At 75.0% G+C, this 43,884-nt stretch carries 38 protein-coding genes and 1 tRNA gene; 23 read left to right on the top strand and 16 right to left on the bottom strand.

Annotated features, from left to right (window positions below):
- Window positions 1-146 precede the first annotated feature (146 nt).
- Window positions 147-1,337 carry an MFS transporter gene (locus tag K1J50_RS11150; RefSeq protein ID WP_369413575.1) on the top strand — a complete coding sequence of 397 codons (1,191 nt, stop codon included), beginning with the start codon at window positions 147-149 and terminating at the stop codon, window positions 1,335-1,337.
- A gap of 89 nt (window positions 1,338-1,426) precedes the next feature.
- Window positions 1,427-1,855 (top strand): secondary thiamine-phosphate synthase enzyme YjbQ, encoded by a 429-nt coding sequence (locus K1J50_RS11145; protein ID WP_220117791.1) that lies wholly within the window; start codon window positions 1,427-1,429, stop codon window positions 1,853-1,855.
- A gap of 10 nt (window positions 1,856-1,865) precedes the next feature.
- On the opposite strand, the gene K1J50_RS11140 is transcribed toward K1J50_RS11145, so the two are convergent.
- The 4 genes from K1J50_RS11140 to K1J50_RS11125 all read right to left on the bottom strand — a co-directional run bounded on the left by K1J50_RS11140 (window position 1,866) and on the right by K1J50_RS11125 (window position 6,234).
- Complete coding sequence (locus tag K1J50_RS11140; protein ID WP_220117787.1) at window positions 1,866-2,714, bottom strand: universal stress protein; 849 nt, start codon at window positions 2,712-2,714, stop codon at window positions 1,866-1,868.
- Window positions 2,715-2,854: 140 nt separating this feature from the next.
- Window positions 2,855-4,504, bottom strand: a complete 1,650-nt coding sequence (locus tag K1J50_RS11135) for a thiamine pyrophosphate-binding protein (protein WP_220117786.1) — start codon at window positions 4,502-4,504, stop codon at window positions 2,855-2,857.
- Window positions 4,505-4,530: 26 nt separating this feature from the next.
- Window positions 4,531-5,793 (bottom strand): CaiB/BaiF CoA transferase family protein, encoded by a 1,263-nt coding sequence (locus K1J50_RS11130; protein WP_220117785.1) that lies wholly within the window; start codon window positions 5,791-5,793, stop codon window positions 4,531-4,533.
- A gap of 243 nt (window positions 5,794-6,036) precedes the next feature.
- The gene (locus tag K1J50_RS11125) at window positions 6,037-6,234 is read right to left on the bottom strand and encodes a hypothetical protein (protein ID WP_220117784.1); all 198 of its coding nucleotides are present in this window, start codon (window positions 6,232-6,234) and stop codon (window positions 6,037-6,039) included.
- 239 nt (window positions 6,235-6,473) lie between these two features.
- Between K1J50_RS11125 and K1J50_RS11120 the strand changes: the two genes are divergently transcribed.
- Window positions 6,474-7,142, top strand: coding sequence for a uroporphyrinogen decarboxylase/cobalamine-independent methonine synthase family protein (locus K1J50_RS11120; RefSeq protein ID WP_220117783.1), 669 nt, complete (start codon window positions 6,474-6,476; stop codon window positions 7,140-7,142).
- Window positions 7,143-7,326: 184 nt separating this feature from the next.
- On the opposite strand, the gene K1J50_RS11115 is transcribed toward K1J50_RS11120, so the two are convergent.
- A complete protein-coding gene (locus K1J50_RS11115) occupies window positions 7,327-8,541 on the bottom strand; it encodes an MFS transporter (RefSeq protein WP_220117782.1) in 1,215 nt (404 codons plus the stop codon).
- Window positions 8,542-8,811: 270 nt separating this feature from the next.
- Here K1J50_RS11115 and K1J50_RS11110 point away from each other — a divergent pair, with 270 nt between their 5' ends.
- Window positions 8,812-9,864 (top strand): Bug family tripartite tricarboxylate transporter substrate binding protein, encoded by a 1,053-nt coding sequence (locus K1J50_RS11110; RefSeq protein WP_220117781.1) that lies wholly within the window; start codon window positions 8,812-8,814, stop codon window positions 9,862-9,864.
- Window positions 9,865-9,899: 35 nt separating this feature from the next.
- On the opposite strand, the gene K1J50_RS11105 is transcribed toward K1J50_RS11110, so the two are convergent.
- From K1J50_RS11105 to K1J50_RS11090, 4 genes are all read right to left on the bottom strand, one after another.
- Entirely contained in the window at window positions 9,900-11,537 is a 1,638-nt protein-coding gene (locus K1J50_RS11105; protein ID WP_220117780.1) for a thiamine pyrophosphate-binding protein, read from the bottom strand.
- 73 nt (window positions 11,538-11,610) lie between these two features.
- On the bottom strand, window positions 11,611-12,285 hold the full coding sequence (locus K1J50_RS11100) for an SRPBCC family protein (RefSeq protein WP_220117779.1): 675 nt from the start codon (window positions 12,283-12,285) through the stop codon (window positions 11,611-11,613).
- A 3-nt stretch (window positions 12,286-12,288) separates the two neighbouring features.
- Window positions 12,289-13,965 carry a thiamine pyrophosphate-binding protein gene (locus K1J50_RS11095; RefSeq protein WP_220117778.1) on the bottom strand — a complete coding sequence of 559 codons (1,677 nt, stop codon included), beginning with the start codon at window positions 13,963-13,965 and terminating at the stop codon, window positions 12,289-12,291.
- 182 nt (window positions 13,966-14,147) lie between these two features.
- The gene (locus K1J50_RS11090) at window positions 14,148-15,014 is read right to left on the bottom strand and encodes an ATP-binding protein (RefSeq protein WP_220117777.1); all 867 of its coding nucleotides are present in this window, start codon (window positions 15,012-15,014) and stop codon (window positions 14,148-14,150) included.
- A gap of 182 nt (window positions 15,015-15,196) precedes the next feature.
- Between K1J50_RS11090 and yajC the strand changes: the two genes are divergently transcribed.
- The 3 genes from yajC to K1J50_RS11075 all read left to right on the top strand — a co-directional run bounded on the left by yajC (window position 15,197) and on the right by K1J50_RS11075 (window position 17,092).
- Window positions 15,197-15,580 (top strand): preprotein translocase subunit YajC, encoded by a 384-nt coding sequence (yajC, locus tag K1J50_RS11085; RefSeq protein ID WP_220117776.1) that lies wholly within the window; start codon window positions 15,197-15,199, stop codon window positions 15,578-15,580.
- Between the two features lie 339 nt (window positions 15,581-15,919).
- Window positions 15,920-16,450: a YeeE/YedE thiosulfate transporter family protein gene (locus K1J50_RS11080; protein ID WP_220117775.1), complete on the top strand. Its 531-nt coding sequence runs from the start codon at window positions 15,920-15,922 to the stop codon at window positions 16,448-16,450.
- A 15-nt stretch (window positions 16,451-16,465) separates the two neighbouring features.
- Window positions 16,466-17,092, top strand: coding sequence for a YeeE/YedE thiosulfate transporter family protein (locus tag K1J50_RS11075; RefSeq protein WP_220117774.1), 627 nt, complete (start codon window positions 16,466-16,468; stop codon window positions 17,090-17,092).
- Window positions 17,093-17,225: 133 nt separating this feature from the next.
- Here the strand turns inward: K1J50_RS11075 and K1J50_RS11070 are convergent, their stop codons facing one another.
- Window positions 17,226-17,864, bottom strand: a complete 639-nt coding sequence (locus tag K1J50_RS11070) for a superoxide dismutase (RefSeq protein WP_220117773.1) — start codon at window positions 17,862-17,864, stop codon at window positions 17,226-17,228.
- Between the two features lie 226 nt (window positions 17,865-18,090).
- On the opposite strand from K1J50_RS11070, the gene K1J50_RS11065 reads away from it, so the two are divergent.
- The gene (locus K1J50_RS11065) at window positions 18,091-18,915 is read left to right on the top strand and encodes a squalene/phytoene synthase family protein (protein WP_220117772.1); all 825 of its coding nucleotides are present in this window, start codon (window positions 18,091-18,093) and stop codon (window positions 18,913-18,915) included.
- A gap of 31 nt (window positions 18,916-18,946) precedes the next feature.
- Here the strand turns inward: K1J50_RS11065 and uvrA are convergent, their stop codons facing one another.
- Window positions 18,947-21,844: an excinuclease ABC subunit UvrA gene (gene uvrA, locus K1J50_RS11060; RefSeq protein ID WP_220117771.1), complete on the bottom strand. Its 2,898-nt coding sequence runs from the start codon at window positions 21,842-21,844 to the stop codon at window positions 18,947-18,949.
- 224 nt (window positions 21,845-22,068) lie between these two features.
- Here uvrA and ssb point away from each other — a divergent pair, with 224 nt between their 5' ends.
- The 6 genes from ssb (at window position 22,069) to K1J50_RS11030 (ending at window position 27,472) form a co-directional block, all read left to right on the top strand.
- The gene (ssb, locus tag K1J50_RS11055) at window positions 22,069-22,581 is read left to right on the top strand and encodes a single-stranded DNA-binding protein (protein WP_220117770.1); all 513 of its coding nucleotides are present in this window, start codon (window positions 22,069-22,071) and stop codon (window positions 22,579-22,581) included.
- Between the two features lie 64 nt (window positions 22,582-22,645).
- Window positions 22,646-25,522: a DNA gyrase subunit A gene (gene gyrA, locus K1J50_RS11050; RefSeq protein ID WP_369413574.1), complete on the top strand. Its 2,877-nt coding sequence runs from the start codon at window positions 22,646-22,648 to the stop codon at window positions 25,520-25,522.
- Window positions 25,515-26,048 (top strand): pantetheine-phosphate adenylyltransferase, encoded by a 534-nt coding sequence (gene coaD / locus K1J50_RS11045; RefSeq protein ID WP_220117769.1) that lies wholly within the window; start codon window positions 25,515-25,517, stop codon window positions 26,046-26,048. The genes gyrA and coaD overlap by 8 nt, the downstream gene beginning before the upstream one ends.
- 1 nt (window position 26,049) lies before the next feature.
- A complete protein-coding gene (locus tag K1J50_RS11040; protein ID WP_220117768.1) occupies window positions 26,050-26,649 on the top strand; it encodes a peptidylprolyl isomerase in 600 nt (199 codons plus the stop codon).
- Between the two features lie 70 nt (window positions 26,650-26,719).
- Complete coding sequence (locus tag K1J50_RS11035) at window positions 26,720-27,313, top strand: peptidylprolyl isomerase (RefSeq protein ID WP_220117767.1); 594 nt, start codon at window positions 26,720-26,722, stop codon at window positions 27,311-27,313.
- Between the two features lie 86 nt (window positions 27,314-27,399).
- Window positions 27,400-27,472: transfer RNA gene (locus tag K1J50_RS11030), tRNA-Lys, on the top strand.
- Window positions 27,473-27,855: 383 nt separating this feature from the next.
- On the opposite strand, the gene K1J50_RS11025 is transcribed toward K1J50_RS11030, so the two are convergent.
- From K1J50_RS11025 to K1J50_RS11015, 3 genes are all read right to left on the bottom strand, one after another.
- A complete protein-coding gene (locus tag K1J50_RS11025) occupies window positions 27,856-28,617 on the bottom strand; it encodes a sulfotransferase domain-containing protein (RefSeq protein ID WP_220117766.1) in 762 nt (253 codons plus the stop codon).
- Window positions 28,618-28,768: 151 nt separating this feature from the next.
- Complete coding sequence (locus K1J50_RS11020; RefSeq protein ID WP_220117765.1) at window positions 28,769-29,257, bottom strand: tellurite resistance TerB family protein; 489 nt, start codon at window positions 29,255-29,257, stop codon at window positions 28,769-28,771.
- A gap of 79 nt (window positions 29,258-29,336) precedes the next feature.
- Window positions 29,337-32,156, bottom strand: coding sequence for an ATP-dependent DNA helicase (locus K1J50_RS11015; RefSeq protein ID WP_220117764.1), 2,820 nt, complete (start codon window positions 32,154-32,156; stop codon window positions 29,337-29,339).
- Between the two features lie 166 nt (window positions 32,157-32,322).
- Between K1J50_RS11015 and K1J50_RS11010 the strand changes: the two genes are divergently transcribed.
- The 8 genes from K1J50_RS11010 (at window position 32,323) to K1J50_RS10975 (ending at window position 41,906) form a co-directional block, all read left to right on the top strand.
- Window positions 32,323-34,074: a lysine--tRNA ligase gene (locus K1J50_RS11010; protein WP_220117763.1), complete on the top strand. Its 1,752-nt coding sequence runs from the start codon at window positions 32,323-32,325 to the stop codon at window positions 34,072-34,074.
- Entirely contained in the window at window positions 34,071-36,044 is a 1,974-nt protein-coding gene (locus K1J50_RS11005; protein ID WP_220117762.1) for a lysylphosphatidylglycerol synthase domain-containing protein, read from the top strand. The genes K1J50_RS11010 and K1J50_RS11005 overlap by 4 nt, the downstream gene beginning before the upstream one ends.
- A 91-nt stretch (window positions 36,045-36,135) precedes the next feature.
- A complete protein-coding gene (locus tag K1J50_RS11000; RefSeq protein ID WP_220117761.1) occupies window positions 36,136-37,443 on the top strand; it encodes a UDP-glucose dehydrogenase family protein in 1,308 nt (435 codons plus the stop codon).
- Window positions 37,444-37,470: 27 nt separating this feature from the next.
- Window positions 37,471-38,895: a phosphoglucomutase/phosphomannomutase PgmG gene (pgmG, locus tag K1J50_RS10995; RefSeq protein ID WP_220117760.1), complete on the top strand. Its 1,425-nt coding sequence runs from the start codon at window positions 37,471-37,473 to the stop codon at window positions 38,893-38,895.
- Between the two features lie 113 nt (window positions 38,896-39,008).
- Window positions 39,009-39,548: a YcgN family cysteine cluster protein gene (locus K1J50_RS10990; protein WP_408869370.1), complete on the top strand. Its 540-nt coding sequence runs from the start codon at window positions 39,009-39,011 to the stop codon at window positions 39,546-39,548.
- Window positions 39,549-39,570: 22 nt separating this feature from the next.
- On the top strand, window positions 39,571-40,509 hold the full coding sequence (locus K1J50_RS10985) for a dihydrodipicolinate synthase family protein (RefSeq protein WP_220117758.1): 939 nt from the start codon (window positions 39,571-39,573) through the stop codon (window positions 40,507-40,509).
- The gene (locus K1J50_RS10980; RefSeq protein WP_304502911.1) at window positions 40,506-40,844 is read left to right on the top strand and encodes a cupin domain-containing protein; all 339 of its coding nucleotides are present in this window, start codon (window positions 40,506-40,508) and stop codon (window positions 40,842-40,844) included. Before K1J50_RS10985 ends, K1J50_RS10980 begins: the two co-directional genes overlap by 4 nt.
- A gap of 339 nt (window positions 40,845-41,183) precedes the next feature.
- Complete coding sequence (locus tag K1J50_RS10975; RefSeq protein WP_220117757.1) at window positions 41,184-41,906, top strand: M48 family metallopeptidase; 723 nt, start codon at window positions 41,184-41,186, stop codon at window positions 41,904-41,906.
- 198 nt (window positions 41,907-42,104) lie between these two features.
- Here K1J50_RS10975 and K1J50_RS10970 read toward each other — a convergent pair whose 3' ends face one another.
- Complete coding sequence (locus tag K1J50_RS10970; RefSeq protein ID WP_220117756.1) at window positions 42,105-42,392, bottom strand: twin-arginine translocase TatA/TatE family subunit; 288 nt, start codon at window positions 42,390-42,392, stop codon at window positions 42,105-42,107.
- A gap of 262 nt (window positions 42,393-42,654) precedes the next feature.
- Entirely contained in the window at window positions 42,655-43,527 is an 873-nt protein-coding gene (locus K1J50_RS10965) for a WD40/YVTN/BNR-like repeat-containing protein (protein WP_220117755.1), read from the bottom strand.
- Window positions 43,528-43,631: 104 nt separating this feature from the next.
- Between K1J50_RS10965 and K1J50_RS10960 the strand changes: the two genes are divergently transcribed.
- Window positions 43,632-43,796, top strand: coding sequence for a transposase (locus tag K1J50_RS10960; RefSeq protein WP_220117754.1), 165 nt, complete (start codon window positions 43,632-43,634; stop codon window positions 43,794-43,796).
- The last annotated feature ends 88 nt before the right edge of the window (window positions 43,797-43,884 follow it).

Below are 43,884 nucleotides of genomic sequence, written 5' to 3'. Positions count from 1 at the left end.
CAGAGGCTCGATGATCCGCCATTCCGCCTCACTCAGATCGAACCGCGACATGCCAAGCTCCCGTCCAGCAGGGAACTTGAATCAGATCCCAGCCCGTCGCGTCCAGCAGTTTGGGTTCAGGACCTAGGCCTGCTGCCCCCGCGGCAGTGAGCGACGCGCGCCGCGTGCTGCTGGCCCGGGCGCTGCGCGGCTTCGCCGACGGCAGCGCCGCGATCCTGCTGCCGGTGCACCTCGCCGCGCTCGGCTTCGAGGCGGTCGCGATCGGCGCGCTCACGGCGGCGACGCTGCTCGGCTCGGCGCTGCTGACGCTCGGCCTCGGCCTGCTCGCGCACCGCATGCCGCGCCGGCGGGGACTGCTCGCGGCGAGCCTGCTGATGGCCGCAACCGGCGCCGGATTCGCCTTCCTCGACGGGTTCTGGCCGCTGCTCCTGGTGGCGCTGTGCGGCACGCTGAACCCGGCGGGCGGCGACGCCGGCCCGTTCCTGCCGTTCGAGCACACGGTCCTGGCGCAGACGGCGCAGGGCGCGACGCGCACGGCGCTGTTCGCGCGCTACAGCTTCCTCGGCGCGATGGCGGCGGCGGCGGGCGCGCTCGCGACCGGTGCGGTGGACTGGCTCGCGCCCGCCTTCGGGCGGGAGGCGGTGGTGCGGGCGATGTTCCTGCTCTACGGCGCGCTCGGGGTGGCGAGCCTGCTGCTCTACCACGGCCTCACGCCCGCCGCCGAACGTCCCGCGGGAGAGGCGCCGCCTCCGCCGCTCGGTCCTTCCCGGCGGCGGGTCTACGGGCTCGCCGCGCTGTTCTCGCTCGACGCCTTCGGCGGCGGCTTCGCGGTGCAGTCGCTGCTCGCGCTCTGGCTGTTCGAGCGCTTCGGGATGGACGTCGCGACCGCGGGGGCGGTGTTCTTCACGACCCAGCTCTGCGGGGCGCTGTCGCTGTTCGCCGCGGCGCCGATCGCGCGGCGGATCGGCCTCGTGAACACGATGGTGTTCACCCACCTGCCCGCCAACCTGTTCCTCATCGCCGCGGCCTTCGCGCCGGAGGCCTGGGCGGCGGTGGCGCTGCTCGTGCTGCGCAGCCTGCTCTCGCAGATGGACGTGCCGGCGCGCTCCGCCTTCGTGATGGCGATCGTCGAGCCGGCGGAACGGCCGGCGGCGGCGAGCCTGACCAGCGTGCCGCGCGGCCTCGCCGCTTCGCTCTCGCCGCTGCTCGCCGGGTGGATGCTCTCGCTCTCCGCCTTCGGCTGGCCGCTGGTGGTCGCGGGCGGGCTGAAGCTGGCCTACGACCTCCTGCTGCTGCGCGGCTTCGCGCGGCTGCGGCCGCCGGAGGAGAGCGGCTGACGGGCGCGGCGGGCTTGACCGGCCGTCCGGCAGCGCCGATCTGGCACGGCCGGGGCGGACGCACGGACGAGGCCTGGCAGGCGATGGCGATGCAGCAGCGGATGCACCGCATCGAGGTCGCGACACGGGGCCGCGGCCTGGTGGCGGTGACGGCGCCGGTCCTCGCCTGGGTCGCGGCGCAGGGCATCGCGACCGGGCTGCTCACGATCTGGTGCCGCCACACCTCCGCCTCGCTCCTGGTGCAGGAGAACGCCGACCCGGAGGTGCGCGCCGACCTCGAGGACTTCCTCCGCCGCCTGGTCCCGGAGGGCGGCGGCGGGCGCTACCGGCACGAGACCGAGGGGCCGGACGACATGCCGGCGCACATCCGCGCCGCGCTCACCCCGACGCAGCTCTCGATCCCGGTGGAACAGGGCCGGCCCGTGCTCGGCACCTGGCAGGGGATCTACCTCTACGAGCACCGCACCGCGGCGCAGCGGCGCGAGCTGGTGCTGCACCTGATCGGCGAGGCGCCGTAGCCGCGCTCGGTCAGTGCGACATCAGCACCGGCACCGTCATGCGCTGCAGGATGGTGCGGGTCACCCCGCCCATGACGAACTCGCGCAGGCGGGAATGGCCGTAGGCGCCCATCACCAGCAGGTCCGCCGCCATGTCGGCGGCCTGGTTGAGCAGCACGTCGCCCTCGCCGACCTCCTCCGAGACGGTCTGCGCCGCTTCCACCTTGATCCCGTGCCGCGCGAGGTGCAGCGCGATGTCGGCGCCCGGCACCTCGCCGTGCGCGTCGGGCCCGCGGAGCGGATTGACGGAGAGCACCGCCACCTCCTCCGCCTCCGCGAGCAGCGGCAGCGCGTCATGCACCGCGCGCGTCGCCTCCCGGCTGGCGTTCCAGCCGACCAGCACCCGGCGCCCGGTGGTCGCGAACCGTCCGGCGAAGGGAACGATCAGCACCGGGCGGCCGGAGGTGAACAGCACGCGCTCGATGATGGCCGAGGCGGCGGGCTGCTCGCCCGCCGGGTCGTGCTGGCCGACCAGGGCGAGGTCGGCGTAGCGCGCGTGCAGCGCCACGTGTTCCGCGGCCACCCCCTCGACGAGGCGCCACTCGCCCTCGATGCCCTCTCGCCGCACGGTCTCCCGGAAGCGCGTCTCCACCTCCGATGCGGTGGCCTGCGCCTCCTCGCGCAGGCGCTCGAGCATCGGGCCGATCGCCGCGGCGCCGTCGCCGAAGCCGCCGGCGAACCCGGACGGCAGGACGAGATCCGCCACGTACAGACCGGCCACATGCGCGCCGTGCCGGCGCGCGAGGTCCGCCGCGAGGCGGAGGCGCACGTCGCTCCGCGCCGAGCCGTCGAGGTGAACCAGGATGTCCTTCAGCCGCATCTCCGCACCCTTTCCTGGCGCCCGGCGCCTCCGCCGGATCCGGGCTTCGGCCCGCCAGGGGAACGCTGAGCCCCGCCGTCGGGTCGCACCTTGATCCGGGTCAAGAAGGATCGGCGCGGGGCGGCGGCGCGCCCGCCCCCTCAGGTGGTGTAGGCGGTGAAGTCCGCGGTCTGCGCCCGCGCCCTGGCGTCGGTCAGCACGTTCACCACCGCCACCTTGCCCTCCGCGACGGCGCGCCGCGCGCGCTCGAGCGCGGGGCGGATCGCCTCGGGGTCCTCGACGTACTCGGCATGGCAGCCGAGCGCCTCGGCCATCCGGTCGTAGCGCGTGTAGCCGAGGTTGCGGCCGGGCTTGTTGCCGGCCGGATCGGCGGTCCAGCCGCCGTTCAGGCTGATCACGACCAGGATCGGCAGCCGGTGGCGCACCGCGGTGTCGAGTTCCATCGCGTTGAGGCCGAAGGACCCGTCGCCGTGCAGCACGATCACCTGCGCCTCCGGCTTCGCCGCCTTGGCGCCGATGCCGAAGGGCAGGCCGACGCCCATGGTGCCGAAGGGGCCGGAGTTCAGCCGGTGGCCGGGGACGAAGGTGCCGATGGACTGCCGGCCATAATTGAGGATCTCCTGCCCGTCCACGACGAGGATCGCGTCGCGGTCCATGAAGTCCCGCACTTCCTTGCACAGCCGCAGCGGGTGGATCGGCGTCTGGCCGGTGGAGAGCTTCTCCTCGTTGGCGGCGATGCGCTCGCGGTCGCCCCGGGCGAGGCGGCCGCGCCAGTCGGCGAAGCGCGCCGGGGTGTTCCTGCCGCGCAGCGCCGCGGCGAACTGGGCGAGGGCGGCGCGGGCGTCGGCGCAGATGCCGAGCACGACGTTCGCCCCGCCGGCGTTCGCCTCCGCCGGGTCGATGTCGATGCGCACGAAGCGCGCCGACGGCGAGAAGCGCGGCGGCCGGCCGTGGCCGATGACGTAGTTGAGGCGGGTGCCGACGACGAACACGAGATCCGCCTCGCGCAGCGCGGTCGAGCGCATGCGCGGATAGGAGTACTCGTGGTCGTCCGGAACCGCTCCGCGGCCCTGCGGCGTGGTGTAGAAGGGGATGCCGGCGGCCTCCACGAACTCCTGCAGCTCGCGCGCGGCCTGGGCGTAGAGGATGCCGCTGCCGGTGATGACGAGCGGCCGCTCCGCCTCCTCGAGCAGCGCCACGGCGCGCGCGATCGCCTCCGGCGGCGCCGCGGGGCGCGCGATCGCCTCCGGCGCGGCGGGCGCGGGCCAGGCGACGGCCTCCTCCTCGACCTCCATGTGCAGAACGTCGCCGGGCAGGTCGAGGTAGACCGGGCCCGGCTTGCCCGCCATCGCCTGGCGGAAGGCGACGTCGATCAGCTCCGGGATGCGTCGCGGATCGTACACGCGCTCGGCCCATTTCGTCACCGGGCGCATGATCGCGATCTGGTCGATCTCCTGGAAGGCGCCGCGGCCGAACTGGGCGACCGGGCTGGCGCCGCCGAGGGCGACGACCGGCGCGCAGTCCACCAGCGCGTTGGCAAGGCCGGTGGTGAGGTTGATCGCGCCGGGGCCGGAGGCCGCCATGCACACGCCGGGCCGCGCGCGCAGCCGCGCATAGGCCTGGGCCATGAAGGCCGCGGCCTGCTCGTGCCGCACGTCGATCATGCGGATGCCCTCGGCGATGCAGGAGGACATGGCGCCGAGCATCGGGCCGCCCATCAGGAAGAAGGCGGTGTCCACGCCCTGCCGCTTGAGCGCGCGCCCGACCAGGTCGTGGGCCTTGATCTTCATCGCGTGGATGTCCCCTGTCCGTCGGTTCAGATGGCCTTCTCGGCGCGCAGCGCCGCGATCTCGTCCTCGCCCAGTCCGAGCAGCCCGCGATAGACCGCCTCGGTGTCCGCCCCGAGCACCGGCGGCGCCGCGACCGGCACGTGGGAGGCCGACATCTTCACCGGCCAGCCGGGGACGACGAACCTGCCGCGCACCGGGTGGTCCACCTCGGCGAAGATCCCGCGCCGGCGGAGGTGGGGGTCGTTCACCAGCTCGCCGCAGTCGAGCACCGCGCCCGCCGGCACGCCGGCGTCGCCCATCAGCCGCATCACCGTGTACTTGTCGTGCCGGCGCGTCCACTCGGCGATGATGGCATCCAGCGCCTCGTGGTTGCGGTAGCGGGCGTGCGGGTCGGCGAAGCGCGGGTCGTCCTTGAGGTCCTCGCGCCCGATCACCTTCAGCAGCCGCTCCCATTGATGCTCGCCGGCGCGCGAGGTGTAGATGAAGCAGTAGTCGTTCGGCCCGCCGGGGGCGCAAGGATAGGCCTCGCTCGGCGCGTTGGCGCCGATCATGCTCTGGTTGCCGTGGCGCTCGGCGGTGCGGCCGGAGATGAGCTGGGCGGCGAAGGCGATGCGGCAGAAATTCACCATCGCCTCCTGCATCGCCACGGTGACGCGCTGGCCCTCGCCGGTGCGGCCGCGCTGGACGATCGCGGCGAGGATGCCGAGCGCGAGGTGCAGCCCCGCGCCGGTGTCGCCGAGCGTGACGCCGGGCTTGAGCGGCCGCCCGTCCGGCTCGCCGGTGATGGACATCACGCCGCCGGTGGCCTGCGCGATCATGTCGAAGGCCGGATAGTTGGCGAACGGGCCGTCCTCGGCGAAGCCCTTGATCTGGGCATAGATGATGCGCGGATTGATGCGGCGCACCTCCTCCCAGCCGAAGCCGAGGCGCTCGATGGCGCCGGGGGCGAAGTTCTCGACGAACACGTCGCCCTTCTCGATCAGCCGGCGCAGCAGCGCGCGCCCCTTCTCGTGCTTGAGGTTGCAGGTGACGCTGCGCTTGTTGGCGTTCAGCACCATGAAGTAGTAGCTGTCGGCGTCCGGCCGGTCGGCCGAGGCGCGGCGGCCCTGCTCGCCGCGGCCCGGCTCCTCGACCTTGATCACCTCGGCGCCGAGCCAGGCGAGGGCCTGGGTGCAGGAGGTGCCGGCCTCGAACTGCGTCAGGTCGATGACCCGCACGCCGGCGAGGGCGCCGCATTGCGCGGCGGCGGAGGCTGGCGTCGGGGGCGATCCCTGGCTGTCGTTGGGCACGTTTCCCTCCCGGTCCCGGTCCGGCGGCGCCCGCGCGCTCGGCGCCTCGCTCGCGGGCATTACGCGCAACGCCACCGCGCCCGTCAATCGCCCCCGGCGGGCGGCGCGCCCCTCTCCCTGGCGCCGCGCCTGCGCTAGGCTCCGTGCCGGACACTCCATCGCCAGGGCGATCCCGCCATGCAGCGCAGCGAGCAGCGCATCCCACACCGGCAGCCTGCCGCGCCCGCGCGCGCTGACGCGGCTCTACGTGCGGCGCGCCCGCGGCGAGGCGGTGGACGAGGCGGCGATCGCCGCCGCCGGGCGCGAGGCGCTCCACGCCATCGTGCCGCGCCAGATCGCCTGCGGCCTCGACGTGATCAACGACGGCGAGCAGCGGGCGAGGCCTTCGCGCTCTACCTGCGCCACCGCCTCGGCGGCATCGGCGGGCGGGGCGAGCGGCACGGCTTCGCCGACCTCGACGCCTATCCCGAATACAAGGCGGCGTTCGAGGAGCAGTCCGCGGCGCGCGAGGCGGTGAGCAACACGGCGAACCTCCCCGCCGCGATCGGCCCCGTCGCCATCTCGGCCGCGGCGCGGCGGAAGCGGAGTGCGCCGAGTTCCGCGCCGTTCTCGCCGGCTTCGCGGGACGCTACGCGGAGGCCTTCCTGACCGCGCCTTCCCCCGGCATCGTCGCGGCGACCGTGCAGAACCGCCACTACGACACGGAGCAGGCCTATCTCGACGCGCTCGGCGAGGCGCTGCGCGTGGAGTACGAGGCGATCGTCGGCGCCGGGTTCCTGCTGCAGCTCGACTGCCCCGGCCTGGCGCTGGAGCGGCACTGCTCCTACCGCGACCGGCCGCTCGGCGGCTTCCTCGGCTTCTGCGAGCGGGTGGTCGCGACCATCAACCGCGCGCCGGCGAACGTGCCGCGCGAGCGCGTGCGGCTGCACGTCTGCTGGGGCAATTACGAGGGGCCGCACGACGCCGACGTGCCGCTCGCCGAGATCCTGCCGGTGCTGCTGGCGGCGAAGGTCGGCGGCCTGGTGCTGCCCTTCGCCAATCCGCGCCACGCCCACGAGTACCGCTGCCTCGCGCGCACCCCGCTGGCCGAGGACCAGGTGCTCGTCGCCGGCGTGATCGATCCCCTGACCAACTTCGTCGAGCACCCGGAGGTGGTGGCCGAGCGCATCGAACGCATCGTCCGGGCGGTGGGCGATCCGCGCCGCGTCCTCGCCGGTACCGATTGCGGCTTCGACACCGCGGCCGGGCGCGGGCGCGTCGCGCCGGACGTGGCGTGGGCGAAGCTCCGCGCGCTCGCCGAGGGGGCGCGGATCGCCTCGGCGCGGCTGTTCGGCACGAGCGGGGGCTGAGGCGGTGTGCTGGCTGTGCCGGGCGCGCGGCGCGTTCTTCGTCGGCGCGGCCGCGGACGGGATCGCGCCGGACGCCTGGCGGGGATGCCGGCGCCGCGGCGGAGCGGCCGGCCGCAGCCGGCAGCGCCGCCGGTTCCGGCGAGGACGGGGGCGCGACGCCGGCACCCGCGGCCCGCCGGTGCCGCTACCGGTTCCCGGCGGCCCCTGCCGCCGCCTCGCGGCGACGGGTCCGCCATGCCGCCAGCGCGCCGGCCAGCGGCAGCACCGCCAGCGCGGCGAAGGCGAGCGCGTAGGAGCCGAGTGCGCCGACCACCAGCGCAAGCAGCGACGGCCCCGCGACCACGCCGGCGAAGGTCACCGCCAGCACCCCGCCTGCAGCCTCCCCGGCGCGGCCCGGCGCGGCGAGCCGCGCCGCCTCGGCCATCAGCACCCCGTTCCAGCCCGCCACGCTGGCACCGAGCGCGCAGAACACCGCCAGCACCGCCGTCTCCGGCCAGCGCACGGCGAACGGCAGGGCCAGCACGCCCGCCGCGCTCGCGAGCCCGATCGCGGCGAGCACGCCCAGGCCGCTGCGCCAGAGGTCCGCCGCCATGCCCCAGGCCAGCCGCGCCAGGGCGCCGAGGACCTGCGCGGTCGCGGCCGCCGCGCCGGCGGCGACCGGTCCCCAGCCGAACTCCTCCACCAGCATCGTCACCGCATAGGCGCCGAAGGCGAGCTGGAGCGCGGAGTAGAGCCCGCCGACCGCGGCCAGCGCCGCGAGCCCGGGCCGCTCGCGCAACGCCGCAAGGCCGCTGCCCGCACCGCCGCGCAGCAGCCGGCCGCGCGGATCGCGCTCCGCGTCCCAGTGCGGACGGAACGCGCCGAGCGCCAGCGCCGCCGCCAGCAGCGCCGCGGCGACCGCAAGCGCCGTGCCGCGCCAGCCGAGGGCGAGGCTCGCTCCCGGCAGCAGGAGGCCGGCGAGGGCGGCGCCGATCGGCACGCCCATCTGCTTCACCGCGAACACCATGTTGCGGCGCGCGGGCGGCGCGAGGCGCGCGAGCACCTGCGACGCCGCCGGATTGGTCAGCCCATAGCCGCCCCCGACCAGCAACGAGCCGAACAGGACCCCCGCCACCCCGCCGAGCGCCATGGCGAGGCAGGCGAAGGCCGCCGCGCCGAGCGCGATCTGCGTGCAGCGCGCTGGGCCGAAGCGGCGCAGCGCGCCGACCGAGAGCACGGATCCGATCGCGGCGGCGCCATAGACCAGCGCCACCTGATAGCCGATCCAGTGGGGGGCGATGCGGAGCTCGCGCGTCGCCGCGGGCGCGAGCACCGGCAAGACGAACACCGCGAGCGTCGCCAGCCCTTGCGCGGCGGTGGTCGCGGCGAGCGCGGCAGCGAGACCGCCGGCGGCTCTCATGCCGCACCACCCGGCGGGCAGCGGAGCCGGCGCCCCGGCGGCGTCCGGTCGCCGCGGCGGCAGGCGGCACGATGGCAGGGCAGCGGCGCGGGCACGGCTCTCGCCGGAGAGGGAGGCGGCGCCAGCCTAGCCCGTGCGCGGAGGGGCGACAACGCCGGGCGGCCGCCGGTTCTTCCGGCGCCCGTGCCGTCTGCGGTAGCGTCCCGATGCGGACGGAACCGCAGACGGACGGGCGCCTCGCGGCCGGCCGCCCGCGAGGAGGAGACGACCATGACGCAGCCGAGCGGCCTCCGCCGCACCGCATCGCCGCCGCTGCCCGTGGCACCGGGAAGGCCGCGCCTCTCGCGGCGGGCGCTGGCCGGCCTCGCGGCCACGCCGCCGATGGCGGCGCTCGCGCCGCGTCGCCTCGCGGCGGCCGATCCGCCCTGGCCGGCGCGCCCGATCACCCTCGTGATCGCCTACCCGCCGGGCGCCATCACCGACACCGTCGGCCGCAAGGTCGGCGACCGGCTGAGCGCGGCGCTCGGCATGCCGGTGGTGATCGAGAACCGCGGCGGCGCGGGCGGCAACCTCGCCGCCGGCGTGGTCGCGCGGGCGCAGCCGGACGGGCACACGCTGCTCTTCACCTCCTACGGCAATCTGCTGATCGCCGCCGCGGCCGATCTGCGGCTCGACTTCCATCCGCAGCGCGACCTGGCGCCGATCGCGCTGATCGGGCCGATGACGGTGGTGCTGCTGGTGCGCCCGGACCTGCCGGTCCGCACCATCGAGGAGTTCGTCGCCTACGCCCGCGCCCATCCCGGCAGGCTGAACTTCGCCTCGGTCGGCGTCGGCAGCTCCTATCACCTGCTGATCGAGCAGATGATCGCGTTCGGCAGGCTCGACATGCTGCACGTGCCCTATCGCGGCGGCACGGCGGCGATGGCGGACTTCCTCGGCGGGCGGGTGGACGCGATGCTCGCGACGCTGCTGTTCGCGCGGCCCTACATCAACGACAACCGCGCGCGGGCGATCGCGGTGGCCAATGGCGAACGCTCGCCGGTGCTGCCCGACCTGCCGACGGTGGGCGAGCGGGCGGTGCCCGGGGCGCGGCTGGTGGACGGGCTCGGCGTGATGGGGCCGGCGCGGCTGCCGGCGCCGGTGGTGCGGCGGGTGAACGCCGCGGTGCAGGACATCCTGCGCCAGCCGGACATGCACGCCTGGCTGACCGGCGAAGGCGTGGTGCCGCGGCCCGCGCCGCCCGAGGCCTTCGCCGCCATGCTGCGCGAGGAGGCGGAGCCGCTGCGGCGCCTGATCCGCGACAACAACATCCGGCTGGAGTAGAGCGGATCGCGGACGGCGCGGCGCGCCCGCCGCGGCTATTCCGCGGCGACCGCGAGCGGGCGCGGCAGCACGGCCTCGAGGCTCGTGCGCACGATCGCGGCGAGCGGCCCCGGCGCGCGCAGCGCCGCGGCGAGCCGCGGCAGGTCGGCCTCGGTCTCCACCCGCAGCACCGGCACGCGGAAGGCGGCGGCCCAGGTCGCGAAGTCCGGATTGGCGAGGTCGGTGCCGCTGACCCGGCCGGGGTGCGCGCGCTCCTGGTGGATGCGGATCGAGGCGTAGCAGCCGTTGTCGGAGAGCAGCAGCTTGATGTTCGCCCCGCGCGCGACGCCGACCGCGAGCTCGCCGCCCGTCATCAGCGCCCCGCCGTCGCCCACGGCGCAGATCACCGGCCGCTCGGGATGGCGCAGCGCCGCCGCGACCGCGGCCGGCACGCCGAAGCCCATGGCGCCGGAGACGGGCGCGAGCAGGCGCTGCGGCGGGCGCCAGGCGACCTTGCGGTAGAACGGCGCACCGAAGGTGCCGGCGTCGAGCGTGACGATCGCATCGGCCGGCGCCAGCTCGCCGACCAGCTTCGCCACCTGCGCGAAGGCGACGCCGTCGGGGTAGCTGCGCGCGACCACCTGGCTGTCGGCGGTCTGCAGCGCGCGCAGCCGGGCGCACCACGCCTCGCGCCCCGCCGGCGCGCCGGCCGGCTCGCGCGCGAGCGCCGCGATCACCGCGCGCGCATCGGCGGCGAGCGCCAGCTCGGCGGGGAACTGCCAGCCGAGGAAGCGCGGCTCGGCGCAGACATGCACGAGGCGCTGGCCGGGGCGCGGCCAGGCGTAGCCCTGGGTCGTCAGGTCGGTCAGGCGGGTGCCGAGGGCAAGCACGAGATCCGCCTCGTCGAACGCCGCGGCCTGCGCCGGCGGCGTGCCGAAGCTGCGGTCGCCGGCGTAGAGCGGATGGTCGTTCGGGAACAGGTCCTGGCGGCGGAAGGAGACCGCGACCGGCAGGCGCCAGCGCTCGGCGAAGCCGAGCAGCGCCTCGCGCCCGCCCGGCGCGTCGAGGGCGTGGCCGGCGAGCACCACCGGGCGCTCCGCCGCGCGCAGCAGGGCGGCGAGGCGCGCCGCGTCCGCGGCGGCAGGCGGCGCCGGGCGGACGAGCGTGGCGGGCGGGACGGGCGTCGCGCAGGGCATCGCCAGCACGTCCTCGGGCAGGCTCAGCACCACCGGGCCGGGCACGCCCTGCATGGCGATGGCGTAGCCGCGCGCGATCAGCTCCGGCACCTGCTCCGGGTCCGTCGCCTCGCCGATCCACTTGGCGATGCCGCGGAACATGCTGGCGTAGTCGATCTCCTGGAAGGCGTTGCGGCGCAGGTCGCGCCGCTCGACCTGGCCGACCAGCAGGATCAGCGGCACCGCGTCCTGCTCCGCCGTGTGCACCGCGATCGCGGCGTTGCACGCGCCGGGGCCGCGCGAGACCAGCACCACGCCGGGCCGGCCGGTGAGCTTCGCGTCGGCCACCGCCATGAAGCCGGCGCCGCCCTCCTGGCGCGCGACGACGAGGTCGATCGTCGGGTGCGCGTGCAGCGCGTCGAGCAGCGCGATGTAGCTCTCGCCCGGCACGCAGAAGGCGCGGTCTATGCCCTGCGCGGCGAGGAATGCGATCAGCCGTTCGGCGGCGGTGGCGGTCATGCGCGTCCCCTTCCCGGTCGCGCCTTGCTAGCGCCGGCGCAGCGCGCGGCCAAGCCGCGGCGCGGCTGCGTCCTCACTCGGCGCGCGGCGCGGGCGGCGGCGCTTGCGGCCGCAGGCCGAGCCAGGCCAGAAGCGCGCGCAGCTTCGCCTTCACCACCGTCCACAGCAGGCGGTGCGCCTGCAGGGGCTGCGCCGGCGCGGGCGGCGGCACGGGCTGGGCCGGCGCGGCGGATGCTGTCGCGGAGGCGCCGGCCGCCGCCTCCGCCGGCGGCGGCGCCGGCGCGAGGTCGCGCGCGAATTCCTCGGCGGCGCGCCGGGAGAATTCCTCCATCAGCGCGTTGGCGAAGGCGACGCCGCCGGTGCGTGCGAAATCCGCGAGCACCCCCGTCAGCTCCGCCGCCGAGCGCAGCGCGACGATCGAGGCGGGCCGCTCCGGCGGCGCGTCGGGGTCGGCGCGCACCGTGTAGTCCACGCGGAAGCCGACGCGCGCGGCGCGCAGGTCGGCGGTGCCGCGTCCCTGGAGCCGGCCGCTCAGCGTCGCCGGATCGGTCTCCGCGGTCAGCTTGCCCTTGAAGCGGATCCTCTTCGGCCCGAAGGCGACCACCATGGCGCCGAGCCAGGCGCCCTCCTCGTCGCGCCCCTCGACCACCGCGCCGGGCATGCAGCGGGCCATGCGCTCGACGTCGGCGAAGCGGAGGATCACCTCCTCCGGCCGGCCAGGGACGCGGAATTCGCCCGCGAACTCCACGGCTCAGCCCACCGCGGCGGGGCGCAGCAGCGGCGCCGTGTTCGGCTTGCCGAAATGGATCTTGCTGTAGGGATCGCTCACCGTGCTCGGCGAGACGCGGGCGTCGACGACGAACAGGCCGCCCCGCACGAAGCCGCGCCGCACCGCGTCGCCGACGTCGGCCTCGCGCTGCAGCCGCACGCCGTCGCCGCCGAAGGCGCGCGCGAGGGCGACGAAATCGGGCGACTGCCACTGCGCGAGCGTCTGGTCCATGCCCTTGGCGCGCAGCTTGTGCACCTCGGCGCCGAAGCCGGCGTCGTTCATCACCAGGATGGTGAGCTGCATCTTCTCGCGCACCACCGTGTCGAGCTCCTGCAGGTACATCATCAGGCTGCCGTCGCCCTCGATCAGCAGGTGCGGCCGCCCGGGGGTGGCGACGCCGACGCCGATCGCGAGGCTGAGCCCCTGGCCGATCGAGCCGAACTGCGAGGAGAAGCGGATGTCGCCGCCCTCCGGCACGGCGAGATACATCGCCGGGAAGGAGAAGAAGTGCCCGACGCCGCAGGTGATCAGCACGTCCGGCGGCAGGGCGGGCCCCAGGCTGCGCATCAGCGCGCGCGGATCGAGGCCGTCCTCCGGCTTCGGATACTGGTGCGGCGGCGCGTCGAGCACCGCGCGCGCGGCCGGGGTGCGGAAGCCCTGCTTGCGCACCTGGCGCCGCTCCAGCCGCTCGTTGATCGCGGCCACCGCCTTCCGCGCGTCGGCGCGCAGGTAGAGGCCGGGCAGCACGCCGATCTCCTCCGGCGCCGGGCGGATGTCGATGCGCGCGACCTCGGCCTGCGGGAAGAGCAGGCCGCCCTCGCTTGTGTAGTAGCCGAGTTCGGCGCCGACGCCGAGGACGAAGTCGGCCTCCGCCATCAGCGCCTCGGTCGGCGCGCTGGCGAAGGTGCCGGCGATGCCGACGTCCCAGGGATGGCCGGCGAACAGCCCCTTCGCCTGCAGCGAGGTGGCGAGCAGCGCGCCGACGCGGTCGGCGAGGCGGAGGATCTCCTCCTTCGCCCCGGCGTAGCGCGCGCCGCGCCCGGCGACGATCACCGGCCGTTCGGCCGCGGCGAGCTTCTCCACCACCGCCTCCAGCGCCTCCTCGCTCGGCGCCGGCGCCAGCGGGGGGAGGAAGTCGGTCGAGGGGCGGTAGGCGAAGTCCCAGTCGAAGCTGCGCTCCTGGATGTCCATCGGCAGGCCGAGCACGACCGGGCCGCGATGGACGCGCGCGGCGTAGAAGGCCTCGGCAATCTCCTCGGCGAGGGCGTCGGGGCCGGTGATGGTGAAGTAGCGGGCCTCGCAGGCCTCGGCGAAGCGGCGCTGGTCCAGGCCCTGCATCCGGTTCTTCGCGCCCTGCGGCACCTCGCCCGCGATCAGCACCAGCGCCGAGCGGTTGCGCGCCGCGCAGACCAGCGAGGTGCCGCACTGCGTCAGGCCGGGCCCGCAGGTGACGGTGGCGACGCCGATCCGGCCGGTGGCCCGGAAATGCCCGTCGGCCATGGAGACCGCCGCCGCCTCGTGGCGCGAGGAGACCATGCGCACGCGCGGATCCCTCCCGAGCACGCTCCAGAGCGACATGTTGCCGTCGCCCATCAGGCCGAAGATCGGGCCCGTATCCTCCGCCACGATCGCCTCGGCGATCGCCTGGTACACCTTCATCCGCCGCTTCCTCCGTGCGCGCCGCCAACGACGCCTCGCGGCGGCGATGCTAGTCGGCCTCCCCCGGGCCGGCAACGCGACGGGCGGCACGGCGCGCCCGCTTCCCGGCCGTGCCGACGGCATCGCGTCGCCGGGCGTCCGGCGTGGCCGCCGCCGGCGCGGCCCGAGGCGGTCGGCGCGCGCTACGCCCCGGGGATCGGCACGCCGAGCCGCCCCGCGAGGTCCTGGATGCACTGCCAGGCGACGCGGCCCGAGCGCGCGCCGCGCGTGACCGACCACTCGTTGGCGGCGCGGCGCAGCTCCTCGGCCCCGATCGGCAGGCCGAAGGCGCGCGCATAGCCCTCGACCATCGCGAAGTAGGTCTCCTGGTCGCAATTGTGGAAGCCGATCCACAGGCCGAAGCGGTCGCTGAGCGAGACCTTCTCCTCCACCGCCTCGGCGGGGTTGATCGCGGTGCTGCGCTCGTTCTCGATCATGTCGCGCGGCATCAGGTGGCGGCGGTTGGAGGTGGCGTAGAACAGCACGTTCGGCGGCCGCCCCTCGATGCCGCCCTCGAGCACGCTCTTGAGCGCCTTGTAGTCGGTGTCCTCGCGCTCGAACGAGAGGTCGTCGCAGAACACGAGGCAGCGCCTGGGCTGGCCGCGCAGGATGTCGAGCAGCTCGGGCAGGGTGCGGATGTCCTCGCGGTGGATCTCGATCAGCGCGAGGGAGCCCGGCACCTCGGCGTTGCAGGCCGCGTGCGCGGCCTTGACCAGCGAGGACTTGCCCATCCCGCGCGCGCCCCAGAGCATGACGTTGTTGGCCGGCAGGCCGCGCGCGAAGCGCAGCGTGTTCTCGAGCAGGATCGCCTTCTGCCGGTCCACCCCCTGCAGCAGCTCGATCGGCACTGCGGCGACACGGCGCACCGGGGCGAGCCGCGGCGCGGGGCGCGGGTGCCAGACGAAGGCGTCGGCGGCGCCGAGGTCGGGCGGCGGCGGGGCGGGCGGCGCGAGGCGCTCGAGCGCCGCGGCGATGCGTTCGAGGGCGGGGAGCAGGCTGGGATCGCTCATCGGTCGGGTCGCTCTGTCGGTGTGTCGTCCGGTTCGGTGGCGCGCGCGGCGCGGAGGCGGAGCGGTATTGACGGGCGGGGGCGGGCGGCTAGGGTGCGCTGCCTTTTCCCCGCAAACCGCCTGCGCCGGCAAGCCTCCCCGGCGCGACGGCGGACCGCATCACTAGGGACGCCGGACCCGCCATGTGGACGCTGCTCTGGACCACCCTCGCCTGGATCCCGCTCGCGATCGCGCCGGCGCATGCGCAGGCGGCCGGGGGCGGAGGCGACGTGCTGCTCCAGCTGATGCCGCTCCTGCTGATCTTCGGCGTGTTCTACTTCGTGCTGATCCGCCCGCAGCAGAAGAAGATGAAGGAGCATCGCGAGATGCTCGCCTCGCTCAAGCGCAACGACCGGATCGTCACCGGGGGCGGCATCGTCGGGCGGATCACCAACGTGCGCGACAACTCCGACGAGATCGAGGTGGAGATCGCCCCGAACGTGCGGGTGACGGTGGTGCGCGGCACCATCAGCAGCGTGATCCGGCCGGAGGGCGCCACGGGCGAATCCGCCGCGAAGGCGGGCTGAGGCGGCGGCGATCGCCGCCGCGCCCGGCGCGCTCCCTCCCCTCCGCCGGCGCTCCCGCCGTCCCGCACCCGGCGCCCGCCGCCGTGCGGCGCGGCCGGGATACCGCCGGGCGCCCGGGAGGCCGGCCCAGCGGCTCAAGGCGCCCGCCCGGGCCGCGGCCCCCGGACAGCCGCAGGCGCGTCCTGGCATCCGCCGCCCCCCACCCCCGGCATCGCCCGCGCGGCGGCGCTCGCGCCCTCCTGATTGCGCCGGGTCAAGCCGGTTGCGCTGAATCAAGGCCGGGTACGGGCCCGGGGAGCAGCGTTGCGGCCATGGCCGGCAAGCCCGCCGGCTGCAGGCATGAAGGGTTCCGCAATGCCACGCCTCACCGAGAAGGCCTGGTCGCCCTATCTGGCGGGAGCGGCGATCGGGCTGCTGCAGATCCCCGCCTTCCTTTTCCTCGGCACGGCGCTCGGCGCGTCCTCCTCCTACGTCACGGTCGGCGCCACCCTGGCCGAGGTGTTCGATCCGGGCGTCCGCGCCCTCCGCTACGCCGCGGCGCACCTCAGCGGCGCGAAGAACTGGTGGCAGGTGGCGCTGGTCGCCGGCATCGCGCTCGGCGCGCTGCTGTCGGCCTCGCTCTCCGGCGCGCGGCGCCGCGGCATCGCCCCGGTCTGGCAGCGGATCGCCGGCGTCGGCCCCGGCGGCCGCTTCGCCATGGCCTTCGCCGGCGGCTTCCTGATGCTGCTCGGCGCGCGCATCGCCGATGGCTGCACCTCGGGCCACGGCCTGTCGGGCATGGCGCAGCTCGCCATCGGATCCTTCATCGCCGTGGGCGCGATGTTCGCCGGCGGCATCGCCACCGCGATGCTGTTCCGGCCGGTGCGCTGAGGAAGGGAGGCGACGATGTCCGTGTTTTCCGCCGTTCTGCTTGGCCTCGCCATGGGCGTGGTGTTCGGCTTCCTGCTCGAGAAGAGCCGGGTGTTCGAGCCGGCAGTGATCGTCGGCCAGTTCCAGCTCCGGAACTTCCTGATGCTGCGCGTCTTCCTCGCCGGCGTCGCCGCCGGGCTGGTGGTGCTCGCGGTCCTGACCGGGTTCGGCTGGGCGAAGCTCGCGCCCAAGGCAACGCTGCCCGTGGCCGACCTGGTCGGCGGCCTGGTGCTCGGCGCCGGGATCGCGCTGGCAGGGGCCTGCCCCGGCACCGTGCTCGTGCAGATCGGTGCCGGCTACCGGGACGCTTGGTTCACCCTGGCGGGCGGGCTGCTCGGCGCCGTGACCTTCATCTACGCCGAGCCGGCCCTGGCGCCGTGGCTTGCCGCCGGCGGGCAGGGCAAGCTGACGCTCGACGTTGTGCTTGGCGTGCCGTTCTGGCCGCTCGCGCTTGCCGTCGCGGTGCCGCTTTCGCTCGTCCTCTGGACGATGGAGCGGTGGCGTCCCTGGAGGACGGAACTGGGGGATGCGGCCGATGGGCTGCTGCCGCCCGCGGCCGGCGCCGCGTCGCCGCATGCGGGGCGCGCGCTTCCGGCCGAGTGAAGGGCGAGGGGGCCGGGCCGTGCGGCCGGCCCCCCCCTCCTCTGCGGGCGCAGCGCGGTGCTTCTCGCCCTCCGCTGAGCCGTCGGCGAACTCCCCCCTCCCCTGCGGGCGCAGCGTGACGCGCCGCTGCGGCTCAGGCGCTCTGGCCGGTCTTCATCCCGCCCTGCTGCAGGAAGGTCGCCACCGCCTCCCAGTTCACCAGCCAGTCGAGGAAGTTCTGCAGGTAGTCCGGCCGGCGGTTGCGGAAGTCCAGGTAGTAGCTGTGCTCCCACACGTCGCAGCCGAGGATCGGCGTGCCCTCGCCGGTCGAGATCGGGTTCGCCCCGTTCGGCGTCTTCGTCACCCTGAGCTTGCCGTCCGGCGCGACGATCAGCCACGCCCAGCCGGAGCCGAACTGCGTCACGCCGGCCTGCTTGAACGCCTCCTTGAACTGCGCCAGGCCGCCGAAGTCCTGGTTGATCTTGCTGGCGAGGTGCCCGGGCAGCTTGTCGCCGCCGCCATCGGGCGACATCACCTGCCAGAACAGGCAGTGGTTCCAGTGCTGGCCCGCCTGGTTCAGCACGGGAAGGCCGTCGGCGCCCTGCCGGCCGGCCTCGGCGACGATCTGCTCGAGCGTCTTGCCCTGCAGGCCCTTGCTCTCGATCAGGCCGTTGAGCGCGGTGACGTAGGCCTGATGGTGCTTGCCGTGGTGCAGCTCCAGCGTCTCCTGGCACATGCCCCGGGCGGCCAGCGCGTTGTAGGAATAGGGCAAGGACGGCAGGCTGAAGGGCATCGGAGTCTCTCCCGTGTTCTCTGGCTGCGTGCGGGCGCGGCGGGCGGACCTCGCGCCCCCCGGCCGCCGCGGGCAGAGCTAGGCGTCGCCCGATGGGGCGTCAAGCAAAGCCGGCGTGGCCGCTCCGGGCGGCGAGAGGCGCCGCTGCCCTTCGCCGCATCCCGTCCGCGTCGCCTCGCCGGCGGCGCTTGCGCCGTTGCCGCCACGCCGTCATGAGCGCCGGCGCATGGCCGCCCCCGCCCTCTCCCCGGTCGCTCGCCTCGCGCGCGCGCAGGACCCGGACCGCTTCCTCTGTGCGCTCTTCGCCCCGGCGGAGCGGCGCGAGGCGCTGTTCGCGCTGATCGCCTACAACGCCGAGCTGGCGCGGGTCCGCGCCGTGGCCGCGCGCCCGCTGGCGGCGCTGATCCGCCTGCAATGGTGGCGCGACACCGTGGCGGCGGCGGCCGCCGGCGCTCCCCCGCCGCGCCATGAGGTGGCGGTGCCGCTCGCCGTGGCGATCCGCGCCGGCGCGCTCGATGCCGCCGACCTCATCGCCCTCGCCGATGCGCGCGCGGCGGAGGCGGAGGAGGTCCCCTTCCCCACGCAGGAGTCGTTTCACGCCTATCTGCGCGGCACCGCCGGCCGCTTCGCGATCGCGGCGGGGCGGCTGCTCGGGGCGCCGGCCGAGGCGCTGCCCGGCCTCGAGGCACGCGGGGCGGCCTATGGCGCCGCGGGCGTGCTGCGCGCCGCGCCGGCCCTGGCGCGACAGGGGTGGTGCCTGCTGCCGGCCGATCTGCTCGCGGCCCATGGCCTGTCCGCCGAGGCGGCGGCGCGCGATCCCGCGGCGCCGGGATGGCGGGCGCTGGCGCGGGCGCTGCTCGACAGTCCCGCGCTGGCGCCGCCGCCGGCCGGGCGGGTGCCCGCCGCCTGGATCGCCGCGGCGCTGCCCGCGGTGCTGGCGCGGCGCGACGCGCGCCGCCTGCGGCGCGCCGGGCTCGCCGCCGCGCGGCCCGGCCGCGGGCTGGGGGATCGCCTCGCCGTCACCTGGGCGGCGCTGCGCGGACGGGCCTGACGCCCCGGCCCGCGCCGTCGGAGGGGCGCGCTCACGCGGCACCGACGCGCCGGCGGGTGCGGCGCGCCGCCGGCTCCTCCGCCGCGGCGATTGCGCGCCCGTGCCGGGCGAGGATCGGCGCGAGAAACCGCCCGGTGTGGCTGCCCGGTGTCGCCGCGACCTGCTCCGGCGTGCCCTCGGCCACGATCCGCCCGCCGCCGTCGCCGCCCTCCGGGCCGAGGTCGAGGATCCAGTCGGCGGTCTTGATGACCTCCAGGTTGTGCTCGATCACCACCACCGTATTGCCCTGCTCGACCAGCGCGTGCAGCACCTGGAGCAGCCGGCGCACGTCCTCGAAGTGCAGGCCCGTCGTCGGCTCGTCGAGGATGTAGAGGGTGCGCCCGGTGGCGCGGCGGGAGAGCTCCCTGGCGAGCTTGATGCGCTGCGCCTCGCCCCCCGAGAGGGTCGTGGCCTGCTGGCCGAGGTGGATGTAGCCGAGCCCGACCTCGGAGAGCACCTTGAGCTTGTCGCGGATCGCGGGAACGGCGGAGAAGAACTCCAGCGCCTCGTCCACCGTCATGTCGAGCACGTCGGCGATGGACCTGCCGCGGAACCGCACCTCCAGCGTCTCGCGGTTGTAGCGCCTGCCCTTGCAGGTGTCGCAGGTGACGTACACGTCGGGCAGGAAGTGCATCTCGATCTTCAGCACGCCGTCGCCCTGGCAGGCCTCGCAGCGCCCGCCCCTGACGTTGAAGCTGAAGCGGCCTGGCGCGTAGCCGCGGGCGCGGGCTTCGGGGAGCTCCGCGAACCAGTCGCGGATCGGCGTGAACAGCCCGGTGTAGGTCGCGGGGTTGGAGCGCGGGGTGCGGCCGATCGGCGACTGGTCTATGTCGATGATCTTGTCGAGGTGCTCGAGGCCCTCGATGCGCTCGTGCGGCGCCGGCACCTCGGCCGCGCCCATCAGGCGGCGCGCCGCGGCCTTGTAGAGCGTCTCCACCACCAGCGTGGACTTGCCGCCGCCGGAGACGCCGGTGACGCAGGTGAAGGTGCCGAGCGGGATCGCGGCGGTGAGGTTCTTGAGGTTGTTGCCGCGGGCGCCGACCACGCGCAGCAGGCGCCGGCGGTCCACCTTGCGGCGCTCGGGCGGGAGCTCGATGCGACGCGCGCCGGAGAGGTACTGGCCGGTGAGGCTCGCCGGGTTCGCCGCGACCTCCGCCGGCGTGCCCTGGGCGACGACGCGGCCGCCGTTCTTGCCGGCAAGCGGGCCGATGTCCACCAGGTGGTCGGCGGCGCGGATCGCCTCCTCGTCGTGCTCGACGACGAGCACGGTGTTGCCGAGGTCGCGCAGGCGCCGCAGCGTGCCGAGCAGCCGCTCGTTGTCGCGCTGGTGCAGGCCGATCGAGGGCTCGTCGAGCACGTAGAGCACGCCGGTGAGGCCCGAGCCGATCTGCGAGGCGAGGCGGATGCGCTGCGACTCGCCGCCCGAGAGCGTGGTCGAGGAGCGCGCGAGGGTGAGGTAGTCGAGCCCGACATCCACCAGGAACTGCAGCCGGTCGTTGATCTCGCGCAGGATGCGCCGCGCGATCTCCTGCCGCTGCGGCGTCAGCGTCTCGTACACCCCGGCGAACCACTCGCGCGCCCTGCGGATCGAGAGCTCCGACGCCTCGCCGATGTGCAGGCCGGCGACCTTCACGGCCAGCGCCTGCGGCCGCAGGCGGTAGCCGTGGCACGCCTCGCACGGCTTCTCCGCCTGGTAGCGGGCGAGGTCCTCGCGCACCCAGGGGTTGTCGGTCTCGCGGAAGCGGCGCTCGAGGTTCGGGATCACGCCCTCGAAGGGCTTCTTCACCTCGTAGGCGCGCAGCCCGTCCTTGTAGCGCAGCGTGACGACCTCCTCGCCGGTGCCGTGCAGGATGGCGTGGCGCACGTGCTGCGGCAGCTCGCCCCAGGGGGTGGTGGTCGCGACCCGGAAGTGGCGCGCGAGGCTCTCGAGCGTCTGGTCGTAGTAGGGCGACTGCGCGCCGGTCCAGGGCGCGATCGCGCCGTCCCTGAGGCTGAGCCGGTCGTCCGGCACCACCAGCATCGGGTCGAAGAAGGTCTGGGTGCCGAGGCCGTCGCAGGCCGGGCAGGCGCCCTGCGGCGAGTTGAAGCTGAACAGCCGCGGCTCGATCTCCTCGATGGTGAAGCCGGAGACCGGGCAGGCGAAGCGCGAGGAGAAGACGGTGCGCTCGCCGGTGTCGGCGTTCTCCGCGTAGGCCACGCCGTCGGCGAGGCCGAGCGCGGTCTCGAAGGAATCGGCGAGGCGGCTTGCGATGCCCTCGCGCACGACGATGCGGTCCACCACCACCTCGATGTCGTGCTTGAGCTTCTTGTCGAGCCGTGGCGCCTCGGTGAGCAGGTGGAGCGTGCCGTCCACCTTCACCCGCTCGAAGCCGCGGCGGAGGTATTCGGCGAATTCCTTGCGGAACTCGCCCTTCCTGCCGCGCGCCACCGGGGCGAGGATCAGGAGCCGCGTGCCCTCCGGCATCGCCAGCACGCGGTCCACCATCTGCGAGACGGTCTGCGCCTCGATCGGCAGCCCGGTGGCCGGCGAGTAGGGCACCCCGACGCGCGCCCAGAGCAGGCGCATGTAGTCGTGGATCTCGGTGACGGTGCCGACGGTCGAGCGCGGGTTGTGCGAGGTGGTCTTCTGCTCGATCGAGATCGCGGGCGACAGGCCCTCGATCGAGTCCACGTCCGGCTTCTGCATCAGCTGCAGGAACTGCCGGGCGTAGGCCGAGAGCGATTCGACGTAGCGCCGCTGGCCCTCGGCGTAGATGGTGTCGAAGGCGAGCGACGACTTGCCGGAGCCCGACAGCCCGGTGATCACCGTCAGCGTGCCGCGCGGGATGTCGAGGTCGAGGTTCTGGAGGTTGTGCTCGCGCGCGCCGCGGATGCGGATCATTCCGCTCATCGTGGGTCCATCGAGGGGGTTGGCGGCCCGGCGGACTCGGCCGGGTTCGCGTTGTGTTCCGGGCGATTTGGCACCATATTGGGGGTTGCGGGAAGGGGTTCCCGTGACCCGGACGGACCGGGCCCCGCCGCGTGGTGGCGAGGGGTCCCCCCGTCCAGGCTCAGGCTGGCCGCACGGCCCGCCCCGGGCTAGGGTCGTGGCGCGAGAGCAAGGAACCGTGCGGCATGGCCGGCAGCGTGAACAAGGTCATCCTGGTGGGCAATCTGGGGCGGGACCCGGAGGTGCGGAATACCCAGGGCGGGCAGAAGGTCGTCGAGCTGCGGGTCGCCACCTCGGAAACCTGGAACGACCGCCAGACCAACGAGCGCCAGGAACGGACCGAATGGCACCGCGTGGTGATCTGGAACGAGCGGCTCGGCGAGGTGGCGGAACGGTTCCTGCGCAAGGGCCGCAAGGTCTATCTCGAGGGTTCGTTGCAGACCCGCAAATACACCGACAAGGACGGCCAGGAGCGCTACGTGACCGAGGTCGTGCTGCAGCGCTTCCGGGGCGAGCTGGTGCTGCTCGACAGCCGCGCCGAGGGCGGCGGGGCCGAGGCGGGCGAGTACGAGCGCGGCGCCCCGGCCGGCGGCCCGTCCCGCGGCGGCTATGGCGGCGAGCGCGAGCGGGGCGGCCGGCAGGGCTGGGACCGGCCCGCCAAGGGCGGCTCCGATCTGGACGACGAGATCCCGTTCTGACATTCACCGGCCCGCCGGCGCCGCCCTCGCGCGGCGGGCCGCAGTTCTCGGCTAGGACGACAGCGTGAGCGACACCACCGCGGACGGCGGCGCGGCGCCGCCGCCTCCCGAGCGCCCGGAGGACACCGTCCCGGTCGCGCTCGAGGAGGAGATGCGCCGCTCCTACCTCGACTACGCCATGAGCGTGATCGTCGCGGGGCCCCGACCCGCCCCCCCCCGCCCGCCCGCCCCCCACGGCCTCAAGCCGGTGCACCGGCGCATCCTCTACGCGATGCATGAGGCGGGCTACACGCACGACAAGCCGCACCGCAAGTCGGCGCGCGTCGTCGGCGACGTGATGGGCAAGTACCACCCCCACGGCGACGCCTCGATCTACGACGCCATGGTGCGCATGGCGCAGCCCTTCTCGATGCGCGTCCCCCTGATCGACGGGCAGGGCAATTTCGGCTCGGTGGACGGCGACCCGCCGGCGCAGATGCGCTACACCGAGGTCCGCCTCGCCCGCGCCGCCACCGCGCTGCTCGAGGGCATCGACGAGGACACGGTCGATTTCCAGCCGAACTACGACGAGTCGGAGCAGGAGCCGCGGGTCCTGCCCGCCGCCTTCCCGAACCTCCTGGTCAACGGCGCCAACGGCATCGCGGTCGGGATGGCGACCAACATCCCGACCCACAATCCGGGCGAGGTGATCGACGCAACGCTCGCGCTGATCGCCGATCCGGCGACGCCGCTCGAGGCGCTGATGCGCCTCCTGCCGGGCCCCGACTTCCCGACCGGGGGCGTGATCCTCGGCCGGGCGGGAATCCGCGCCGCCTACGAGACCGGCCGCGGCTCGATCCCGCTCCGCGCCCGCGCCGAGATCGAGGAGCTGCGCGGCGGACGCGCCCAGATCGTCGTCACCGAGATCCCCTACCAGGTCAACAAGGCGACGCTGCTCGAGCGCATCGCCGAGCTGGTGCGCGGCAAGCAGATCGAGGGCATCTCCGACATCCGCGACGAGTCCGACCGCGAGGGCCTGCGCATCGTCATCGAGCTCAGGCGCGACGCGACGCCGGAAGTGGTGCTGAACCAGCTCTACCGGCTGACGCAGCTCCAGACCTCCTTCGCGGTGAACTTCCTCGCCCTCGACGGGGGCCAGCCGCGCCAGATGGGGCTGCGCGACGCCCTGCTCGCCTTCCTCCGCTTCCGCGAGGAGGTGATCCTCCGCCGCAGCCGCTTCCGCCTCGCCCGGGCGCGCGAGCGCGGCCACACGCTGATCGGCCTCGCCATCGCGGTGGCCAACATCGACGAGGTGATCCGCCTGATCCGCGAGAGCCCCGACGCCGCCGCCGCCCGCGCCGCGCTGATGGCGCGCGACTGGCCGGCCGGCGACGTCGGCGCGCTGCTCGACCTGGTGGACGACGCGCGCAACCGCATCGCCCCCGACGGTACGGTGCGCATGACCGAGGACCAGGCGAAGGCGATCCTCGAGCTGCGCCTGCAGCGGCTGACGGGCCTCGAGCGCGAGAAGATCGCCGCCGAGCTGCAGGAGGTCGCGGCGCGCATCCGCGAGCTGCTCGAGATCCTCGCCAGCCGGCCGCGGCGGATGGAGGTGATGCGCGAGGAGCTGCTCACCGTGCGCGCGCAGCTCGCGACGCCGCGCCTGACGCAGATCGTGGACGCGATCGCCGAGGTGGACGACGAGAGCCTGATCGAGCCGGGCATGATGGTCGTCACGCTGACGCGCGACGGCTACGTGAAGCGCACGCCGCTCGAGACCTTCCGCGCGCAGAACCGCGGCGGGCGCGGCCGCGCCGCCGCGGCGACGCGGGCGGACGACGTCGTGACCCGCTCCTTCATCGCCCACACCCACCAGTGGGTGCTGTTCTTCACCTCGCGCGGCATGGCCTTCCGCGAGAAGGTCTGGCAGCTCCCCGAGGCCGGGCCGCAGGGCAAGGGGCGCAGCCTGCGCCAGCTCCTGCCGCTGCAGGCGGAGGAGACCGTCACCGCCGTGCTGCCGCTGCCGCAGGACGAGGCGCTGTGGGAGAACCTGCACCTCGTCTTCGCCACCGCCCAGGGCAACGTCCGGCGCAACCGGCTCTCCGACTTCCGCAACGTCCGCGCCTCCGGGCTGATCGCGATGAAGCTCGAGGAGGGGGACACGCTGATCGGCGTCGCCACCTGCCGCGAGGGCGACGACATCCTGCTCGCCACGCGCAAGGGGCGCGCCCTCCGCTTCGTCGCCGAGGCCGATCAGCTCCGCGTCTTCGCCGGCCGCGATTCCTCGGGCGTGCGCGGCATCCGGCTCGCCCCGGGCGATGCGGTGATCGCGCTCGCCGTGCTGCGCCACGTCGAGGCCACGACCGGGGAGCGCGCCGCCTACCTCAGGGCCGCCGCCCAGAAGCGCCGCGCCGCGGGCACGGAGGACGCGGCCGCGGCGGAGGCGAACGGCAACGGCAATGGCGGGGCCATCGCCGCCGCCGCCGCCGAGGAGGGCGAGGAGGCGGCCGAGGCCGAGGTCACCCTGAGCCCCGAGCGCTTCGCCGAGCTGGAGGCCGCCGAGGAACAGATCCTCACCGTCACCGACGCCGGCTTCGGCAAGCGCAGCTCGGCCTACGACTACCGCGTCACCGGCCGCGGCGGCCAGGGCATCACCGGCATCGTCCTCACCCCCCGCACGGGGCGCGAGGTGGTCGCCACCTTCCCGGTCCGCCCGGGGGATGATGTGATGCTGGTCACGAGCGGGGGGCGCCTGATCCGCCTGCCTGTCGAGCAGGTGCGGATCACCGGCCGCCTGGCGATGGGCGTGATGCTGCTTCGACTGGACGAGGGGGAACGCGTGACGAGCTGCTTCCCGGTCGTGGACAACGACGCCGCGGCCGAACACGCCGAAGGCGCGCCGGCGCCGCCGCGGCAACCGGCACCGGCAGCGAGGCCGGAGCAGGGCGATTCCGATGCCTGAGCGTGGCGTCGGCCTCTATCCCGGCACCTTCGACCCGGTCACCAACGGCCATCTCGACATCATCGGCCGCGGCGCCCGGCTCTGCTCGCGCCTCGTCGTCGGCGTGGCGATCAACATCGGCAAGGGCCCGCTCTTCCCGCTCGAGGAGCGGGTCGAGCTGGTCAGGGCGGAGGTCGCGGCGATCGCCGAGCGCACCGGCACCGCGATCGAGGTGATCCCGTTCGAGGGCCTGCTGATCGAGTTCGCGCGCCAGATCGGGGCGCGGATGATCATCCGCGGCCTGCGCGCGGTGACCGATTTCGACTACGAGTTCCAGATGACCGGCATGAACCGCCGCCTCGATCCCGAGATCGAGACGGTGTTCCTGATGGCGAGCGAGACGAACCAGTTCATCTCCTCGCGCTTCGTCAAGGAGATCGCCCAGCTCGGCGGCGACATCTCGAGCTTCGTGCCGCGGCTGACGCTCGAACGCACCCTGGCCCGCGTGGGGCGCGCGCCGGCAGTCGGCCGGCCGGAAGGGGGCTGAGATGCCGCCGACGACGCACGGCATCGCCCGCCGCGATGTCCTGGCCGCCGGCGCGGCCCTCGCCGGGCTCGGCGCCGGCCGGGCCGCGGCGCAGCCCGCGGGCGCTCCAGCCGATCCCGAGAACACGCTGATCCTCGAGCTCAAGGACGGGCGGGTGACGATCGAGCTCCTGCCGCAGCTCGCGCCCCGCCATGTCGAGCGGATCAAGATCCTCGCGCGCCGCGGCTTCTACGACGGCACGCCGTTCCACCGGGTCATTCCCGGTTTCATGGCCCAGGGCGGCGACCCCACCGGCACCGGCACCGGCGGCTCCGACCTCCCCAACCTGCCGGCCGAGTTCTCCCCGCCCTCGCGCGCCCGCTTCCTGCGCGGCACCTGCGGCATGGCGCGCACCGCCGACCCGAACAGCGCCAACAGCCAGTTCTTCATCATGTTCGCCCCGGCGCCCCACCTCGACGGCCAGTACACGATCTGGGGCCGGGTGGTGGCGGGGATGGAGGCGGTGGACCGCATCAAGCCGGGCGATCCCGCCCGCGGCGGCTTGGTGAGCAACCCGGACCGCATCCGCAGCATGAAGGTCGCGGCGGACATCCGGGGCTGACGGGGGATCGCCCGTTCGCGGCCGCCCGCCCCCTTCTCCGGCCGGCACAGTTTAAGGAGCGCACAGCGCGATGAGCGACGATCAGGACAGGTCCCCCGCCCCGGCCGAGCCCGGCGCCACCAGCCCCGCCCCCGCCGAAACCGCGCCGGCCGAGGCCGCCGCGACACGGGACGCGGCGAACGAGAACCGGCTGATCCTCGAGCTCAAGGACGGGCGGGTGACGATCGAGCTCCTGCCCGATCTCGCTCCCCTGCATGTCGAGCGGATCAAGACCCTCGCGCGCCGCGGCTTCTACGACGGCACGCCGTTCCACCGGGTGATCGAGGGCTTCATGGCCCAGGGTGGCGACCCCACCGGCACCGGCACCGGCGGCTCCGATCTCCCCAACCTGCCGGCCGAGTTCTCCCCGCCCGCCAAGGCGCGCTTCGTTCGCGGCACCTGCGGCATGGCGCGCACGGCCGACCCGAACAGTGCCAACAGCCAGTTCTTCATCATGTTCGCCCCGGCGCCCCACCTCGACGGCCAGTACACGATCTGGGGGCGCGTTGTTGCCGGCATGGAGGTGATGGACCGCGTCAAGCGCGGCGCCGGCGCGCACGGCCAGGCGCGCGATCCGGACCGCATCCAGCGCGCCGTCCTCCTCGCCGACGCGCAGGAAGGCTGACGGGGCGCGGGCGCGGAGGGAGGGCGGCCGCGGCAGCACGCCGGGCTTGACAGCCCCTCTCCCGCGGCGCTCTTGCCCTGGCCGAGGTGCCCGTAGCTCAGTCGGTAGAGCACGAGACTTTTAATCTTGGGGTCGTGGGTTCGAGTCCCACCGGGCACATGCGGGCGTCGCAGCTGCATCCGGTGCCGGATCGCCGGGCCGCGAAGGCACGGCGGGCCGCCCCATCCCGGACGCCGGGTTCCGGCCGTCCGCGCCGGGACGGCCCCTGCCCTCTTCCTCCCCGTTCCGGAGCCGGCTCCGCTCCGCCCAGCTCGCAGCGGCGGCTCCCGGTCATGCCCGCGGAGCCGGCCGACGCTCCCGGCCGCCTCCGGCCGTCCGAAGGGGGCAGCCATCCCCTGCCGGGGCGTGCCCAGGGCCGTCAGCGGCCGGGATCACGGCAGCCCGGGGGCGTGCGCCGCGTCCCGCGCGTCCGAGGCGGCACAAGGCCGAGGCGCGGACCACCGGGCCGTCCCGTCATTCCCGTCCCGCGGCGAGTCGGCGGGTCAGCCGGGCACGCCGGAGCCGCCTGCCGCGGAGCCGGCCGCGGCGGCCTCCTCCCCGCCGTAGCCGAAGGCCCGGCAGTACTCCGCTGTCGCGGCCAGCACCTCCGCCGCCGCCTCGGGCGCCAGCGCCTCGCGGTGCTTGCCGACGCGCCCGTCGCCGACATGCCGCGCATGCCAGAGCGTCGCCGGATCGTGCCGCCGCGGATCGGGCCCGGCGCCATAGACGCCCGCCTGCTCCAGCGCAGCGACCGTCGCGCGCACCCGCTCCGGCGTGAGGCCGGCGGCGATCTGCGCGCAGGACGCCTCGGACACGGCCAGTCCCAGGAAGGCGGCAAGGCGCGCGACCGTGCCGTCCGCCGCCGTGAAGCGGTCCTCGTAGCGAAGCACCAGCACGCGCGGCTGGGCGAGCAGCAGCACCAGGTGGCGCGCGCTTTCCGCGACGGCGCGCGCGCAGTCCGGCACCGGTTCGCCGAACCGCTGCGCCATCGAGACCACGGCGTCGCGCGGATCGCGCACCGAGACCACCATCGGCGCCCCGTAGAGCGCCCCGAGCAGCCGCAGCGAGCGGTCCGGCCGGTGCGCCTTCACCACCAGCGGCGCGCCGACGCGCGTGAATTCCGGGAGGTCGCGCAGGCTGTCCGCGTAGAACCCCGGGATCTCGCCTCGTCCCGTGGCCTGCGCGAGCAGGCCCCGCACCGCGTTGAAGACCCAGGTCGAGCCGCTGCCATACTGCCCGGCGCAGAGCGTCAGGCGGGGTGCCAACGCCCTTGGTCCTCCCCGCGTCGGCGCCTCCCCGCCGGCCGACCGTGCCGCCGCCATGCCCGCAGCATGCATGCCGGGGCGGCCCCCGCAAGCACCGGGCGAACCGGCGCCCCCATTCCCCGCGCAGGCCGCCTCGTCCGGACGCGGCGCCTCAGATCACCTGGTAGCGCGCCCGTGCCGCCCGTTCGATCGCGCCGGCCACCAGCCGGTCGAGATCGAGCGCGATCCGCAGGTCCTGCAGGAAGCGCAATTCCTCCTGCGTCGCGTCGCCGTCGGCGGCCGCCACCTCGCAGGCGAGCAGGTAGGCGGTCTCGCGCAGCCGCGCCGGCAGCGCCTCGCGGATCATGGTGCAGGCGCGGTCGAGCCCGTCGGTCTCGTCGAGCAGGCGCAGCACCGTCTCGGTGACGACCTCGATCTCGGCCGCGTTGAAGTCGGCGAAGACCGGCAGCTCCTGCACCATCCGCGCCATCATGGCGAGTTCGGCGTCCGACATGCTGCGGTCCGAGGCGGCCATCAGCACCATGGCGCAGATCAGCGCCTCCTGCGCGTTGAAGCGCCGGACCGTCCTGCCGGCGGCGCCGTCCTCCTCGCGGCGGCCGGCATCGGAGCGGTCGGCGGGAGCCAGGCTGGCGGAGCGCATGGCGGAATCTCCTTCCTTGTTGTCCTCGCGCCGCCCGCCCCAGGGGTCAACCGGGCACCGTTCACGCCTGTGACAGCGGTCACGGCCGGGACAGGAAGGCGCGCGTCTCCGCCACCGCCTCCCGCAGCCCGACCCGGCGCGCCACCACCCCCGCCGGCAGTCCGGCGAGCAGGCGCGAGGGGCAGGAGCGGTCGAGCAGCACGAACACACCGCGGTCGTCGGCGCGCCGGATCAGCCGCCCGAAGGCCTGGCGCAGCCGGTGCCGCGCCAGGGCGTCGTCGTACTCCTTCGGCCGTCCCTCGGAGAGATGCGTCCGCCGCTCGCGGTGCAGGATCGAGGGCCGCGGCCAGGGCACCCGGTCGAACACCAGCAGCCGGAGCGAGCGGCCCGGCACGTCCACCCCGTCGCGCATCGCGTCGGTCCCGAGCAGGCAGCTCTCCTCCTCGGCGCGGAAGACGTCCACCAGGGTCGCGTTGTCCATCGCGTCCACGTGCTGGGCATAGAGGGGGATGCCCGCCTCGGCCAGCGCCGGGGCGATGCGCGCATGGATCTCGCGCAGCCTGCGGATCGCCGTGAACAGGCCGAGCGCACCGCCCCCGGCGGCGAGGAACAGCGCACGGAACGCCGCCGCCACCTGCCCGGGATCGTCGCGGGCGACGTCGGTGACGACGAAGGCCCGGGTCCGCGCCGCGTAGTCGAAGGGCGAGGGCACCGCGGCGCGGATCGCCGGCAGCGGCAGGTGGACGGCGCCGGTGCGCGCCTCCGCCGCGTGCCAGGCGGCCTCCGGGTCCTCCTCCTCGCCGCCGGCGCGGTCGCGCAGGGTGGCCGAGGTGATCAGCAGCCCGTGCGCCGGCGCCGCCACCGCCGTCGCGAAGGGCACCGTCGGGTCGAGCCAGCGCCGGTGGAGCCCCGCGTCCACGTCCCGCCCGTCGCGCCGCTCCAGCGCCAGCCAGTCCACGAAGTCCGGCCGCTCCCCCGCCGCGCGCGGCGGCCCGGCGAGCGCCCCGAGCATCGCCGTCCAGGCGGCGAGCGGGGCGAGGGCGCGGCGCTCCAGCGCGCGGCACTGCGCCTCGATGCGCAGGCGCTCGCCGAGCTCCAGCTCCTCCGCCTCGTCCTCGAGCCGCGCCGCCAGCCGCTCGCGCAGCGCCGCGAGCGACCCGCGGATCCGCTCCAGCGCGCGCCCGAGCGCCTCCGCGGCCTCGGCCAGCCCCTCGCCGAGCGGGTGGAGGTCGCATTCGAGGTCGTACATCCCCTCGTCCGCCGCCGCGCGCGCCAGCACCTGGCGCCGCACCCGGCGCAGGAACGCCTCCGTTGGGTTGCGCCGCTCCGCGCCCGCGCCGTCCGCCCGGTCCTCGGCGAGGCGCGTCATCCAGCCCGGCCCCGGCAGGGCGCGCGCCGCCTCGAGCGCGGCCTCGAGCGGGGCGAGCAGGTCCGGCCGCTCGCCGATGAGCTCCTCCAGCCGCCGGCGCAGCCCGCGGGCGCGGCTGCGCGCGCCGCCCTCCGCGCCGAGCAGCCAGCGGCGCAGCTCCGCCGTCTCGGCCCCGGTCAGCGCCGCGGAGAAGGCGGCGTCGGCGGCGTCGAACAGGTGGTGCCCCTCGTCGAACACCAGCCGGATCGGCCGTCCGTCCTCGCCGCCACCGAACGCCGCCTGCACCATCACCAGCGCGTGGTTCGCCACCACGATGCGCGCCGAGCGGGCGCGGCGGATCGAGTGCTCGACGAAGCACTTCTTGTAGTGTGCGCAGGCGGAATGGATGCACTCCCCGCGCCGGTCGGCGAGCGGGGCGATCGCCGCCGGCCCGAACAGCTCGGCGAGCCAGCCCGGGAAGTCGCCGCCCATCAGGTCGCCGTCGCGCGTCGCCAGCGCCCAGCGCGCCACCAGCGCCAGCGGCACGACCAGGCCGGCGAGCATCGCCTGCCCCAGCATCTCCTCCATGTTGAGGAGGCAGAGGTAGTTCTCCCGCCCCTTGCGCACGACGACGAGGCGTCGCCGCTCCTCCGGGTCGGGGTAGAGCCGGGCGAGTTCCTGCTCGATCTGGCGCTGCAGGTTGCGCGTGTAGGTCGCGATCCAGACCGGCGCGCCGTTCTTCTCCGCCCAGAGGCTCGCCGGCGCGACGTAGCCGAGCGTCTTGCCCGTCCCGGTGCCGGCCTCGGCGAGCACCACATGCGGCGCGCCGCGCTGCTCGCGCGGCGCGAAGGCGGCCGCGGCGGCGGAGGCGTAGTCCGCCTGCTGTGGCCGCTGCTCCGCCGCCTCGCCGAGGATCGCCGCAAGGCGCGCGCGCGCCTCCGCCGGCGTCACCGGATGCGAGGCGGCGGGCATGGGCGGCGCCGTGTCCTGCCATTCCGGCAGGCGGCGCCAGACCCGGAAGGCGTCGAAGGAGGGGTTCGCGCGCGGCCTGCCGAGCGCGGCGAGCACCGCCTCCGCCCACGGCCAGTTCGCCGCCTCCCGCATCCGCGCGGCGAGCGCCGCCGCGTCGCGGTTGAGCGGCCGTTCGCGCCCGGCGGCGAGGCGGCGCAGCAGCGCCGCCGCCATCTCCGGCAGCAGCGCCGCGGCGGCCTCGTCGTTGCGCGGCGGGTCCATCCCGAGCGCGATCGCGAGGCCGCGCGGCGTGGGCGCGGCGGCGCGCGCGGGCAGGCAGAAGGCGAACAGCTCCAGGAGGTCGTAGGCCGCGGGAAAGGGCGGCAGCCCGAGCCGGCGCGCGGTGGCCGGCGCGTGCACCAGCAGCGGCGGCGGCAGCTCGCGCAGCCGCGCCGCCAGCCGCTCCGCCGCCAGCGTCGCGATCTCGCCGTCCGGCGTCAGCAGCGTGGCGCGCCCCCCGCCGCCCGCCACCAGTGCCGGCACCAGCGGCAGGGCGAGGCGCGGCGGAATCGCGGAGGCGGCAGGCGCGGCAGGCGACATCGGCTCATTCTAGGGGCGGAGACGCGCCCGCCGATACCACCCCCCGCCCGGCGGGCGCACCGCCCCGCACGCGCGGTCCGGCCGCAGTCGCCACGCCGGGGTCGCGCGCCCCCACCGCCGCCCCTATAACGCGGGCCCGAACCCGCGCTCCCCGACAGCGACCCCGATGCCGGACGACACCCCGCCGCCGCCCGACCTCTCCGCCGTCAAGGCCTGGCCTTTCGACGAGGCGGCCAAGGTCGCCGAGCGCCTGAGGACCTCCGGCAAGGGCGAGGCGCTGTTCGAGACCGGCTACGGCCCCTCCGGCCTGCCGCACATCGGCACCTTCGGCGAGGTCGCGCGCACCACCTGGGTGCGCCGCGCCTTCGCGCGACTGATGCCAGGGCGGGCGAGCCGCCTGATCGCCTTCAGCGACGACATGGACGCGCTGCGCAAGGTCCCGGACAACGTGCCGAACCGGGAGATGCTGGCGCGCCACCTCGGCAGGCCGCTGACCGCCATCCCCGACCCCTTCGGCACGCACGAGAGCTTCGGCGCGCACAACAACGCGCGGCTGCGCGCCTTCCTCGACGCCTTCGGCTTCGAATACGAGTTCGCCTCCGCGACCGAGTACTACCGCTCGGGCCGCTTCGACGCCGCGCTCCGGCGCATGCTCGAGGTGCACGACGAGGTCCGCGCCGTGATCCTGCCGACCCTCGGGCCGGAGCGGCGCGCCACCTACTCGCCCTTCCTCCCCATCCACCCGCGGACCGGCGTGGTGATGCAGGTGGCGGTGGAGGAGACGCGCCCGGCGGAGGGCACCATCGTCTGGCGCGACCCCGAGACCGGCGAGCGCTTCGAGACCCCGGTCACGGGCGGGGCCTGCAAGGCGCAGTGGAAGGCTGACTGGGCGCTGCGCTGGTACGCGCTCGGCGTGGACTACGAGATGTCGGGCAAGGACCTGATCGACTCGGTCCGCCTCTCCTCGCGGATCTGCCGCATCCTCGGGGCCGAGCCGCCGATCAGCTTCACCTACGAGCTGTTCCTCGACGAGCACGGGCAGAAGATCAGCAAGTCCAAGGGCAACGGGCTGACCATCGAGGAATGGCTGCGCTACGCCCCGCCGGAGAGCCTCGGCTACTTCATGTACCAGGCGCCGCAGCGGGCCAAGCGGCTCTATTTCGACGTGATCCCGCGCACGGTGGACGAATACCTGGCGCGGCTCGAGGAGGCTGCGCGCGAGGCGCGCACCCTCGCCGAGCGCCGGCGCGCGACCGGCCTCGCCGACCTCGAGGCCCTGGTGCGGGCCGACCCGCTGGCGCGGGCGGCGCGCGACCGGCTGTGGTCCAACCCGGTGTGGCACGTCCTCGGCGGCGAGGTGCCGGAGAGCGTCGCCACCGTGCCCTTCTCGATGCTGCTCAACCTGGTCTCGGCGCTGGGCAGCGACGAGCCGGAGCACCTGCTCCGCTACGTCGAGCGCTACCGGGGCCGCCCCCTGACGCAGGACGAGCCGGCGGAGGGCGCGCTGCTCAGGCGGCTGTGCGAGCACGCGATCAACTACTACAAGGACTTCGTCGAGCCCAACAAGCGCCACCGCGCCCCGACCGCGGCGGAGCGCGCCGCGCTCGAGGCGCTGCTGCACGCGCTGCGCGAGCGCGTCGGCGACCTCGAGGCGCTGCCGTTCGAGGAGCGCGCCCGGGCGATCCAGGACCTCGTCTACGACGCCGGCCGGCGCGAGCCCTTCCTCGAGCGCACCAAGGACGGCCGCATCGGCGTCTCGCGGGCTTGGTTCGACGCCCTCTACCAGGTGCTGCTCGGCCAGCCGGAAGGGCCGCGCTTCGGCGCCTTCGTCGCGCTCTACGGCATCCCCGGCACCATCGGCCTGATCGAAGCGGCCCTCGCCCGCGGCAGCGCGAAGGAGGAGGCCGCCCCGGCGTGAGCCGCGCCTGGCCCCTGCTCCGCGCCTACGGGCCGACGGTCTTCGGCCTCGCCCTGCTGGTCGGCGCGATCTATGTCCTCCAGCGCGAGTTCCGCGGCCTCTCGGTGGCCGAGATCGGCGCAGCGCTGCGCGCCATCCCGCCCGCCTCGCTCTGGCTCGCCGCCGGCTGGACCGTCGCCGCCTACCTGCTGCTCACGGTCTACGACCGGCTCGGCTCGATCTACGCCGGACATCCGGTGGACTACGCGCGCACCTCGCTCGCCTCCTTCTGCGCCTACACGCTCGCGCACAACATCGGCTTCGCCGCCGTCTCGGGCGCCGCCGTGCGCTATCGCTTCTACGCCGCCTGGGGCCTCTCGCCGCTCGAGATCGCCAAGGTCGTCGCCTTCACCTCGCTCACCTTCGGCCTCGGCGGGTTCGCGCTCGGCGGCGCGGTGCTGATGTTCGAGCCCGAGATGGTGCCCTGGGTCGGCGACGCCGCCTCGCACTGGGTCGTCCGCGCCTTCGCCCTGCTGCTCTGGGCGGTCGTCGTCGCCTACGTCACCCTCGCGCGCTTCGTGCCCCACCTCAATCTGTTCGGCCACCGGATCGACCTGCCCGGCTTCCGCATGGCGATCGCGCAGACCGCGCTCGCCAGCACCGAGGTCGCGGTGACGGCGGCGATCTTCTACACCCTGCTGCCGCCCGCCCCGGACCTCACCTTCCTCAAGTTCCTCGGCGTCTACGTCGCCGCCCTGACCGCGGGGCTCCTCGCCCACGTCCCCGGCGGCATCGGCGTCTTCGACGGCACCATGCTGCTCGGGCTGCAGCCCTATCTCGGCACCGCCCAGCTGGTCGGGGCGCTGCTGCTGTTCCGCCTCTACTACTACATCGTCCCGCTGTTCCTCGCCGGCGCGCTGTTCGCCGCCTTCGAGCTGTCGCAGCGCCGCGCCGCCCTGGCGCGGATCACCGCCGCGGTGGGCGGCGGGGCACCGTTCGAGGTGCCGGCGCTCGCCTCGCTGGTCGGCCTCGGCGGCACGGTGCTGCTCTTCATCGGCGCCCTGCCGACCGGGGGGTCCGACATCGAGGCCTGGGGCGGGCGGGCGGCGGCGCTCGCCTCGCACTTCGCCGCCTCCGTCGTCGGCAGCCTGCTGCTCGTGATGGGCTACGGCCTGATGCGCCGGCTGCGCATCGCCTGGGCGGCGGCGCTGGCGCTGCTGCTGCTCGGCGCGCTGATCACCGGGCTGCGCGGCGACACCTGGTGGGTCTGGGGCGCCTTCCTCCTCGTCGCCGGGCTGCTCGCCGCGGTGCGCGGCGCCTTCTACCGCGACGCGCGCCTGCTCGCCGAGCCGCTCAGCGGCGAGACGCTGTTCGCCCTCGGCGCGGTCGCCGGCTGCGCCATCGTCCTCGCCCTGGTGGCCTATGGCGGGCGCGTCGCCGGCGAGAGCTGGTGGGGCGTGGTGCTCTCGCCCGACGCCCCGGATTCGCTCCGCTTCACCGTCGGCCTCGCCGCCGTGCTTCTGCTCGTCGCCCTCGCCCGCCTGCTGCGCCCGGCGCGCTTCGGCCCGGTCCCGTACGACGCCGAGACGCGCCGCCGCCTCGCCGCCCTCGGCGCGCTCGCCCCGGCGGAGGCGGACGGCGCGGTGTTCGGCGAGCAGGGCCGCGCCGGCTTCGCCTTCCTCAAGCGCGAGGGCGTCTGGCTCGGTCTCGGCGACCCGATGGGCGAGGAGCGCGACCGCATCTCCGCGATCTGGCGCTTCCGCGACATCTGCGAGCGCGCCGGCGTGGACCCCGCCTTCTGGCGGGTCGGGCCTGAGCTGCTGCGCGTCTATGCCGACATCGGCCTGACCGCCTTCCCGATCCTGACGCCGGAGGCCCGCGGCCTGCGCTATCTCGCCTGCCGCGCCGAACGCGACCTCGAGCGCCTGCGCGCGCTGTTGCCCGAGGAGCCGGGCCAGGCGGCGCGCGCCCCCGCCAGGGCGACGGCCTGACGGGGCAGGCGCCATGGAGCTCCTCCCCGGGAAATGTCTTGTCGGCCCCGCGCGGGCCACGCATCACGCGATCGGAAGGGAGTGACGGCGGATGCGCATCGCGATGGTGGGAGCCGGCTATGTCGGCCTGGTCTCGGGCGCGTGCTTCGCGGAATTCGGGGTCGAGGTGCGCGTCGTGGACACGGACGCCGCCCGGATCGCCGCGCTGCGCGAGGGCCGCGTGCCGATCTACGAGCCGGGCCTCGATCGCCTGGTCGCCGACAACCTGCGCGACGGCCGGCTCTCCTTCACCACCGACCTCGCCGCCGCGGTGGCCGGCGCGGATGCGGTCTTCCTCGCCGTCGGCACCCCGAGCCGGCGCGGCGACGGCCACGCCGACCTCAGCTACGTCTTCGCCGCCGCCGAGCAGGTGGCGCGCGCCGCCGAAGGCCCGCTGGTGCTGGTCACCAAGTCCACCGTCCCGGTCGGCACCGGCCGGCGCGTGCAGGAGCTGGTGCGCCGCCTCCGCCCCGAGCTCGACATCGCCGTCGCCTCCAACCCGGAGTTCCTGCGCGAGGGGAGCGCCATCGCCGACTTCATGCGCCCCGACCGCGTGGTGATCGGCACCGATTCGGAGCGCGCGCGCGAGGTGCTGCGCCGCCTCTACCGCCCGCTCTACCTGATCGAGACGCCGATCGTCGCCACCTCGATCGAGACCGCGGAGCTGATCAAGTACGCCGCCAACGCCTTCCTCGCGATGAAGATCACCTTCATCAACGAGATGGCCGATCTCTGCGAGAAGGCCGGCGCGGACGTGCACGACGTGGCGCGCGGCATCGGCCTCGACGGCCGCATCGGCCGCAAGTTCCTCCACCCCGGCCCGGGCTACGGCGGCAGCTGCTTCCCCAAGGACACGCTCGCCCTCGCCCGCACCGCGCAGGACCTCGGCGCCCCCTCGCGCCTGATCGAGACTACCATCGCCGTCAACGAGGCGCGCAAGGCGCGCATGGCGGAGCGCGTCATCGCCGCCTGCGGCGGCTCGGTCGCGGGCAGGCTGGTCGCCGTCCTCGGCCTCACCTTCAAGCCCGAGACCGACGACATGCGCGACGCCCCCTCCCTCGCCGTCGTCCCGCGCCTCGTCGAGGCGGGCGCGCGCCTGCGCGCCTTCGACCCCGCCGGGATGGAGAACGCGCGCGCGCTGCTGCCCGCCGCCGTCGAATACGCCGCCGGCGCGCTGGAGGCGGCGGAAGGCGCCGACGCGCTGGTGCTGCTGACCGAATGGAACGAGTTCCGGGCGCTCTCGCCCGCCCGGCTCCGCGCGGCGATGCGCGGCGACGTCGTGCTCGACCTGCGCAACGTCTGGGACCCGGCGGCGATGCGCGAGGCCGGGTTCCGCTACCACTCCATCGGCCGCCCCTGACGGGCCAGTTCGCGGAGAACCTGCCGGATGACCGCCTTCCGCCACCGCTTCGACCCGACCGTGCTGCGCGAGTACGACATCCGCGGCGTCGTCGGGAAGACGCTGAAGCCCGAGGACGCCTTCGCCATCGGCCGCTGCTTCGGCTCGGTCGTCGTGCGCGAGCGCGGCACCGGCGGCCGCGTCGCGGTCGGCTACGACGGCCGGCTCTCCTCGCCCGACCTCGAGCCGCAGCTGGTCGCCGGCCTGCGCGCCTGCGGGCTCGCGGTGCTGCGCATCGGCCTCGGGCCGACGCCGATGCTCTACTACGCGGCCCACGCGCTCGGCACCGACGGCGCGGTGATGGTCACCGGCAGCCACAACCCGCCGGACTACAACGGCTTCAAGATGATGCTGGGCAAGAAGCCGTTCTTCGGCGCGCAGATCCGGGAGATCGGCCGCATGGCGGCGGAGGGCGACGTGGTCCCCGTCTCCGCCGAGGGCTCCGACGCGCGCGTGGACATCGCCGAGGAGTACGTCGCCCGCCTGCTCCGCGACTACGACGGCGGCGAGGGCAGGCGGCTGCGCGTCGTCTGGGACCCGGGCAACGGCGCCGCGGGCGAGGTGCTGAAGCGCCTCGTCGCACGCCTCCCCGGCGAGCACTTCGTCATCAATGCCGCGGTGGACGGCACCTTCCCCAACCATCACCCCGACCCCACCGTGCCGCGCAACCTCGCCCAGCTCATCGCCGAGGTGGCCCGCGAGAAGGCCGATCTCGGCGTCGCCTTCGACGGCGACGCCGACCGCATCGGCCTGGTGGACGACCAGGGCGAGATCCTGTTCGGCGACCAGATGATGGTGATCCTCGCGCGCGACGTGCTGCGCGAGCACCCCGGCGCCACCGTCATCGCCGACGTCAAGGCGAGCCAGGTGCTGTTCGACGAGATCGCGAAGGCCGGCGGCAAGCCGCTGATGTGGAAGACCGGCCACTCGCTGATCAAGGCGAAGATGGCCAAGACCGGCGCCCCCCTCGCCGGCGAGATGTCGGGCCACATCTTCTTCGCCGACCGCTGGTACGGCTTCGACGACGCGCTCTACGCCGCCGTGCGCCTGCTCGGCGTGATCGCCCGCGCCGACCGCCCGCTCTCGGCGATCCGCGCCGCGCTGCCGAGGGTGGTCAACACGCCGGAGCTGCGCTTCGACTGCCCGGAGGAGCGCAAATTCGCGATCGTGCAGGAGGTGAAGGACCGGCTCGCCGCGGCCGGCGCCCGCGTGGTGGACGTGGACGGCGTGCGCGTCCTCACCGAGGACGGCTGGTGGCTGCTGCGCGCCTCCAACACCCAGGCCGTGCTGGTCGCGCGCGCCGAGGCGCGGACGCCGGAGGGGCTGGAGCGGCTGAAGGCCGAGATCGCGCGCCAGCTCCTGGCGAGCGGCCTGCAGCCGCCCGACTTCTCGGGCGAGAACGCGGGGCACTGAGCGCCGGGGGCGCCTCCGGCGCTCCGCGGCCGCCTTGCGCCGTCCCCGCTGGCCGGTAGAGTGCGCCCGTGCCCGTCCCGGTCCCGTTCTGGCGCGCCAAGACCCTCGCGGCGATGACCCGCGCCGAGTGGGAATCGCTGTGCGACGGCTGCGGCCGCTGCTGCCTGCACAAGCTGCGCGACGAGGAGACGGACGCCCTCGCCTTCACCGAGGTCGCCTGCCGCCTGCTCGACATCGCGAGCTGCCGCTGCGCCGACTACGAGCGCCGGCGCCGCTGGGTGCCGGACTGCGTGAAGCTGACGCCGCGGCGCGTCGCGGCGGCGGACTGGCTGCCGCCGACCTGCGCCTACCGGCTGCTCGCGGAGGGCAAGGACCTCCCCTGGTGGCACCCGCTCGTCTCCGGCGACCCGGAGACGGTGCACAGGGCGGGAGTGTCGGTGCGCGGTCGCGCGGTGCGCGAGCGCGACGCCGGCGCCTTCGAGGATCATGTGGCCGCCTGGCCCGGCCGCTGGCCCCGGCGCGCCGGCCCGCCGCCGCCCGCGCTGCCGCGGCCGCGAGCGGCCGGGGCGGGGCCGCGCACGGTGGTGCGGCGCGTGCCGGCGGCCGCCGCCGCGCGTGCACCGGGGCGCGGCGCCAGGAACGGAACGGCATAGCAACGGAGCAGCGAGGCCCCCCATGCAGGACGCCTTCTTCGGCGGCATCAACGCCGCCGTCCTCACCCCCATGCACCCGGACCTCTCGCCGGACCTCGAGCGCATGGCGGCGCATTGCCGCTGGCTGCTCGCCAACGGCTGCAACGGCCTCGGCGTGCTCGGCACCACCGGAGAGGCGAACTCCTTCGGCCTGCACGAGCGCAAGGCGATCCTCGAGGGCCTGGTCGCGCGCGGCATCCCGGCCGGCGCGCTGCTGCCCGGCACCGGCTGCGCCGCGCTCACCGACAGCGTGGAACTGACGCGCCACGCCGCCGCCCTGGGCTGCCGCGGCGTCCTCGTCCTGCCGCCCTTCTACTACAAGAACCCGAGCGACGACGGCCTGTTCGCCTATTTCTCCGAACTGGTGAACCGCACCGGCGGCACGCCGCGGATCTACCTCTACAACTTCCCGCAGCAGAGCGCGGTGCCGTTCTCGCTGGCACTGATCGAGCGCCTTCTCAAGGCCTTCCCCGGCGTGATCAAGGGCGTGAAGGACAGCTCCGGCAACTACGCCAACATGAAGGCGATGATCGACGCCTTCGCCCGGGACGGCTTCGAGGTCTATTCCGGCAGCGACGAGTTCGTGCAGCGCATCCTCGGCGACGGCGGCGCCGGCTGCATCACCGCGGCCGCCAACATCAACGCCCGCTTCGGCGCGATCGTCTGCGCCAAGCGCACCGGACCCGAGGCCGACGCCGCGCAGGCGGTGCTGAACGCCTCGCGCAAGGCCGCGACCAGCGTGCCGCTGATCCCCGGCCTGCGCGAGATCATGGCGCGCAGCACCGGGGATGCCGGCTGGCGCACCATCCGTCCGCCGCACCTGCCGCTCACGCGCGAGCAGGCGGAGGCGGTGTGGGCGGCGCAGCAGGCGGCGGGCGTGCTGCCGCTGCCCGGCCTCGCCCCGGCGCAGGCGGCCGAATGAGCGCGGGCAGCAGCGGGCCGGGGCGGGAGCCGCTGCGCTGCCGCCCGCCCGCGATCTGCACCGTGCAGCACGACGATGCGCATGTGCGCGTCTCGCGCTGGGACTTCGCGCCGGGCGCGGAAACCGGCTGGCACCGCCACGGCCTCGCCTATGTCGTCGTGCCGGTCACCGACGGCACGCTCCTCCTCGAGCTGCCGGGCGGCGGGACGGCGACCGCCGCCCTCGCGGCCGGCGTCAGCTACGCCCGCGACGCCGGCGTGGAGCACAACGTCATCAACGCCGGCGCCGAGGCCCTCAGCTTCGTCGAGATCGAGCTGAAGCACCTGCCGGGCTAGGGCCGCTTTCGCCCGGCCGTGCCCCCTGCAGCGGCCCTGGCTCGTTGTCCGCCGAGGTGAATCGCGCTTCCGGCTGTCTCCAGCCGCCCGCGATCGGCTCTCGGCAGGAGCGGCATGGCCCCGCAGGCCGCGCCGCCGGCCGCCGCGGCCCCCGCCGGAGAGGGCCAGCCGCCCGGGGGGACCCGCCGCTTCGCGGACAGCGGGAGCCCGCGGATCGCCCCGGGCGGCAGGCCAGCCGTCCGGCGGCGGGGGGCGGGCCCCGGCCACTCATCACACCGTTTCGCAGCAGTCCGTGTCAAGCCATTGAACAGGAAGCGGCCGGCAGGCCATGTTGGCGCCATGGACCCGACGACCCAGCCCGAAACCGTCGCGCTGCCCCTCCGGGCCTCCTCTCCGCCGGTGCAATGCCTGGTGCGCTGGCGGCGGTCGCCGCGCGCGCGCCGCGTCTCGCTGCGCATAGATCCGCGTGCCGGCGCGGTGGTGGTGACCCTGCCGCCGCGCGCCGGCCGTCGGGCGGGCATGGCGCTGCTGACCGCGCACGCCGCCTGGGTGATGGAGCGCCTCGCCGCGCTGTCGCCGCCCATCCCCTTCGCGCCCGGGGCCGCGGTCCCGCTCGGCGGCATTCCCCACGTGATCCGCCACGCTCCCGAGCTGCGCGGCGGGGTGGTGCTGGCGGCCGGCGAGATCCTGGTTTCCGGCGAGCCGGAATTCCTCGCCCGGCGGGTCTCGGACTTCCTGCGGCGCGAGGCGCGGCGGCGGATCGGCACGCTGGTCGCGGGCCACGCCGCGGCGCTCCGGGTGAAGCCCAAGGCGATCCGGCTGAAGGACACCCGCAGCCGCTGGGGAAGCTGCGCGCCGGACGGCACGCTGGCCTTCTCCTGGCGCCTCGTGATGGCGCCCGACTGGGTGCTGGACTACGTCGTGGCGCACGAGGTGGCCCACCTGCGCGAGATGAACCACTCGCCACGCTTCTGGGCCGAGGTCGAGAAGCTGACACCGCACCGCGACGCCGCGGTGGAGTGGCTGCGGAACCACGGACCGGGACTGCTGCGGGTCGGCTGAGGGGCGGCCCCAGCCCCTCCGGCCTGCTCGCGGGCGCAGGATGCCCGGCGCCCGCCGCCTCACCTGCAGGCGCGACGCGCACCGGGCGGCACGGCCCTGACCGCCGCTACCGGGAGGGGAAGCCGGCGGCCGCTGCGGAGGGCCGTGCCGGGTCCCGCCCTGCCGAGCCCTCGCGGGAGCCGCGGCGACCGGCCCGCCTCAGGCGGCGGGGCGGCTGGTCTCCGCCGAGCCCGCCGCGGCGGTGGACGGCGGCGCGGACGGGGCGGCGCCGGCCGTGGACGGCCCGGTGATCGAGCCGGCAGGCTGAGCCGTGGTGGTGGCCTGCGCCTCCATCGAGGCGTCGGCCTCGTCGCTCATGTTCTTCTTGAACGATTTGATGCCCTTGGCGAGATCGCCCATCAGGCTGCTGATCTTCCCGCTGCCGCCGAACAGCAGCAGGACGACCGCCAGCACGACCAACCAATGCCAGATGCTGAAGGAACCCATCGTCTCCGCCTCGATCCCTGCGCGCCCGCCTCGCGGCGGCGGCGCCCGTCCCGGTGGTGTCCGGCACCGACACTAGTGTCCCGGCCCCGGCTGCGCAAATCGGCAGATGGCCCTTTCCGCGGCGCGAGGCAATGGGGGCCGGAAGGCCCCGTGCGCCCCCACGCCGACACCCCGGCGCATCGCCCGGCGAGACCGCTGCCCGGGGAACGGCCAGCGCCGCCGGCAGCCGGAAGCGCGCCGGAGGGCGGGGCGCCGCCCGCGCTCACCCCACCGCCAGCGCGTAGACCATTCCGGCGTTTCCGGGCAGCCGCGTCTCGCGCCAGCTCTCCCCGCCGTCGAGCGTGCCGAACACCTGCCCCTTGCGCGCGGCGCCGAACACCATCGCGGGGTCGCGCGGATGCGGCGCCACCGCCATCATCGTGCTTCGCACCGCGTGCCCGTGGTTGAAGCGCGCCCAGCTCCGCCCGAGGTCGCGCGAGCGCACGATCGAGCCGGTCGCCCCGTTCGCCGAGGTGCTGAGGCAGGCGTAGAGCGTGCGCGGGTCGTGCGGGCTGACGCGGATGTCGCGCCCGTAGGTGACCGGCGAGAACCGCCCGACCTCCAAGTCGCGCCACGTCTCCGCCCGGTCCTCGCTGCGGAACAGCCCCATCCGCACCGCGAGCAGCACCGCGCGCGGATCGGCCGGGCTGACGCAGAGCGCATGCGCGTCCAGCATCCCCTCGCTCGGCGAGGCGGTAAGGATCGCGCTCCTCAGGTGCGGCGCGCGCTCGCTCCTGGCGATCAGGTCGGCGCTGCAGTCGGTCCAGGTCTCGCCGCCGTCGAGGCTGCGGATCACGCCGCAGACCTCGAGCGCGGCGTAGATCTCGTCCTGATGCGCCGGGTCCACGGCGATGCGCATCACCCGGTTGACGAACTGCCCCATCTCCATGCGGTCCGGCATGACGGAGCTCGGCGCGAAGCGCCAGGTCGCGCCGGCGTCGTCGCTGCGCCAGACGCCGACCGGCGAGGTGCCGGCGAGCAGGGTGCGCGGCCGCGTCGGATGCACCGTCACCGCCCAGACCTGCACCGGGGCGTCGCCCGGGCCGATGCGCTCCCAGCGGTCCCCGCCGAGGCGCAGGCGGAAGAGGCCGGTCACCGAGTCGTCGGCGACTATACCCGCAGTGCCCCGCTAGGGTCTGTACCCAATTGCCGTGGGAACGGTGCGGTGATTCGCCCTGCCCAACGGCGGGGGGATGGACCGTGTCGCGCCTGTTCGGGCTGAGCGACGTGCCGTGGGCGGCGAGCGAGCCGCATCCGGCGATGGTCCACACCGGGCCGCGGCGCGTGGACGACCGGCGGGGGATCGGCGGCATCGTGCACCGGCTGCGCGAAGGCTGCCGCTGGCGTGCCCTGCCGCCGGAATAGGGGCCATACGCCACCGTCTTCAACCGTTGGAACCGCTGGAGCCAACGCGGGCTCTGGCAGCGCATCCTCGCCGCCCTCGTCGCCTGCG

It is taken from the genome of Caldovatus aquaticus (assembly GCF_019458025.1).
Classification (GTDB): domain Bacteria; phylum Pseudomonadota; class Alphaproteobacteria; order Acetobacterales; family Acetobacteraceae; genus Caldovatus; species Caldovatus aquaticus.
The sequence above is the reverse complement of the archived record's forward strand: the minus strand, read 5'-3'. Positions and strand labels throughout refer to the sequence as shown.

Excerpts from the sequence above, each read along its gene's own strand:
- K1J50_RS10990 (WP_408869370.1), top strand. The coding sequence starts at position 39,009 with ATGACCCGCGCCGAGTGGGAATCGCTGTGCGACGGCTGCGGCCGCTGC.
- K1J50_RS11145 (WP_220117791.1), top strand. The coding sequence starts at position 1,427 with ATGCAGCAGCGGATGCACCGCATCGAGGTCGCGACACGGGGCCGCGGC.
- K1J50_RS11110 (WP_220117781.1), top strand. The coding sequence starts at position 8,812 with ATGACGCAGCCGAGCGGCCTCCGCCGCACCGCATCGCCGCCGCTGCCC.
- coaD (WP_220117769.1), top strand. The coding sequence starts at position 25,515 with ATGCCTGAGCGTGGCGTCGGCCTCTATCCCGGCACCTTCGACCCGGTC.
- K1J50_RS11070 (WP_220117773.1), bottom strand. The coding sequence starts at position 17,864 with ATGCCCTTCAGCCTGCCGTCCTTGCCCTATTCCTACAACGCGCTGGCC.
- yajC (WP_220117776.1), top strand. The coding sequence starts at position 15,197 with ATGTGGACGCTGCTCTGGACCACCCTCGCCTGGATCCCGCTCGCGATC.
- K1J50_RS11065 (WP_220117772.1), top strand. The coding sequence starts at position 18,091 with ATGGCCGCCCCCGCCCTCTCCCCGGTCGCTCGCCTCGCGCGCGCGCAG.
- K1J50_RS11035 (WP_220117767.1), top strand. The coding sequence starts at position 26,720 with ATGAGCGACGATCAGGACAGGTCCCCCGCCCCGGCCGAGCCCGGCGCC.
- K1J50_RS11000 (WP_220117761.1), top strand. The coding sequence starts at position 36,136 with ATGCGCATCGCGATGGTGGGAGCCGGCTATGTCGGCCTGGTCTCGGGC.
- K1J50_RS10975 (WP_220117757.1), top strand. The coding sequence starts at position 41,184 with ATGGACCCGACGACCCAGCCCGAAACCGTCGCGCTGCCCCTCCGGGCC.
- K1J50_RS11080 (WP_220117775.1), top strand. The coding sequence starts at position 15,920 with ATGAAGGGTTCCGCAATGCCACGCCTCACCGAGAAGGCCTGGTCGCCC.
- K1J50_RS11135 (WP_220117786.1), bottom strand. The coding sequence starts at position 4,504 with ATGAAGATCAAGGCCCACGACCTGGTCGGGCGCGCGCTCAAGCGGCAG.
- pgmG (WP_220117760.1), top strand. The coding sequence starts at position 37,471 with ATGACCGCCTTCCGCCACCGCTTCGACCCGACCGTGCTGCGCGAGTAC.
- K1J50_RS11095 (WP_220117778.1), bottom strand. The coding sequence starts at position 13,965 with ATGAAGGTGTACCAGGCGATCGCCGAGGCGATCGTGGCGGAGGATACG.
- K1J50_RS11075 (WP_220117774.1), top strand. The coding sequence starts at position 16,466 with ATGTCCGTGTTTTCCGCCGTTCTGCTTGGCCTCGCCATGGGCGTGGTG.
- K1J50_RS11020 (WP_220117765.1), bottom strand. The coding sequence starts at position 29,257 with ATGCGCTCCGCCAGCCTGGCTCCCGCCGACCGCTCCGATGCCGGCCGC.
- K1J50_RS11115 (WP_220117782.1), bottom strand. The coding sequence starts at position 8,541 with ATGAGAGCCGCCGGCGGTCTCGCTGCCGCGCTCGCCGCGACCACCGCC.
- K1J50_RS10985 (WP_220117758.1), top strand. The coding sequence starts at position 39,571 with ATGCAGGACGCCTTCTTCGGCGGCATCAACGCCGCCGTCCTCACCCCC.
- ssb (WP_220117770.1), top strand. The coding sequence starts at position 22,069 with ATGGCCGGCAGCGTGAACAAGGTCATCCTGGTGGGCAATCTGGGGCGG.
- K1J50_RS10970 (WP_220117756.1), bottom strand. The coding sequence starts at position 42,392 with ATGGGTTCCTTCAGCATCTGGCATTGGTTGGTCGTGCTGGCGGTCGTC.
- K1J50_RS11010 (WP_220117763.1), top strand. The coding sequence starts at position 32,323 with ATGCCGGACGACACCCCGCCGCCGCCCGACCTCTCCGCCGTCAAGGCC.
- K1J50_RS11140 (WP_220117787.1), bottom strand. The coding sequence starts at position 2,714 with ATGCGGCTGAAGGACATCCTGGTTCACCTCGACGGCTCGGCGCGGAGC.
- K1J50_RS11040 (WP_220117768.1), top strand. The coding sequence starts at position 26,050 with ATGCCGCCGACGACGCACGGCATCGCCCGCCGCGATGTCCTGGCCGCC.
- K1J50_RS11015 (WP_220117764.1), bottom strand. The coding sequence starts at position 32,156 with ATGTCGCCTGCCGCGCCTGCCGCCTCCGCGATTCCGCCGCGCCTCGCC.
- uvrA (WP_220117771.1), bottom strand. The coding sequence starts at position 21,844 with ATGAGCGGAATGATCCGCATCCGCGGCGCGCGCGAGCACAACCTCCAG.
- K1J50_RS11090 (WP_220117777.1), bottom strand. The coding sequence starts at position 15,014 with ATGAGCGATCCCAGCCTGCTCCCCGCCCTCGAACGCATCGCCGCGGCG.
- K1J50_RS11105 (WP_220117780.1), bottom strand. The coding sequence starts at position 11,537 with ATGACCGCCACCGCCGCCGAACGGCTGATCGCATTCCTCGCCGCGCAG.
- K1J50_RS10980 (WP_304502911.1), top strand. The coding sequence starts at position 40,506 with ATGAGCGCGGGCAGCAGCGGGCCGGGGCGGGAGCCGCTGCGCTGCCGC.